The organism is Chromobacterium violaceum ATCC 12472, from assembly GCF_000007705.1.
GTDB classification, from domain to species: Bacteria; Pseudomonadota; Gammaproteobacteria; order Burkholderiales; family Chromobacteriaceae; genus Chromobacterium; species Chromobacterium violaceum.
In genome coordinates this window covers 1,927,052-1,983,360 of sequence record NC_005085.1, presented here as the reverse complement: position 1 = coordinate 1,983,360, position 56,309 = coordinate 1,927,052, and the positions used below count along the sequence as shown (strand labels likewise).

Below are 56,309 nucleotides of genomic sequence, written 5' to 3'. Positions count from 1 at the left end.
CCGTCGCAGATCATGCCGGCCAGGTCGCCGATCATGCTGGAGATCGCCATGCTGACCGCCGGGTAGCCGCCGTTCAGCAGTTGGGCCATGCCGGCCGCCGCGCCCATCGACGCGGTGGTCACCGCGCACAGCGCCGACAGCTTGGGCAAGCGGGTATGGATGTAAACCGCGATCAGGTGGGACAGCGCCAGCGCGCGGATCAGGGTTTCCCGGTCCGCCTTGACGTGCTCGGCCACCGCCACCACCGGCATGGTCGCGGCGATGCCCTGGTTGCCGGAGCCGGAATTGCTCATCGCCGGCAGCGTGGCGCCGCCCATCCGCGCGTCGGACGCGGCGGTGGTGCGGGTGAGGATGTTGGACAGCAAGCCCTCGGACAGCAGGCCGGCCTCGATCTGCCGCTGCAGCGTGGCGCCGATGTGCAGGCCGTACTTGCCGCTCATGCCCTCGTCGGCCAGCGCGCTGTTCAGCACCGCCGCGTCATGGATGAAGGCGATGCTGTCCAGCGGCGCGCGCATCGCGAAATCGTAGACGTCGCGCGCGGTGGCGTCGCCCAAGTCGTAAGTTTCCACCGGTTTGGCGTCGGCGGCCTCGCGCTTCAGCTTCACCTCGCCGTTGAGCTCGATCTTGATCACATTGGTGTGGGCGTCGGCGATGGCGACGCGCGCGCACTCGTCGCCGTGCCAGACGCAGGCCTCGGCGTACAGGATGTTGGGCACCGCGGCCACGCCCAGCTTCACCTTGCCATCGGCCAGCATCTGCTTGCCCGCGGCCACCTGCTCGACCGTCAGGTTTTTCAGCACTTCCAGCTTGGCGTCCGGGTCGCCGCCCAGCGCGCCGACCGCTGCCGCGATGGGCAAGCCGACGGTGCCGGTGCCCGGCACGGTCACGCCCATGCCGTTCTTCATCAGGTTGGCCGACACCCAGGCGTCGATGCGCTCCGGCGCCTTGCCCAGTTCGCGCGCCGCCAGCGCGGCGGCCAGCGCCAGCGAAATCGGCTCGGTACATCCCAAGGCCGGCACCACTTCCTGTTTCAGGGCCTTGACGAACTCCGGCCACAACCTAACTTCACGTTCAGACATGCTCACTCCGCCGACACAGAACAAATTGATATAAGCAAATAACTTTACATTTACTTTACCATCAACTCACCGCCTTGTGCGCCTAAAAAACAGGCGATATGCGCACAGTCAAGACACTAGCCGTCAGAACTGTCGCAGCGGACGCAAAACCAGGCCGAGCAGCAGCGCCGCCGCCGCGAACCCCGCGCCGCCATGGAACGTCGCCGCCGCGCCCCACTCCTGCCACAGCGCGCCGGCCACCACGCTCGCCAACAGCGTCGCCAAGCCGCAAATCAAGTTGAACAGTCCGAATGCCGATCCCGCCAGGCCCGCCGGCGCAGTCTGCGCCACCAGCGCCGACAGCAGTCCCTGGCTGCAGCCCAGATGCAGGCCCCACAACAGCGCGCCGGCCAGCAGCATCGCCGGACCGGTTCCGGCTGCCAGCGCCAGATCGGCGGCGATCAACAGCAACAAGGACAACTGCAGCAAGCGCGCGCGGCTGACATGGTCGGACAGCCAGCCCAGCGGGTAGGCGCTGAGCGCGTAGCTGGCCGACATCGCCACCATCGTCAATGGCGCCCAGGCCAGCGGCAGCCCCAGCTGCGCGCCGCGCAGCACCAGAAAGGCCTCGCTGAAGCGCGCCAGCGTGAACACCGCGCCCAGCCCGGCCACGCCCCAGAAGCTTGTTGAAAATTGGGCAAAAACCCTAGGGCTGAACAAGGGCGCTCGCTCCCTTTTCTCCCCATGTCCGGCCGGCTCCCGCACCCACAGCCAGATGGCGGCCACCGCCAATAGCGCAGGCGGCAACGACCACCACAGCGCGCTGCGGATGTCGTCGCGGTAAAGAAACATCAGCCCAATGGCCAGCAGCGGGCCCAGCACCGCGCCGACGGTGTCCATGCTCTGGCGCAGGCCGAAAGCCGCGCCGCGGATGGCCGGCGGCGTGATGTCGGCGATCAGCGCGTCGCGCGGCGCGCCGCGCACGCCCTTGCCCACACGGTCGACGAACCGCGCGAGCAGCACGGTGGAGGCGGAATGCGCGAGGGGAAACAGGGGCTTGGAAGCGGCGGCCAAGCCATAGCCGAACAGCAGCAGCGGCTTGCGCCTGCCCAGCCAGTCGCTGATCGCGCCGGAAAATACCTTGCAGATCAGCGCGGTGGCCTCGGCCACGCCTTCGATCAGGCCGATGGCCAGCATCGGCACCCCCAGCGTGCCGGCCAGAAACAGCGGCAGCAGGCTATGCGCCAGCTCGGACGAGACGTCCATCAGCAGGCTGACAAGGCCCAAAACCCAGACCCCGCGCGGCATCGCGGCGCGGGCAGAGACGGAAAACGGAGTGGAGGACGGCGGCACGAAGGCTCCCAGCGGCATGTCCGCCGCCGGGAGCTTCAAGCACATTTAGCGCAGCTGACGACAAAACACCTGAGCCAGGCGCGCCGACGCAGGCAGCACAAGCCGTACGGCAAGGAGGCGCAACACAGGACTCGGAGTTTTGCCAGCGACGCTCAGCGCCTGATCAACCCGGAGGCGATCGGTTTGGCCAATAACTGGCGGTACAGCGACTCCAGCGCCGCCGTCAGGGCCCCTCCCTTGCGGGACCACAGCGGCGACAGGCTAGCGTACCAGAAGACGGATACCAGCAAGGCGCCCAGCATGTCCAGCGGGAAATGCACGCCGAGAAACACCCGGGACCAGGCGACGGCCGCGCCGGCAATCGCCAGCAGCCAGCCCCAGCCTCGCGCCGGACTGAAGCACCAGCACAAAGCCATCATGGCGAAGATGGTGCCGTGATTGCTGGGAAAGGACGGCGTGGCGTCGTGCAGCAGGAAGGTGTGGCCCAGCGGCACAGCGAAGGGACGCGGATGCGGCCAGGCCAGGCCGATCAACCCGTTGCCCATCAAGGCGACGGCGGTCAGCGCCACCGATTTCAAAATGGTGTCGCGCAGGGCCGGACGGCCCCACAGCCACAGCGCGGCCAGCCACAGCGGCAACAGCCGCATGATGTCCTGGGCGATGAAAACGGCCAGCTTGATGGTAAACGGAGAGGTTTCCGGCGTGGCGTTGATCAGCAGGAACAACGATTGATTCAGGATTTCGACTTGAGACATCGGCTAGCAGTGAAACGCGGCCGCACGGGCGCGAAGACCAGTAATAAAAACGACATATTAGGGCGAATGGCGGCGGTTTGGTTCCCTCGGCCTTAAAAATACCAACGACATTCCCATTCATCCGCGCCGGCGGCACTGCCGTCTACACCAAAGAACAGTACGCGCCGTAGCGGCGGCCCGTCCATGCTTCCATCGTTGTCGGCGCCAACACGGCGCGCCTTTTCCGAGGGAGAATCCGGCATGAGCGTTTCGCATCGCAAGTCACTGCAGCAGATGACGCAGGACACCCATTCTCCGGCGCCATGGCGGCCGGAAGACGCGGATCGCGCGGCAAGGCTCCCTCTCCTGCTGCAACAGGCGCTGCGGCGCGAGCACAGCCTGATCCCGCCGCTTCTCGCCGCATGGCTGTCGCTGAAACCCGCCGCCAATCGTGCGCTGGCCGGCCTGCTCCAGGAGGCGATCGCGTCGCAGCTGCGGCGCATGGCGCTGGCCGCCAATCTGCAGATCGCCATCGGCGGGCGACCGCGCGCGGCACTGCCAGGCTTCGTGCCAGCCTATCCCGCAACGCCGCCGCTGATGCCGCCGCATTCGCCCCCGATGGGGATAGAACGGTTCAGCCCCCGCCTGCTGCGCGACACGCTGCTGCCCCAGATCGCCCTCGGGTCAGCCGGCGACGCCGGAATCGCCGGCTTCTATCTCGCCATGCGCCGCGAGTTCGAACCGCTCGATCGGCAGCGCGGTTTCGACACTGCAAGGCGACAGCTGCTGGAACACGTTCCCGGCGCGCCGTTGCCAGTCATCCGCGACACGGACAGCGCCCTGGCCGCGCTTGACGAATTGGCTTCCCACGACACGCCGCTGCGCAATGGATTGGCGGCCTTCGCCGCATCCGACTCGCCAACCGGCTTCGCGCCGGATGGCGTATGGGCGATGCCCGCCAATGCCCGCATCGACGACCACGCCCCCGGCAGTCCCGAACGCTCGCTGCTGGAACGCTACGCGGCATGCTATGCCGACTTTCTGCGCGGCCTGGACGCCGCCTTCGGCGGGAGCCCTGTGGCCATGGCCCAAGCGATGGATCTGATCTTCGACCTCAAACTGCTGGCCGCGGGCCTGATGAATCCGGCCGTCAGCGTCGCGCCGGACGGGCATGCGCCTTGCCCGCCGCTTGGGCTCTGCTTTAGCCGCCAGACGGCGGCAACGGCTTGATTCTCCCGGCGCGATCCCGGAATGCAAAAAGCCCATGCGCGAACGCATGGGCTTTTTTTGAATTCCTGGCTCCCCGAGCAGGGCTCGAACCTGCGACCTGCGGATTAACAGTCCGTCGCTCTACCGACTGAGCTATCAGGGAACATCAGAGAAAGCGATATTAACCTAGACAAGGATGCCTGTCAATACCTGAAACCGGCGGAGAGGGGTCGCCCCTCCCCGCGCGGCTTCACGCTCAACCGTTGCGGGTCTCCACCTGCACCAGTTGGGCCGGCTCCACGGCCGCCGCCTCGGCGACGACGACGTCGCGGCGGCGCGGGCCTTGCGGCAGCTCCGGCTCGGACGCGGCCGCGGCCTGCTCGGTCGCCGGCTTGGTCGCCACCATGACCAGGCCGCCCAGATCCAGCGGCTTGGCTTCCACCGCCGCCGGCTTGGACTCGGCTTGGACAACAACCGGCTCGGCAAGCTGCTCATCGGCAACCGGAGCATCCACCGCGGCAGGCGCCTCCGCAACCGGAGCGGCTTCGACAACGGCTTGGGCGGCCAGCGTTTCGACCACGGGCTCGGCGACAACCGCCGGCTCGGCGGCAACCGGCGCCTGCTCTGCCTCGACGACCACGGCCGGCGCAACCACTACGGCCTCGGGTTGCGGTTCGACCACCGCCACGACAACCGGAGCTTCCGGTTCGACGGCGACGGCTTCAGCCACAACTTCGGTCCGTACCGGCTCTACCGCCGGCGCTACCGGTTTGGCTTCGGCTTCCAGCAGGGCTTCCGCTTGCGGTTTGGCCTCGACGGCAGCCTCCACCGCTACCGCGGCCACGGCTACAGCCACAGCAGCGCCCGCCGCTTCTGCCACCGGGACTTCGGCCGGGGACTCGGAAACGCCTTCAACGGCGCCGTCCTGCTGCGCTTTCGAGGTATCGCGCTGACGGTCGCGGCGGCTGCGGCGGCGGCGGCGCTCGCCGCGCTCCTGCTCGGCCTGCTCGCCTTCGGCATCCAGACGCAGCTCTTCGTGCAGCGGCTTCTCGACGGCCTCGGCCGGAGCGGCTGCCGGCGCTTGGCGGCGACGCGGCTCCTGCTGCGGCTTGTCCTGCTTTTCGGCCTTCTCGCTCACGCGCTCCTCGCGCGGCGCCTGTTCGCGGACTTCCTTGGGCTCGCGCGGCTCGCGGCCTTCGCGCTCGCGGCGACGGCTGCCGCGCTCGCGCGGCTGCTCGTTGCGCTCTTCGCGGTCGCGGCTCGGCGCCTCCTTGCGTTCGGGACGGTCAGCGCGCTCGGCGCGTTCCGCATCCTTGCGCTCGTCCGGACGACGGGACTTGCCTTCGTCCTGCTGGCCGTTGCGGCGCTGCTCGTGCTCGCGGCGCGCCTGGCCGCCGGTGCGGCGCTCATGCGGACGCTGGCGGTTGCCGCGCTGCTCGTTGCCGCGCGAGGAAGACTGGACCGGCTTCTTCTTGGCATCCTGGACCGGCGCCTTTTCAGGCTCGGCGAACAGGCCCTTGAACCAGGCGGCGATGCCTGCGAACAGGCCGCCCTGCTCGACCGGTTTGGCCGCGGCGCTGACGCTGGCGCTGGGCGCCGGCTGCTGCGGAGTGATGCCCTTGACCGCGGCTTCCTGGCGCTCCACCTTCGGCTTTTCCTGGCCAAAATTGGTGATCACGTCCTCTTCCTGCACCTCGACGCGGGTATAGCTCGGCGCCTCGCCCAGCTCGGCCACGTCGTCGTGGCGCACGCGCACGATCTTGTAATGCGGGGTTTCCAGATGGATGTTGGGGATCAGCACCACATCCACGTCCAGACGCTCCTCGATCGAATGGATCTCGGCGCGCTTCTCGTTCAGCAGGAAGGTGGCCACGTCGACCGGCACCTGCGCGTGCACCGCGCCGGTGTTTTCCTTCATCGCCTCTTCCTGGATGATGCGCAGGATGTGCAGCGCCGACGATTCGGTGCCGCGGATGAAGCCGATGCCGTGGCAGCGCGGACATGGCTCGTGGCTGGTTTCGCCCAGAGACGGCTGCAGACGCTGGCGGGACAACTCCAACAGGCCGAAACGGGACAGCTTGCCCATCTGCACGCGGGCGCGGTCATGCTTCAGAACGTCGCGCAGGCGATTTTCCACGTCGCGCTGGTTCTTCGGGTTTTCCATGTCGATGAAGTCGATCACCACCAGGCCGCCCAGGTCGCGCAGGCGCAGCTGGCGGGCGATTTCTTCCGCCGCTTCCAGGTTGGTCTTGACCGCGGTTTCCTCGATGTCGGCGCCCTTGGTGGCGCGGGCCGAGTTCACGTCGATGGACACCAGCGCTTCGGTGTGGTCGATCACGATGGCGCCGCCGGACGGCAGCTGCACGCTGCGCGAGAAGGCGGTTTCGATCTGGTGCTCGATCTGGAAGCGGGAGAACAGCGGCACATGGTCCTTGTACAGCTTCACACGCGACAGCATGTTCGGCATCACATGGCTCATGAACTGGCGGGCCTGGTCGTGGATTTCCTCGGTGTCGATCAGCACCTCGCCGATGTCCGGGTGGAAATAGTCGCGGATCGCGCGGATCACCAGGCTGCCTTCCTGCAGGATCAGGAACGGCGCGGACTGGGCGCCGGCGGCGCCTTCGATGGCGCGCCACAGCTGCATCAGGTAACCGAGGTCCCACTGCAGCTCTTCCAGATTGCGGCCGATGCCGGCAGTGCGGGCGATCAGGCTCATGCCGTGCGGCACTTCCAGCTGCGACAGCAGATCCTTCAGCTCCTGGCGCTCCTCGCCCTCGATGCGGCGAGACACGCCGCCGCCGCGCGGGTTGTTCGGCATCAGCACCAGATAACGGCCGGCCAGGCTGATGTAAGTGGTCAGCGCCGCGCCCTTGTTGCCGCGCTCGTCCTTCTCCACCTGCACCACCACCTCCATGCCTTCGCGCAGCACGTCCTGAATGCGCGGACGGCCGCCGTCATAGCCCTGGAAATAGGAGCGGGATACTTCCTTGAACGGCAGGAAGCCGTGGCGCTCGGTGCCGTAATCGACGAAGCAGGCTTCCAGCGAAGGCTCGATCCGGGTGATCACACCCTTGTAGATATTGCCCTTGCGCTGTTCCTTGCCTACGGTCTCGATATCGAGATCGACGAGCTTCTGCCCGTCGACAATCGCGACGCGCAGCTCTTCGGCCTGCGTCGCGTTGAACAACATACGTTTCATTTACATTCCTTGCGCAGCACTCACGCAAGGATGCAGCCAGTATTTGACGGCCCAGTGACTATAAATGGGCGCTTTCCGAAAGAAGTGTCGAGGTAAAGATCGAGAAAAACAGGTTTGCTATGAAAGCCGACTTCCTGATTGGGTCACATGCAGCCCCGCGATTCTGTGCGCAACCGGCGCATCGGCGTCGCCGCCGATCCCGCCTGCCTGGCGGGACAAACATTGCAGAACGGCTGGCATGCCGGGTCAAACTTCGCTGCAAAATCTCCCGACTGGCTTGGCATCGAGAGATGGAATACTCGTGAGTGCGTTATGCGTATAAATGCATTACCATCGCTACTTTTCGGTGAGCGAGTTAACCTTGGCTGCGGCTGTGAAAACGGCATCAGGTCAGGAGTTGGCCCCTGCCGGCCATTTCGGATTTCCGCAGCAGCATCACGCGAAACAGGCCGTGACCTTGGCTTTCCGACCGCTGCCCGCTTCGGGTGCCGCGCACCGCGGACAGCGCCATAAGTATAAGCAATATGACAGACATTCGCAAAGATTCCGTAACCTTCCTTGAAGTGGACGCAGAAGATGCCGGCCAACGGCTGGACAACTACCTGCAACGCCTGCTGAAGGGAGTGCCCAAGAGCCACATCTACCGCATCCTGCGCTCCGGCGAGGTGCGGGTGAACAAGGGCCGCGTCGACGCCAGCTACCGCGTGGCCGCCGGCGACATGCTGCGCATCCCGCCCATCCGCGTCGCCGAACGCGCGGAAAAGACCGTTCCCGCGGCCACCTTCCCGGTGGTCTACGAAGACGACGCCTTGCTGGTGATCGACAAGCCGGCCGGCGTGGCGGTGCACGGCGGCAGCGGCGTATCTTTCGGCGTGATCGAGCAGCTGCGCCGCGCCCATCCGGAATGGCGCTATCTGGAGCTGGTCCACCGGCTGGACCGCGAGACCTCCGGCCTGTTGATGCTGGCCAAGAAGCGCTCGGCGCTGACCCGCCTGCACGACATGATGCGCGACAACGTGCCGGACAAGCGATACCTGGCGCTGGCCACCGGCCACTGGCCGGAAAACGTCAAGCAGGTGAAACTGCCGTTGTACAAATTCCACACGCCGGACGGCGAGCGGCGCGTGAAAATCGCCGAAGGCGACGACGGCCAATACGCGCACACCAACTTCTCCATCCAGCAGCGCTACACTGAATTTACGCTGGTGGAAGCGCATCTGCGCACCGGCCGCACCCACCAGATCCGGGTGCACATGCAAGCCAACGGTTGCGCGATCGCCGGCGACGAAAAATACGGCGATTTCGCTTACAACAAGGAACTGGCGCGGCGCGGACTGAAGCGCATGTTCCTGCACGCGAAAAGCCTGACCCTGCCGCATCCGCTGACCGGCGCCACGCTGAAACTGGAGGCGCCGCTGCCGCCGGAGCTGCAGAAATTCCTGAAAAGCCTGGAGCCGCGCTGATGCGTGAATATGATCTGGTAGTGTTCGACTGGGACGGCACGCTGATGGACTCCACCGCCCATATCGTGAACGCCATCCAGCAAGCCTGCCGCGATCTGGCCCTGCCGGTGCCTGGCCGCGAGGCCGCCAGCCACGTGATCGGACTCAGGCTGGCCGAGGCGATGCAACAGTTCTGCCCGCCGGACCAGGCGACGCGGCTGCCGGACCTGGTAGACGCCTTTCGCCGCCGCTACCAGGCCGATCTCGACCGCGTCACGCTGTTCGACGCCGCCCGCGACACGCTGGAGGCGATACGCGACGCCGGCGCCTTCGTCGCCATCGCCACCGGCAGCAGCCGCGCCGGCCTGGACCGCGCATTGGCCGCGGCCGGCATAGGCGAGCTGTTCGACGCCACCCGCACCGTGGACGAATGCCACTCCAAGCCGCACCCGGACATGCTGTTGCAGCTGACCGCTTATTTCGGCGTCGAATGCCGCCGCGCGGTGATGGTGGGAGACACCAGCCACGACCTGCTGATGGCGCTGAATGCGGGCAGCCACGGCGTCGGCATCAGTCACGGCGCCCACGGCAGCGAGGAGCTGACGCGCTGCCAGCCCCGCGCCATCGTCCACTCGCTGCCCGAGCTGTCGTCATGGCTGCTCCCCAGGCTCTGCTGATCTGCGGCTCCGCCGAACTGGAAGACGGCGGCCTCGGCCGCCGCTTCGAGATCGAGCAAACCGATGGCGGCCGCCTGCCCGCCTTCGTCATCCGCTACCGCGGGCAAGCCTACGGCTATCTGAACCGCTGCTGCCACATCCCGGTGGAGCTGGACCTGCAGGATGGCAACCTGTTCGACCTGTCCGGCCACTACCTGATCTGCGGCATGCACGGCGCGCGCTACCGGCCGGACACCGGCTATTGCACCTGGGGCCCCTGCCGCGGGCAATCGCTGGCCGCGCTCGATGTGTTCGAGGAAAACGGCCAAGTCTGGCTGAATGTCATGCCCGCCTGAATTTTGCTAGACTCACGGGATTATCCTGGAGCAGGCCCGAAAAATGAGCGACACCCAAAACTGGGAACGACAACTGCTGGAAAAGCTCGCCTCCGCCTCCCTGGTGGAACAGCGCCGCAGCCGGCAATGGAAAATCTTCTTCCGGCTGGCCTGGCTGCTGGTCATAGGCTTGATCGCCGCCAGCGTCTTCATGCGCGGCGAGGAAAAAAGCGGCGCCAGCCTGACCGGCGGCGGCCATACCGCGGTGATCGAGCTGGACGGCGCCATCAGCAGCGAAAACGAAACCGGCAAGAAAATGATCTCGGCGCTGGACCACGCCTTCCGCGACAAGGGCACCAAGGGCGTGATCATCGACGCCAACAGCCCCGGCGGCAGCCCGGTGCTGTCCGGCATGGTCTACGATGAAATCCGGCGCCTGAAGAAGCTGCATGCCGACATTCCCGTCTACGTGGTGGTCAGCGAAGTCTGCGCGTCCGGCTGCTATTACATCGCCGCCGCCGCCGACAAGATTTTCGTCGACAAGGCCAGCATCGTCGGCTCCATCGGCGTGCTGTCGGACGGTTTCGGCTTCACCGGCGCGATGGAAAAACTGGGCATAGACCGCCGCTTGAAGACCGCCGGCGAGAACAAGGCGATGGGCGACCCGTTCTCCCCGCCCAATCCCAAACACGACGCCATCCGCCAGCAATTGCTGGACGACATCCACCATCAGTTCATCCAGGCGGTGGAGACCGGCCGCGGCCAGCGGCTGAAGAAGGACGCCCAGACATTCAGCGGCATGGTCTGGCTGGGCGAAAAAGCGATTCCGCTGGGACTGGCCGACGGCTACGGCACCGTCGCCTCGGTGGCCCGCGACGTGGTCAAGGCCCAGAAGACCGTGGACTTCACCCAGCAGGACGACTTCTCCAGCCGAGTGGCTCGCCGCATCGGCGTGGAGTTCGCCGGCGGCGTGAAGTCGCTGTTCGACGCCAAACTGTTCTGACACGCGGAGGCGGACATGGCATCGCGACGCAGGAAGCAGGAAGAAGAGCACGAGAACCACGAGCGCTGGCTGGTTTCCTACGCCGACTTCATCACGCTGCTGTTCGCCTTCTTCGTGGTGATGTACGCGATCTCGTCGCTGAACGAGGGCAAGTACCGGGTGATGTCTTCCGCCATCATGGACGCCTTCCGCAGCGGCACGACGATCACGGTGCAGACCACGCCGCCCACCGGCGGCGCCAACACCATGATAGAAATTCCGCAGACCAAGCCGATCGCCAAGTCCACCGCCCGCAACCGCAAAGCCGAGGAAGCGGCCAAGCTGGGCCAGCTGACGCAGAACCTGGCCAAGGCGCTGAGCCCGCTGGTGCAGAGCGGCGAAGTCACCATCACCCAAAGCAACCAGGGCATCCATATCGACATCCGCGACAGCGCGCTGTTCGCCGTCGGACAGGCCGTCCCCAACCAGCAGTCGATGCCGCTGATGTCCAATATGGCCAAACTGCTGGCCGGCGTCGACAACGCGATCAAGGTGGAAGGCTTCACCGACGACGCGCCGATCCGCACGCCGGTGTTCCCATCCAACTGGGAGCTGTCCGCCGCCCGCGCCGGCGGCGTGGTGCGCCTGTTCCAGGAAAGCGGCGTCGATCCCCAGCGCCTGGTCGCCGTCGGCCACGGCGCCAACCAGCCGGTGGCAGACAACGCCACCGCGGACGGCCGCGCGCGCAATCGCCGCGTCACCATTTCCGTCCAGGCGAATACCTTCGAGGAACCTGCCGCCGAAAACGCCGCCCCTGCCGCCAAGGCGCCAGGCAACCATACCCCCACCCCAACCGAGGTAAGACCATGAGCACTCCCCTCTCCCACGCCACGCTGGAACAGCTGTTCCTGAACGCCCGCACCCACAGCCACTGGCAACCGCGTCCGGTGAGCGACGAGCTGCTGCACCAGCTGCACGAGCTGCTGAAACAGGCGCCCACCAGCGCCAACTGCTCGCCGGCCCGCTTCGTGTTCGTCAAGAGCGAAGCGGCCAAGGCCAAGCTGAAACCCTGCCTGGCCGCCGGCAACGTCGACAAGACCATGGCCGCGCCGGTCTGCGTGATCGTCGCCCATGACACGCGCTTCTACGAGCATCTGCCCCAGCTGTTCCCGCACGCGGACGCCAAGAGCTGGTTCGAGGGCAACCAGCCGCTGATCGATACCACCGCCTTCCGCAACGGCACGCTGCAAGGCGCCTACCTGATCCTGGCCGCGCGCTCGCTGGGCCTGGATTGCGGCCCGATGTCCGGCTTCGACAACGCCGCCGTGGACGCCGCCTTCTTCCCGGACGGGCGCGTCAAGTCCAACTTCCTGATCAACCTGGGCTACGGCGAAGCCGACAAGCTGTTCCCGCGCTCGCCCCGCTTCGGCTTCGACGAGGCCTGCCAGATCCTGTAAACAGACGATTGCCGCTGGCCTGATCCCAATGCCCGGTTATAATGCCGGGCATTTGTCTGCCCGGAGAATGCCATGCTGTACCCGCTGCTGCGCCCGCTGCTGTTCAAGTTCGACGCGGAAACCGCCCACGAGCACACGCTGAAGATGCTCGACCGCGCGCATCGGCTGCATCTGACGCCGCTGGCCGCCTCTCCCGCCGCGCGCCAGCCGGTCCAGGCGATGGGCCTGACTTTCCCGAACCCGGTGGGACTGGCCGCCGGCCTGGACAAGAACGGCGCCCACATCGACGCGCTGGCCGCGCTGGGCTTCGGCTTCATCGAAATCGGCACCGTCACCCCCCGCCCTCAGGACGGTAATCCCAAGCCGCGGCTGTTCCGCCTGCCTGAGCACGAAGCCATCATCAACCGGATGGGTTTCAACAACCATGGCGTGGCCGCGCTGCTGGACAACGTCCGCCGCAGCAAATTCAAGGGCGTGCTGGGCATCAACATCGGCAAGAACGCGATCACGCCGATAGAAAACGCGGTGGACGACTACCTGGCCTGCCTGGATCAGGTCTACGCCGCCGCCAGCTACGTCACCGTCAACATCTCCTCGCCCAACACCAAGAACCTGCGCCAACTGCAGCAAGGCGACGAATTGGGCCGGCTGCTGGCCGCGCTGAAACAGCGCCAGCTGGCGCTGGCCGATCAGCACGGCCGCTACGTGCCGCTGGCGGTGAAGATCGCGCCGGACCTGGACGACGAGCAGATCGCGGAAATCGCCCGCCTGCTGACCGGCAACGGCATAGACGGCGTCATCGCCACCAACACCACGCTGTCGCGCCGCGAAGTGGCCGGCCATCCGCTGGAAAGCGAGGCGGGCGGCTTGTCCGGCGCGCCGGTCCGCGCCCGATCCACAGAAGTCATACGCAAACTGCACAAGGAACTTGGCGGCGCCATGCCTATCATAGGTGTTGGCGGCATCCTTTCCGGCAATGACGCCGTGGAAAAACTGGATGCCGGCGCCAGCCTGGTGCAGCTGTACAGCGGCCTGATCTATCGCGGCCCTGAACTGGTCGGCGAATGCGCCCGGGCGACGGCGCAATATCTACAAGCTCGCAACTAAAGTTAAGAATGGAGCAGGAAAAATGATTTCTTCCCTCAACCGCATCACCCTGATCAGCCTTCTGAGCGTCGGCGTGCTCGCCGGCTGCTCGACGTCCGACTCCGCAGCTGTCTACTCCAAGGGTCAGATGCGTCAGGCGCAGACCGTGCAGCTCGGCACCGTGCTGTCGGTGCAGAACGTGAAAATGGAAGGCCAGAACAATGAGCTGCTGACCCTCGGCGGCGCCGCGCTGGGCGGCCTGGCCGGCAGCAACATCGGCGGCGGCAAGGGCCAGATCGCCGGCGGCATCGTCGGTGCGCTGGCCGGCGGCTTCGGCACCCAGGCCGCGCAACGCGCGATGACCAAGAACGCGCTGGAAATCACCGTCAAGCTGGATACCGGCCGCACCATTTCCATCGTCCAGGAAGCCGACATCCCCTTCGTCGTCAACCAGCGCGTCAAAGTGCTGAGCGGCGGCGGCAACGACCGCGTCGTGCCATACTAACCTTTCTCCCCGAACGCGACGTTTCATCGCAGAGCCGATGTTGGCGTATCATATGGCATGATCTGCCGCGATACGCCAACCCGGTTCGCGAAAGCGCCACCGCCAACGGGAGAAATTCTTGTCCATCAGCCTGCTCTCTGTCGCCAACGACAGTTTCTGCCTGCGATTGCAGCGCGCCGCCCGCCTATGGCGCCAAGTCGCCGATGAAGAGCTGAAGAAGTACGGCCTGTCCGAAGCTACCACGACGCCGCTATGGCTGATTGGCCGGCTGGGAGAAGGACTGCGCCAGCGCGCGCTCGCCGAACATCTCGGCATCGAGGGCCAGTCTCTCGTCAGGCTGATCGACCATTTGGAAAGTTCCGGGCTGGTCGTGCGCCGCGACGACCCAACCGACCGCCGCGCCAAAGTGCTGATGCTGACCGAGGCAGGCAAGACAATGGCGGCGCAAGTCGATCAAGTCGTGCGCGACATCCGCGAACGGCTGCTGCAGGATGTCAGCGCCGAGGCGCTGCACATCACGGATCTGACGCTGGACGCCATCTCCCGGGCCGCCGACAGGATCAGGGAATGAAAAATCCCGCGGCGCGCGCGGGATGCCCACTCGATGGCCCATCAAGCGGCGCTTAGTCGCACAGCAGGCCCAGCACGCTGCTGAACGGGCTATCCTGTTCCGGCAGACCGTCTATCGCGCGCAATATGGCCTGAGCCCGGCCCGCCAGCGCGGTCTGTCCGCTGCGTGAAACGCATTTCACGAACTTGGCTTGGATTTCGTCCCGGCTCATCGGATTCCGCGGATTGCCCTTCGGATAGTCGATCTGGCCCTGCAACACAGAGCCGTCGCGCAGCCGGATCTCCACCTTGATCAGGCCGTGGGTGCCCAACTCAGGAATCTCACACTCAGCAGCAGTTTCCGGATGGACCAGACGGCTGATCGCGATCACGTCCGGGCGCCGTATCGCCTCCTCGGTGAAATCGTCGATGAACACGTCTCCGGTCGCCAACGCCACCGCGACATTGTAGGCGATGCTGAAGCGCGCATCGACTATGGTCTGCGGCTCGCGTTTTTGTTCCACCGGCGCGCTGACCAGATCGTATATCTGCCGGTTGGTCCGGATCGAGATGGTTTCGATCTCTTCGGCCCGATAGGGACGGCCGCCGGTCAATGCCAGCGTCACAGCGGCTGCCGAGGTATTGGGCCGGCAGGTCGGATAAGGCTTGAACGCCACGCCGCCCTCGCCGGCGAAGCGCTCTCCCAGCCCGCCCGAGACCCTGGACAGATCGGAGCCCGGCTCGAACGAGGAATAATAGCCCCAGCGCCCGGTGAGGAAATTCACCGTGCCGCCGAAACCCGCCTTGGCCAGCAGCACCGCCTTGACGGCATTGGAAGCGACCAGCCCCTGCTGATAGGACACCGTAGGCGCGCCGTCTATCATGCACTGCGCCTCTCCAAGCGCCGAGGTATAGGCGATGCCCATCGCATGACGCAACTGTTCCTCGCTGAGCCGATGCAACCGGCCCGCAGCCGCGGTAGCGGCGATCACCTTGCTCAAGTCATAGCGGCCGCTTTGCAGCAGCGTCTCCCGGCGCGCCTCCGCCAAGCGCACCGACAGGTCTTGGCCAATGGCGAAGGCGGTGATGAATTCCCGGCCGCTGACACCCGGGGTCTGTTCGGCGATGGCCAGCAATGCCGGAAACAGCGCGACGCTGGGATGCGTGCCAAGCGGATCCGCCACATCGTCGAAATCCAGAACGCGCGATGCCGCGCCATTGAGCAGCGCCGCCATCGGCGCAGGCAACCGCGCCCGTCGCCCCAGCACGGTAGCCTGGGGCGCGCCGCCCCAGCTCTCGACCACCCCGGCGAGGATGGCGACGTCCGGATCCTCCGCGCCCGCTATCGTCACCCCCAGGATGTCGGTGATGGCCTGCAAGGCGATCTCTACCGCGCCTGGCGTCAATTGTTCAAACTGGATCGTCGCCGCGTAACGGGCAATGCTTGCTTCAAGACTCAAGATCGTTTCTCCTCAAGCGTAATGATTCGGCCCCGCGGGACCGCCTACTCGAACACCATCAGCCGCTGTCCGGCGAGAACCGGATCCCGCGGCGCCACCGCCACTTCGCCCACCACGCCATCCCTCGGGGCGGTCAGCGTCATCACCATTTTCATCGCTTCTATCCGCCCCACCGGCTGGCCTGCCGTCACGGCCTGGCCCGGCGCCACCAGCAGCTCGGTGACCGTCGCCGGCATCGGCGCGACCAACACGCCCTCCTCCGACGATGCTCGCCCGGAGCGGCGCGAGGAAAAACGCGACGATGACGGATCGGCCAAGCGGACTTCGCTGTAGAACCCGTCCGCCAGTACGCAGACGGCGCCGGAAGGCCCAGCCATCACCGAGCACTCGACCAGCATCCCGTCCAGCCGGCATTGCAGACGGCTGGCCTTGCCCTGCCGGAACGAGTCCGCGTCGAAATACAATAGTTCGCCGTCAACCGGCGGCAGCCCTTCCGCGCTCAACCGGTAACCCGCCTCGCCATCGCCGCGCAGTTCGATCCCGCCGCTCCAGCCTGCGGGCAGAGCGGCGTGCAACCGCAACGCCACGCCGCCCTCTCTGTCCACTCTATCGTTCATCCACTCCCCTCCTAGCCTCGCGCGCCGGCCGCCAGCAGCGGATCGTTGCGCAGTTTCCAGCCCGACACCGCGGCCGAGCCCTCCGGCCTGCGCCCGGCCACGCCAGCCAGCGCCGTCGCCAGCGCCGCGGCAAACACCGCCCTTCGGTCGACGGCATGCAGTCGCTCCGGCGGCAGCTCGAAATCCTCCAGCAACGACAAGTCGTAGCTGCCGTCGCGGAACTGCGGCTGCTCCAGCAACCAGTGATGGAACGGGACATTGGTCGGAAAGCCGAACAGGCGGAACTCTCCCAGCGCATGCGAGGCGCGCGCCAGCGCGCGTTCACGGCTGGACTGATGGACGATGAGCTTGGCGCACAAGCTGTCGAATCGCGGCGACTGCGCGACGCCGCTGGCCACGCCCGAATCCAGCCGCACGCCCTCGCCCTCCGGCACGGCATAGCTGGCGACCCGTCCGGCAGCCGGAAAGAACTGATTGCGCGGGTCTTCGGCGCAGAGCCTGAATTCGACCGCATGGCCGCGGAATTCGATGTCATCCTGGCGCAGCGACAAACGTCCGCCGCCGGCGACATGAATCATCTGCTCGACCAGATCGATCCCGGTGATCGCCTCCGTCACCGGATGCTCCACCTGGATGCGCGCGTTCATTTCGATGAAGTAGAAACGCCCGTCGCCGGCAACCAGGAATTCGACGGTGCCGGCGCTGTCGTAGCCCAGCTGCCGCGCGATCGCCAGCGCCGCCAGCCGCAATTCGTTCCTCAGCGCCGCGTCCAGTCCCGGCACCGGCGCTTCCTCCACCAGTTTTTGCCGCCGACGCTGGACGCTGCAGCCGCGGTCGCCCAGATGCAGCACATTGCCGTGCTTGTCGCCCAGCACCTGCACCTCGATATGGCGGATGGCGGTGCCGAGGAACCGCTCGAGATAGACATCGCCGCAGCCGAATGCGGAAAGCGCCTCACTCCTCACTTCATCGAGCGCGCCGGCGAAGGCCTCCGGCGCCTCCACCACCCGTATGCCGCGGCCGCCGCCTCCCATCACCGCCTTGATCAGCACCGGAAAGCCGATTTCCCGCGCCAGATCCAGCGATTGCTCCAGCCCGTCCCCAGGATGGCCGCCGGGGATCACCGGCACGCCGGCCAGGCAGGCGGCCTCGCGGGCGCGCAGCTTGTCGCCGGACTGCCGGATGGCCTCCGGCCTGGGACCGACGAAGATGAAACCGGCCTCGGCGCAAGCCGCGGCGAATTCGGCGTTTTCCGCCAGAGGGCCATAGCCCGGCGCGATCGCGTCCACCCGCGCCAAGCGGGCGACTTGCAGCACTTCAGCCATCGCGCTGCCGGCGCTGGCCGCCTCGATGGGAAAGCGCTGATCGGCGGCCAGAACGTAGGGGTGGCCGTCATCCTCCGCCGGATAAGCCGCCACGGTTTCCACACCCATCAAGCGGCAAGTGCGGATGAAGCGCAGCGCGATCTCGCCGCGGCAACAGAGCAGCAGCCGCCGTATCATGCCTTGCGCTCCGCATTGTCGCCGTGCAGCCCGCGCCCCAGCACGGTGTGCGCATGCGTGAACTCGCCCGCCGTCACGGCGCCCGCCACCGAGACTTCGCCGGCCAGCGCGACGGCGGCGATGATCTCGGCCAGCTTGATCACGTCGTCCTCGCAGCCCAGCATCCGCAGGCATTCCTGCTGCCCCGGCAGCTTGACTCCGCCGCCGACCGTGCCCAGCAACAAATTGGGCAGCGTCACAGAGGCGAGCAGATCGCCGTTGCTCTGCGGCTCGAACATGGTGCTGGCGTTCTTGAACGACACCGTGACGAAAGCCGGGTCCTGGCCGCAGGCGATGAACATGGCCGTCAGCGCATTGGCGATATGGATATTGGGCGCCGTGGCGCCGCGCTGAGCCAGCAGGATATTGCAGGCTCCGAGGAAGCGCCGCATCCTGTGCGCCGTGGTGCGCAGCCGCTGTTGCAGCAACTGGGCCGGGATTCTGACGCTGGCCGACACGTACCGTCCCTTGGCCTGGTCCGGCACAAAGCGCTTGTCCCCTCCCAAAGTGTTGAAATAGTCGATGGCCAAGCCGCCGCTGTGGGCGAGGATATAGCGACAAGCCGCTTCATTGGCCTTGGTCGCCATATTCAGCCCCATCGCCTGGTCTGTGGAGTAGGTGAAGGCGAGGCCGACCAAGTCGCCATGGAACAGCGGGCTGACTTCCAGCAGCCTGGCGAATCGGCTGGTGGCGTTGGCTGCGGCGACGATCTGCGGCAGGTGTTCTCGCAACCAGCCGTCGAACCGGCCGGCCTCGGCCGCGTCCCGCAGCACCACGGCGGAGATCTTGGTCAGCGCGTCGCCCAGCACGCGGTACGGCTGCCCGGTCTCGCCCGGCAGGACATTGCCCGGGCTCAGCACATGGCAACCTCCGCTTTCGGTGATGATGCTCATGCCGCGCGAGAAGGACGCCACCAGCGCGCCCTCCGTCGTCGCCATCGGCACGACGAACTCCCCCTGCGCCCGGCTGCCGTGAATGGCGAGCGGCCCGGCCAGGCCGACCGGCACGCCGACGGTGCCGACATAGTTCTCGCAAGTGCCCAGCACCGAGCCCGGCTCGTAGGGCCGTCCCTGCAAATACGGAAAATGCTGCCCGGTGAACGTCTCCAGCCAGCCGTGGCGTTGCGCGATGATTGCCTGGCTGTAATCGTCTTCCTTGGAACGGGGAATCTTCATGAGATACAGACCTTTCTAAAGCGGGATGTTGGAATGGCGGCGGGCCGGGGTGCCGCCCACCTTGTCCGCCAGCAGCTGCAGATGGGACAGCACGGCGTTGCGCACTTCAGCGGCAGCCAGCAAGCCATCCACATAACCTTTCTTGGCGGAATACGACGCATTGGCATGCGCTGCGCGGTAGTCGTCCAGCAGCTTCTCCCTCAATGACGCAGGATCCGCCGCGGCGGCCAGCTCTCTGCGGAAAATGATGTCGACCGCCCCTTGCGGCCCCATCACGGCGATTTCCGCCTGCTCCAATGCGAAGGTGAAGTCGGTCGCGGACCAATTGGCCAGCGTCGGATAAGCGCCGCCGTAAGCCTTGCGCAGCACGATGGCCAGCTTGGGCACGCTGGCCTCGCAATAGGCGTGCAGCAGCTTGGCCCCGGCGCCGATGATGCCGCGCGTCTCCTGTTCGCGGCCGGGCAAGTAGCCGGGCACGTCCAGCAGCGTCAACAGCGGGATATCGAAGCTGTCGCACAAGCGCACGAAGCGAGCGCCCTTCAGCGAGGAGTCGACATCGAGACAACCTGCGCGCTGCAACGGCTGGCTGGCCAGCACGCCAACAGTGCGCCCGCCGAAGCGGGCGAAGCCGGTCACCAGGTTTGGGGCGTACTGGGCCTGGATTTCGAGGAATTCGTTGTTGTCGGCGATTTCGGCGACGACATCCAGCACATCGTAGGGTTCGTTCTGATGGGCTGGAATCAGCCGCTCCAGGCGCGGGGTGCGCCTGGGACCGGTATCCCCGCGATCGACGCGCGGCGTCGGACTGGCGTTGTTCTGCGGCAGGTAACCGAGCAGCTCCCGCACCAGCGCCACCGCCTGCTCGCGTCCATCACAATTGAAATGAGCCAAGCCAGTGACTTCGGCATGCAGCTGCGCGCCGCCGATCTCCTCCTTGGTGACGCTTTCGCCCGTCGCCGAACGGATCACCGACGGCCCGGTCAGGAACATCGTCGACTCCGCGCCCGCCATGACGATGAAGTCGGTCAAGGCCGGCGCATAGGCCGCGCCCCCGGCGCAGTCGCCCAGGATCACCGAGATCTGCGGCACCACGCCGGAAGCCTTGACCGTCTTGTGGAACACCTCGCTGAATTGCGCGCCGGCGTCGACTCCTTCGTGTATCCGAATCCCGGAGGAATCGTTGAGGCCTATCACCGGCAGGCCAAGCTGCAGCGCCATGTCCAGCAACTTGCCTATCCGCACCGCATGCACCCGGCTGGAACTGCCGCCGAGAAAATCGCGGTCATGGGCGTAAACCAGCACAGGCCGGCCGTCGATCCGGCCATGCCCGGTCACCAGGCCATCGCCGGGTACCTTGCGGCCGGCGGTGCCGAAGTGCTGGCAATCATGCTCGCTCAGCGCGTCCAGCTGGTAAAAACTGCCGCTATCGACCAGCCACTCTATGGCCTGCCATACCGCGGAATCACGCCGCGGCGTGCCCGTGGCGGAAAAAGAGGCCTGAACCGTCGTCATCGTCGCTTGCCTTCTCTGTTGTCAATCATCGTTCAACTCCATGGCCGGAACACGGCAACCGCCGGCGTTATCTGGCCACGATCGGGATATGCCGTCGCTGCGCCTGCTCCGGCAGGGGCTGTCCGGTCGACGGTTCGGAGAAGGCCAGCAGCAATTCGGCCTTCCTTTTGCCCATCGCCGGAATGGCGGCCAGCTTGACGTGGCCGTAACCGCGCACTGACTCCGGCAACCTGGCCAACTTCACCGCGATGGCCAGCTTGCCGCGCTCAAGGCCGGCGCAGAGGGTGTCCAGCAAGGACTCGTAGTCGGCCAGCAACTGCCGTTCCGCCCGGCGGTCTTCCTGGCCGGCGAAAGGATCGAACATCGAGCCCCTCAGGAAACGCAACCGGGCCAGACCACGCATCAACGGCAGGATCCAGCGGCCGACAGCCACCTTGCGCGGCTGTCGGCGCCAGAAGTTGAATACGTCCGGCGCCAGATGGAAGCGCAAGCCATCAAGGCTGCCGTGCTCCTCGGCCAAACGCTGCAGAAACCCCCTGTCGCTCAGTTGCCGCGCGACCTCGTACTCGTCCTTGCAAGCCATCAGCTTGTAAAGATTGCGCGCGACGGCGATCCGCAGCGCCTCCGCCTGGACGGCGTCTTCGCCCTGCCAGTCGCGGGTGGCCTGCTCCACCTTGCCCAGCCGCCGCAGATAGCGGGCCGCGTACTCCGGATTCTGGTATTCGGCCAGAAGGCGCATGCGGCTCAACTTCAGCCGCTCATAATCGTCGAACTCATCCTGCGTCCGCTCGCCGCCATCCAGCCGCCGCAGCGCGTCCGGATCGCCGGCGGCCAGGCGGCCGCAATCGAAGGCCGCCAGATTGTCGTCGCCGCTGCCTCCCTGCAGCCGTATCGCCTGCCGTACGGCATCCAGCCGCAGCGGCACCAGGCCGGCCTGCCAGGCGAAGCCCAGCAACAAGACATTGGCTTGCAGCGGAGTGGCGAAGCGCTCGGCCAACGCCTTCGCATCCAGCGCCAGCGCCTGCGCGCCGCTGCGCTTCTCCAACAGAGACAGCATTCCGTCGCTGTCGACCTGCAGCGTCGGATCGCGCAGCATCAGGCCAACCTGGGTCTCATGCAGGTTGGCGGCGATGCGCGTCCTCCCGGCGCGGATGCACTCCAGCGCCTCGCGCTCCGTGGCCACCACCAAATCGGCGGCGATCAGGGCATCGGCGCCGCCCCGGTCTATGCGGTTCTGATGTAACTGCGCGCGGTCGCTCGCCAGCCGGATGTGGCTCAGCACCGAACCGCCCTTCTGCGCGAAACCGGTGAAATCGAGCACCGATACCGCGGCCTGCTGCAAATGCGCGGCGGTCGCCACGATGGACGACACCGTCACTACGCCGGTACCGCCAATGCCGGTCAGCAGTATTTCGTACGGCGCCGTGCCCAGCGCCGCGCCGGGTTCGGGCAAGCGCGCCACCGCCTGTCCGACGGCTCTTTGCAGCTCGGCATCCGACCGCTTGACGCGAGGCCGCCCCCGCAGCGTCACGAAGCTGGGGCAAAAGCCCTTCAGGCACGACATATCGGTATTGCAGGAATGCTGGTCTATGCGCCGCTTGACGCCATGATCCGTCTTCAGCGGCACAACCGACAGGCAGTTGGAGGCTTTCTGGCAATCGCCGCACCCCTCGCAGACCTGTTCGTTGATCACCACGCTGCGGTTCAGCGCCGGCGCCTGCTTGCGCTTGCGGCGCCGCCTGGCCTCGGTCGCGCAGACTTGGTCGTAGATCAACAGCGAAACTCCGTTAAGCTCCCTCAGCTCACGCTGCACCTCGTCCATGCGGTCGCGATGATAGACGCGGGTGTCGCCAGGCAAGGCATTGTCGCCGACATATCGTCCGGGATCGTCGGCCACCACCACCACCCTGGCCACCCGCTCCGCCAGCGCCAGCCTGACGATTTGCGGCACTGTCAGCTTGCCGTCGATGGGCTGCCCCCCGGTCATCGCCACCGCATCGTTGTAAAGCAGCTTGTAAGTGATGTTGCTGCCGGCTGCCACCGCCTGGCGGATCGCCAGATGCCCGGAGTGGAAGAAAGTGCCATCCCCCATGTTCTGGAAGATGTGGCCGGTGTCGACGAAGCCTTCGGCGCCGAGCCAGTCCACGCCCTCCCCCCCCATCTGCACGCTGCCGCTGGTATGGCGTTCCGGAATCCGGGCTGCCATCGCATGGCAGCCTATCCCTAGTTGCGCCCGGCTGCCCTCGGGCACCAATGTCGACAGATTGTGCGGGCAGCCGGAACAAAAATAAGGCGTCCGCTTCAACAAGCCGGCGGGATGATCCAAGACCGGCTGTTGCCAGCAGGCCGGCAGGCCGGCGCTGACGCCCAGCGCCTGCAAGCGCGCCAGCAGCAACGGCGCCAAGCGGGACGGGCGCAGCTCTTCCGCCACCGGCAACAAGGGCCGGCCCTCTTCATCCTCCTTGCCGATGACTACCGGCCGCCGCGCCTCCGGCACGTTGTACAGATGCTGCTTCAGCAGCGCCTCCGCTACAGCAGCCTTCTCCTCGACCACCAGTACCGCTTCCGCCGTCTCCGCCAGCTCCGCAAGCAACGGAGACAATGGCCACACCAGCCCGACCTGCAATAAAGCGATGCCGGCCGACTCCAGCTCGGCCTCGCCCGCGCCCAGCTGGCGCAAGGCCTCCATCACGTCGCCGTGCGCCTTGCCGACTGCAGCGATCAGCAAGCGCGGCGCAGCCTGGCCGAAGGTAAGCTTGTCCAACGGATTGGCTCGGGCGAAGGCGGAAAAGGCTTCCAGCTTGAACGCCATCCGCTGCTCCATCTGCGGCCCCGGCAAATCGGGCCAGCGCCAGTGCAAGCCGTCGTTGCCCGGATCTACCGGCGGCAGCGAGAAAGAGCGGCGTTCGACCGAGCGGCAGGAGACCGAGCTTTCCACTGTTTCGCTGATGGCCTTGAATCCGATCCACAAGCCGGAATGCCGCGACGCCGCCCAGCCCCACAAACCGTATGCTTCGTAATCGGCGACCGAGGCCGGATGGATGACCGGCATGCCCCAGGCGATCAAAGTCTGATCCGACTGATGGGACATCGATGACGACACGCAGCCGTGGTCGTCGCCGACGATGACCAGCACGCCTCCCATCTCGGATGAGCCATAGGCATTGCCGTGATGCAACGCGTCGCCGGCGCGATCCACTCCCGGCCCCTTGCCATACCAGAGGCCAAACACGCCATCCACCTTGCGGTCGGCATCGCTGCCCACCCGTTGCGTGCCGAGCACGGCGGTTGCGGCCAGCTCTTCATTGATCGCCGGCAGAAAGCGGATGCCCGCCTGCTCGAGAACCCTCTTCGCCTTCCACATCTCCATGTCCACCGCGCCTAAGGGCGAACCCCGGTAGCCGCTGGCGAAACCCGCGGTATTCAGGCCCGCCTCGCGATCCGCCGCGGCCTGAGCCAGCATCATCCGCACGATGGCTTGCGTTCCCGACAACATGATGCGGCCGCCCGGGCGGGAAATTCCGATTTCATAGCGGTCTGCACCGCTAAAACCATTGTCAATTTCCATGAAGCATCTCCATCTTTTATGGTTGCTCGCTAGTCGGATCGCTGCGCCAACCGCCTGGCGGTTTCGATCGCATCGGCGATTGCCGCCCTGTCGTTGACCCGGCTGGCCAGCAATACCAGCAACTGCGCATCGACCAGCCTGGCCTGCTCGTCCGGCAAGTCCTGCCCGGCCTCCAGCAGCATGGAAAACAGCTCGTCGGGAGACGGCTGCATAGGGGCTTGCACATTGCTGGACATCAGGCGCGCCTTTCGAAAGTGGAGGAAACGGAGTGGCCCAAAGCCAGCCGCAGAGCCGCGGCCAGCTCGACCGGGTCAAGCAGGTCGGCGGCATAGCAGATATGCTGGTCGGGGCGGATCAGATAAACGCGGCGTTGCGCCGCTCGGTAACGCTCATGGGCCAGCCCGGCGTCATCGACAACATGAATGCGGCCATCGCCGCCTTCGCTTCCCGAACGGCCCACCGTCAACAGCGCCGCGCCGTGCAGGCGGCAGAAATGCCACGCGGCATCCACGTCGGACTCGCCATCGACGAAATACAGCAAAGTGAAGCGGTTGCCGATGCGCTCCAGCAGCCAGGCGGGTTGGCCCGCCAGCGACACCGGCGCGTCCAGAGCGGCATCGCCCGGCCCCGGTCCTTCCCGATGTCCGGCAGGCTGCAGCAAGCTGCAACCCGCCAGCGACGCCGGCCGCGACAACCGTCCGGAATTGACCATGGGGCGGATGGCCTCCTGCTCGGCGGACAACAGCAGCACAGCCTCCTTGAGCAGCCTGGCGCGCTCCGAACGCGGCGTAATGAAGTCAGCGCTGCGGCTGGAGTTGAGAATATTCTCGTCAGCCGCCAGACCACGCTCCTCGCCGTAACTGTCCAGCAAAGCCGGCCCCGCCCGTCCTGTAATGATTTCAGCCAGCTTCCAACCCAAGTTGTCAGCGTCCTGAATGCCGCCATTTCCGCCGCGGCCGCCGAAAGGGCTAACCTCATGCGCGCTGTCTCCGGCGAACACCACCGGTCCATGCACGAAGCGAGCCAGCCGGCGGCAACGGAAGGTATAGACGCTGACCCATTCAAGTTCGAAATCGATATCGTCGCCGAACATCCTGCGCAGCCTGGCCGCCACGCGCTCCGGCTCGCGCTCCAGCACTGGGTCTGCATCCGGCCCCAGCTGGAAATCGACGCGCCAGACATCATCAGGCTGTTTGTGGATCAGGACTGACTGCCCCTCATGGAAGGATGGCGAGAACCAAAAGCGGCGCTCCGCAGGCAAAGCGGCAGGCATGCGCACATCGGCGATCAGGAAGCGGTCATTGAACGTCCGTCCCTCGAAAGGCAGCTGTAGCGCCTGGCGCACAAAGGATCGGACACCATCGCACGCCACCAGCCAGTCGCAATGGATCTGATAGCCGCCCTGGTCGGTTGCGATATCGACAATGGCGCGGCGCGGCTCGCGCTGAACGCCTGCAACGCGATGCCCCCAGCGGAATTCGACCAAGCCCGATGCCAGGCAGGCATCGATCAACCACTCCTCCAGATAGTACTGCTGAAGATTGATGAAGGCCGGGTACTGGTGCCCCGGCTCAGGCAGATAATTGAACTCGAACAACTGCCGGTCTCCGTGCAACACCTTGCCCAGATGCCAACTGACGCCTTTTTCCAACAGTTGCTCGCCCAAACCCAGCCGTCCCAGTATTTCCAGACTGCGCTTGGCAAAAACAATCGCACGCGATCCATCAGAAACCTTGTCATCCTGATCGACCACCAGCGTGCGCACCCCCCGCCTAGCCAGATCCAGAGCCAGCACCAGCCCCACCAACCCCGCACCAGCGATGACAATTCCCCTTTCAATCAATGAATTGCCATCAAATCTAGTGCGTTCAAAAGTACGACGTTTCACCACCATGACCTGCTCCCGCGGAAAAGTGACAAAGCCATTCACCGCGGCGGAATTTACATTAGTAATAAATATCCATCAAGCATAATTATTCATTATGGTATATTCTATTCAGCAAAATAGCGCAGATGGAAAAATTTAACTAGAACATCATAGAAATATTTTTTCTTATTTTTCAAAAAGATAAAACAAATTGCACCTGATCCATGAAAATCATCCAGCCCTGAGCGGGCATGTCAATTGAATAGGCAAATCATGGCCAAATCTTCAATAATCAAATACTATTTCTATAGTTATTACTCGCATGCGATCATATTTGAAGGTCATAAAGACCGGGCTGAAAACACCCTTTGGCATGACCGCCTCACCCCATCCGGCACGCTCCACTCGGTGGCCAACGGAGGGGATGGCGCATGAACCTGTCGCGACGCGCGTTTCTGGAACATAGCCTGCTGTATGCAGCGCTGGCCCCCTTCGCTTCGCAAGCGGCCCAGGCCGAAGGAATGAAGCCTCGAGCCTTCTCCAACACGCAAGGATCCAACATGAAGCTGTCCCGCAACGAATACGACTACCGTCCGCCGCGCCTGCAAGACCTGCAGACAGCAAGCGACCCTCTGATCGTCTTGTGCACCCTGCTCGCCCGGGCCGACAACTCGCCGCTCAGCGAGCGACGGCGCGACCCCGGCTTTCTGATCGACCGCGACGGCCAATCCATCCAGGATCCGGCTGGCCACGATCAACGCCCCGCTTTCGATAGCCCGGTCAACGTATCGTTTGAAAAATGGGGTGAGTATTGGCGAAAAGTGCATGGCCCGCGCTTCCTGTATGCTCAAAAACCGCAGGATGGCGGCATCCAGCGCATGGTGCGCTACGATCAGGTGCACCGCCTCGCTTTCGGCCCGAGCAAGGGCAGCCCGCTGCCGTACCTCCCGCCCGTCGACAATGACGGCGAGCTGTTCCATACGGTGGTAGACCACGTGCCGGCATACCGTCGCCCAGACTGGGACGGCATCGCCTACCTGGGATTCAAAAGCACCGACGACATGGGCGCCGTCTTCTCCCAACCCAGCCTCGCCGCCACCATCATCCCGGAAGACAAGGCCATCTTCCGCGAATTGGCCCCGGTTTTGTCCCGCCAGCACATCATCATTCCCAGCGCGACTCAGCGAGACCCCATCCTGCTGGTCAAAACCCACCAGCGCCGCGCCGGCTTGAGCCGTCAGGAATTCCAGCATCAATGGCTGGCCGAGCACGCCGACCTGGTTCGCACCACACCCGCCACCGCGCGTTATGTCCGCCGCTACGTCCAGTTGCACGCGATCGGCCCGGAACAGGAAGGCCAACCGTTCTGGCACCCCGCCAGCAGCAAGATAGACGGCGTGACCTTGATGGCTTTTTCCAGCCTGAACGATCTGGAGGACTTCATGTTGAGCGAAGACTATCAGGCCATTGAACGCGACGAACAGCGCTTCGCCGATGCGGAACGCTCGGACTTCTGGACCGCGATGGGGATCAATGTAGTGAACCGCATCCAACAGGAAGTCGCCACCCCGCGCTAAGCCAGATGTCCCGCCATCGGCGGACAACCGACTGCGATGCGCCCGAGCCGGCAGGCCGGGCGCATCCCGCCCTTCACGCACCAGGCAATCACGAGAACAAAATGAGCAAGGCACTCCCCTTCAGGCTGATATTGGTCATGGCCATCGCCTGCGGCTTTTCCATCGCCAACATCTATTACAACCAGCCCCTGCTGGGCCTGCTGCAGCGCGAGTGGGGCGCATCCCCGCTGATCGGCCTGATACCCGCCATGACGCAGCTGGGGTTCGCCTTCGGCCTGATCCTGCTGGTTCCGCTCGGCGATGCCATGGACCGCAAGCGGCTGATTCTGGCGCAGACGCTGGCGCTGATCGCCTCCCTCGCCTGCATGGCCGCCAGCCCGACGCCGCCGTTGCTGTTGCTGGCCTCGGTCCTGGTCGGCGCCACCGCCACCATCGCTCAGCAAATCATTCCGTTCGCCGCGGAGCTTGCCGGACCGGAACAGCGCGGCAAGGTGGTCGGCCATGTGATGAGCGGCCTGCTAAGCGGCATTCTGCTGGCGCGCACGCTGAGCGGCTTCGCCGGCGCCTATCTGGGCTGGCGGGCGATGTTCATGGTGGGCGCGGCGCTGGCGATCGCCATGGGCTTGATGCTGCTGGCCTTTCTGCCGAGCAGCAAACCGACGGCGCAGCACGGCTATCCGGCACTGCTCGCCTCCCTGTTCAAGCTGGCTCGAGAGGAAAGGGAACTGCGCTACGCCATCCTGACCCAGGGCATGCTATTCGCCGCGTTCAGCGCCTTTTGGAGCACCTTGGTCTTGCTGCTGCAACAACCGGAGTTCCATATGGGCAGCCGCGAGGCGGGCCTGTTTGGCATCATCGGCTTGGTCGGCGTCCTGCTTGCGCCACAGGCTGGCAAGCTTGCAGACGCGCGCGGACCTCACGGCATCGTCAAGCTGGGGATCGCGCTGGTTGTCGCGTCGTTTCTGGTCTTCGGCGTGGCGCCGAACCTGATGGGACTGGTCGTCGGCGTGATTCTTCTGGACGCGGGCGTGCAAGTCGCCATGGTCTCGCACCAGACCATCATTTTCGCGCTGAACCCCGCGGCCCGCAGCCGCATCAACACCGTCTACATGACCGGATTATTTGTGGCGGGCGCGCTGGGTTCGGCCATAGGGGGATTCTGCTGGCAAATGCTGAATTGGAACGGCGTAGCCGCCGCGGGATTCGCGCTAGGCGTGCTCTCGACGTTTTTCCATCTGGGAATGGGCAGCCCGCAGCCTAGCCGTCAAACCGGCGGCCAAGGAGGCATCTAGCCTTCCGGCATCGTCTGCCAGCGGCCGCCATGCAGCATCTGCAGCGGCCGATAACCGGACTTGTACGCCATCTTGCGGCAGTCTGCTATCCAGTAGCCCAGATAGACGTAGCTCAGCCCCAGCATGCGTGCCTGCTCCACCTGCCACAGCACGTTGTAGACGCCCAGGCTGGACTGGCTGTCTTCCGGATCGTAAAAGGTGTAAACCGCCGACAAGCCATCCACCAGCCTATCCACCAGGCTGACCATCTTCAGCTCGCCATCCAGCCTGAATTCCGCCAGATGGCTGTCCACGCCGCTCTTCAGGATGAACTCGGAATACTGCTGCGCGTCGTCGTCCGACATGCCGCCGCCGGCATGGCGGGTCTGCTGATACCAGCGGTACAGCGCGTAATGTTCCGCGTCGAATGCGAGCGGCAGCCAGCGCGCGCTCATCCCGGCGCCTCGCCGCCACACTTTCCGCTGGGTACGGTTGGGCCGGAACTGGTCGACGGGCAGCCTGACCGGGATGCAGGCCTGGCATGAGTCGCAATAGGGCCGGTAGGTGTAGAGGCCGCTGCGGCGAAAACCCAGCCTGACCAGCTGGCTGTAGACGCCGCCGTCTATCGCCTCGGCCGGGATCGCGACTTGGGAGCGCGCCTGCCGCCCGGACAGATAGCTGCACGGGTACGGCGCCGTGGCGTAGAAATGGATGGCCGCGACCTGGCCGGCTTCACGATGACTCATGGCGGTAATGGTAATCCCACATCCGATCCGGCTGGGGATGCCGGACATTCTCTTTCAGAGTAGCAAGAAAAACATCGCGCGATATCAGCCTCGCGCCGAGGCTGGCCAGATGCTCGGTATGCATCTGGCAGTCTATCATCGTCACGCCCTGCGCCTGCAGATGCCGGACCATGTGGACGAAGGCGAGCTTGGAGGCGTCCCTTCTGCGGGAAAACATCGACTCGCCGTAGAACATGCGGCCGATGGACACGCCGTACAGCCCTCCGGCCAGCTCGCCATCGATCCAGGTTTCGAAACTGTGCGCGTAGCCGATCTGGTGCAGCCGGCAATAGGCGGCCACCATCTCGGGCACGATCCAGGTGCCGTCCTGCCCGGCCCTGGGCTCGGCGCAAGCGCGCATCACTTCTGGGAAGGCGCTGTCGACGCGGATTTCATAATCGAGATTGCGCAACGTCTTGGCCAGCGAGCGGCTGACCTTGAGCTCGTCGGGAAACATCACCATGCGCGGCGCGGGGGACCACCACAGTATCGGCTCGCCGTCGGAAAACCAGGGGAAGATGCCTTCCGAGTAAGCGGTGAGAATGCGGCGGGACGACAGATCGCCGCCGGCGGCCAGCAGGCCGTTGGGATGACTCAGGGCCTGCGACACCGGCGGGAAGACAGGCTCGGGACCGAGCCAGGGAATCATCCGCGGCGGCCGCTCTTGCCCAGGCAATCCGGGCACTCGCCGTACATGTACAGCGCGTGTTCGACGATGCGAAAGCCGTGCTGTTCGGCGATGCGGTCCTGCAGCGCCTCGATTTCCGGATCGAAGAACTCCACCACCTTGCCGCAGCTGACGCAGACCATGTGATCATGGTGGCCGCCCTGGTTCAGCTCGTACACCGCCTTGCCGGTCTCGAAATGGTGGCGCACCAGGATGCCGGCCTGTTCGAACTGGGTCAGCACGCGGTAAATGGTGGCGAGCCCGATGTCGATGTTTTCCGCCAGAAGCTTGCGGTAAACGTCTTCGGCGGACATATGGCCGGCGTCGCCCTGCTCGAACAGGTCGAGGATTTTCAGACGCGGTCCGGTGGCTTTGAGGCCGATATCTTTGAGGTGACTGGCTTTGCTCATCGTGATATAAAGTGTCTCGGTTTTCGAATCATGATAAAGCCTTTTGACGGCTTTGCCTAATTACAGCCTCATAAACGTTTGAGTCAATCGGAGTACCATGCGCGCCCTGATTTTCGCCGCCGTCATCGCAGTCGCCGGCTGCAGCTCGATGAACCCGCTCGACTGGAGCCACCGCGTGGAAGTCCAGCAAGGCAATTACGTGACCCAGGACGCCGTCGCCAAGCTCAAGCCCGGCATGACCCGCGCCCAGGTCCGCTTCCTGCTCGGCACCCCGCTGCTGACCGACCCCTTCCATGCCGACCGCTGGGACTACAAGTATAGCGACGCCAAAGGCGGCAAGGTGGATCCATCCACCGACAAGCTGCTGACCATCCACTTCAAGGGCGACGCGCTGGACCGCGTCGAAGGCAATGCCCAACCGGCGCCGCCCGCCAAGCAGCTGGACGCTTCCGCCCCCGCCCAGGAGGCGAAAAAGCCATGAGCCAGAACATCGTGATCGTCGGCGCGTCCGGCCGCATGGGCCGCGTGCTGATCGAAGCGGTGCTGGACGCTCCCGGCGCCCGGCTGCACGCGGCGATAGACCGCGCGGATTCGGGCTTCGTCGGCCAGGATGCCGGCCTGTTCTGCGGCCGCAGCAGCGGCGTCTTCATCAGCTCGGACTTCATCGCCGCGCTGGACGGCGCCGACGTGGTGATCGACTTCACCCGCCCCGAAGGCACGCTGGAGCACATGCTGGCCTGCGTAGAGCGCGGCGTGCGCATGGTGATCGGCACCACCGGCTTCGATGACGAAGGCAAAGCCGCCATCCGCGCCGCGGCCGGCAAGATCGGCATCGTGTTCGCGTCCAACTTCAGCGTGGGCGTCAACCTCACCTTCAAGCTGCTGGACATGGCCGCCCGCGTGCTGAACGAAGGCTACGACGTCGAAATCATCGAGGCGCACCACCGCTTCAAAGTGGACGCGCCGTCCGGCACCGCGCTGCGCATGGGCGAAGTGATCGCCGACGCGCTGGGCCGCGATCTGAAGCAATGCGCGGTCTATGGCCGCGAAGGCGTGACCGGCGAGCGCGACCCGCAGGCGATAGGCTTCGCGACCGTGCGCGGCGGCGACGTGGTCGGCGACCACACCGCGCTGTTCGCCGCGCTGGGCGAGCGCGTGGAGATCAGCCACAAGGCTTCCAGCCGCGCCACGTTCGCCAACGGCGCGGTGCGCGCCGCGCGCTGGCTGTCCGACAAGCGAAACGGCCTGTTCGACATGCAGGACGTGCTGGGCCTGCGCTGACGCCCGCGGAGGGGCGCCCGCCCCTCCCTTTCCATCCCATGCGCGTTCGCTCCCTCATCCTCGTCCTGCTTCCGCTGCTGGGCCTCACCGCCCTCGCCTCCCTGCTCCATCACAGCCAGCTGCAAGCCCTCAGCCTGCTGAAGCTGGATCCGCAACCGCCGCTGGAATGGCAGCTGCTGCTGGAGTTGCGCCTGCCGCGACTGTTCGCCGCCGCCTCCGCCGGCGCGCTGCTCGCCAGCGCCGGCTGCGCGGTGCAGGCGCGCTTCCGCAACCCGCTGGCCGAGCCGGGCCTGATCGGCATCAACAGCGGCGCGGCGCTGGCCGCGGCGCTGGCGCTGAGCCTGGGCGCCGGCCTTTATGGCGTGGCGGCGGCCGGCTTCGCCGGCGGCCTGGGCGCGCTGCTGCTGGTGAGAGTGCTGGGAAGCGACCACGACGGCAACCGGCTGATATTGAGCGGACTGGCGGTCAGCACCCTGCTCGGCAGCCTGTTGACCCTGCTGATCACCATGCTGCCCGACGGATCGCTGCGCGTAGTCACCTTCTGGCTGATGGGCAGCTTCGCCGGCGCAGAATGGCCGCAGGCGCTGACGCTGACCGTGGCCGCGCCGCTGATCTGGCTGGCGCTCTTCGGCCACTGGCGCTTCCTGAACGCCTTGCAGCTGGGCGAGAGTGCCGCCTTCCACCTGGGCTTTTCCGTGCGCGGCCAGGAATGGCGCATCGTATTGCTGGCGGCGCTGGCCGCCGGCTTGGTGGTGTCCGGGTGCGGCATGATAGGTTTCGTCGGACTGATGGCCCCGCACCTGGCGCGCCAGCTGGTCGGCAGCGACTCGCGCCGCCTGCTCGCCGCTTCTCCGCTGCTGGGGGCCTGGCTGACCGTCAGTTCAGACTGGCTGGCCCGCGGGCTGTTGGCGCCGGCGGAATTGCCGGTCGGCGTGATCACCAGCCTGCTGGGCGCGCCCTTCTTCCTGTGGCTGCTGCGCCGCCAGGAGGCCCGACATGCTTGAAGCCCGCGGCCTGTCGCTGCGCAAAGGCGGCCGAGCCCTGCTGACCGATGCCGGCCTGTCCCTGAAGCCCGGCGAATTGCTGACCGTGCTGGGGCCGAACGGCGCGGGGAAAAGCACCCTGCTCAAGCTATTGTCGGGGCTGTGGAAGCCGGATGCCGGCGAAATCCTGATCGCCGGCAGCCCTACGGCGCGGATGCGCAGCGCCGAACTCGCCGGCTGGCGGGCCGTGGTTGAACAGCATCCGGTGACGCCGTCGGGCTGGCGCGGCGCGGAACTGGTCGCCGCAGGCAGTTACCTGTATCCATCCGCAGACAGGCCGCGCGTCTGCGCGGCCGTGAACGAAGCCTTGCGCCTATGCGATGCGGCCGGACTCGCCGACCGGCACCTGGCCGACCTGTCCGGCGGCGAGCGGCAGCGCCTGCAACTGGCGCGCGCGCTGTGCCAGCTGCTGCTGTCGCCGCGCCCCGAACGTTATCTGCTGCTGGACGAGCCCACCGCGGCGCAGGACTTCGCGATGGCCGACGCGCTGATGACCCGGGTCCGGACACTGGCCCATGAGTTGGGCATCGGCGCGCTGGCCGTGGTGCACGACCTCAACCTGGCCCTGCGCCACGCCGACCGGGTGCTGCTGCTGAACGACGGCCGCGTCGCCGGCTGCGGCGACAATGCCGCGATGATGGAGCGCGAGCGGCTGGAGGCCATTTACGGCGTGCGGCTGGCGGAGCTGACGCACCCCGAACAACCATGGCGCGCCTTCATTCCCATGCCAGGCCAAGCGACCGGCAAGCCCTGACCTGTATTGCATTAGCCGGGCAAACCTGCGATCCTGACCTTCTCGCATCCGCGAACGGAAGAGAGAAGACATGCCGCTGCTAGCCGCTCTGCAATCGCTTCCCAACCAGTTCTGTGGCGAAGGCATCAACCACGAGGACCAGACCTTCACCGGCTGCCTGCATTGGCAAGCCCTGCCCGGCCAGCGCGCGCTGCTGCTGCACTACACGGCCAACGGCACCGATGGCGAAATCCTGCATCGAGAGACCACCCTGCTCGGTTACTTGCCCGACGGCACGCTCTGCCTGTGGCCGGTGATGGACGAGTTGCCCTACGTGCTGCCCCATCCGGCGATACGCCAAGCGGAAGGCGGGCATGGCGTGCTGGAGGTGGTGTTCTCCAGCGGCCCCCGCAGCCTGAGCGAGCATTTCCGCCAGGAGATCACCATCCGCATCGAAGCCAGCGGCCAGCTGCTGTATGCCCACGCCTGGGGCGAGCCTGGCGGCAGCTTCGAGGACCGTTCGCACTGCCGGCTGTCGCCGGTGGCCGGCACCGCCTGACCCCGAACGGCTCAAGCCCCCGCGCAAATGAAAACGGACGGCGCTTCCGCGCCGCCCGCCTCTCGCGCCCTGGCTGGCTCAGGCCGTCGCCGTCTCCCGCACCGCCTGCACCTCGTACACCTGCTTGACCTCGCCGTTGCTGTCCACGCTCTCCAGCCTGACGTCGAAACCCCACAGCCGGCACACATGCTTCAGCACTTCCTGGGCACTCTGCTCCTCCAGCGGCCGGCGGTTATGCATGGTATGGCGCAGTGTCAGGCTGCGGTCGCCGCGCATATTGACCGACCAGACCTGGATGTTGGGCTCCCGCGACCCCAGATTGTATTGCTCCGCCAGCTTGCCGCGGATGTCGCGGTAGCCTTCTTCGTCGTGGATGCTGGAGATTTCCAGCTTGTCATCGCGATCGTCGTCGCGAATCGAGAAGAAGCGGAAATCGCGGATCAGCTTGGGCGACAGATATTGCGAGATGAAGCTCTCGTCCTTGAAGTTGCGCATCGCGAACTCCAGCGACTCCCGCCAGTTGCTGCCGGCCAAGTCGGGGAACCAGGCCCTGTCCTCGTCGGTCGGCTCCTCGCAGATCCGCTTGATGTCCTGATACATCGCGAAGCCCAGCGCGTAGGGGTTGATTCCGCTGTACCAGCGGGCGGTGACCGGCGGCTGCGTCACCACATTGGTATGGCTCTGCAGGAATTCCAGCATGTAGCCATCGGTGATCAGGCCCTTGTCGTACAGCCGATTCATGATGGTGTAGTGCCAGAATGTCGCCCAGCCCTCGTTCATCACCTGGGTTTGCCGCTGCGGGTAGAAATACTGCGCCACCTTCCGGACGATGCGCACCACCTCGCGTTGCCACGGCTCCAGCAAAGGCGCCGACTTCTCGATGAAGTACAGGATGTTCTCCTGCGGCTCGGCCGGGAAACGCGGCGGCAGCTTGTCGCCGCCGTCCTTGTCGCGCTTGGGTATCGTGCGCCACAGATCGTTCACCTGCATCTGCAGATAGTGTTCGCGCTCTTCCTGGCGCGCCTGCTCCTTGGCCAGCGACAGCTTCTGCGGCCGCTTGTAGCGGTCCACGCCGTAATTCATCAAGGCGTGGCAGGAATCCAGCAGCTCCTCCACCTCATCGATGCCGTAGCGCTCCTCGCACTTCATGATGTAGCTCTTGGCGAACACCAGATAGTCGATGATGGCCGAGGCGTCGGTCCAGGAGCGGAACAGGTAGTTGCCCTTGAAGAAGCTGTTGTGGCCATAGGCGGCATGGGCGATCACCAGCGCCTGCATCATCATCGAGTTCTCTTCCATCAGATAGGCGATGCAGGGATTGGAATTGATCACGATCTCATAGGCCAGCCCCATCTGGCCGCGCTTGTAGCTCTTCTCGGTGGAGACGAAATGCTTGCCGTAGCTCCAGTGATGGTAATTGACCGGCATGCCCACCGAGGCGTAGGCGTCCATCATCTGCTCGGCGGTGATGATCTCCAGCTGGTTGGGATACACGTCCAGCTTGAATTCGTCCACCGCGATCTCGCGGATCGCGCGGTCGTATTCGCCCACCAGATCGAACGTCCATTCCGACCCCGTGGAAATCGGCGTCGAGCCTTCCCCCTTGCGCGTCCGTTTCATGCCGACACCCTCCCGTTCGCCGGCTGGCGCTTGAACAGTTCGCGGAACACCGGGTAAATGTCGGATGCGGAACGAATCTTCTGCATCGCGAACTGCGGACACTGAGCCTTGACCTTCAGGTACTCGTACCACAGGTTCTGCGGCTCGCCCTCGGTGATCTCGATATAAGCGAAATACTGGCAGTACGGCAGCAGGTTTTCCTCCAGGATGCGGCCGCAGTTGGCCGAATCGCTGTCCCAGTTGTCGCCGTCAGACGCCTGGGCGGCATAGATGTTCCACTCGCTGCTGGCGTAGCGCTTGCGGATGACGTCGCTCATCAGGTTCAACGCCGACGACACCACGGTGCCGCCGCTCTCGCGGGAGTGGAAGAAATCCTGCTCGTTGACCTCCACCGCGCTGGTATGGTGGCGGATGAACACGACTTCGATCTTCTCGTAATTGCGCTGCAGAAACATGTACAGCAGAATGAAGAAGCGCTTGGCCATGTCCTTCTTCTGCTCGTCCATCGAGCCGGACACGTCCATGATGCAGAACATCACCGCCTGGCTGGTCGGTTTAGGCTGCTTGACGCGGTTGTTGTAGCGCAGGTCGAACGGGTCTATCCACGGGATGCTGGCCAGCCGCTCCTTCATCTGGTGGATGCGCTGCCGCCGGTCCCGCACTTCCAGCGCGTTGTCGTCGTCGGACTCGATCAGCGTATCGAGCTCCTCCTCAGCCTCGTCTATGCTGCTGAGCGTCGGCGCGGCCATCGCCACGCGGCGCGCCAGCGCGCCGCGTGGCGAGCGGACGATGTTGATGTTGGTCGGCGTGCCGTCGTTGGTATAGCCGGCGCGCACCGTCTTCATCTCCTCGATGCCCATCAGCTGGGTCTTGACCAGGTTGGGCAGGGCCAGGTCGTCGAAGAATACGTTCATGAATTCCTCGCGCGACAGCTGGAACACGAAATCATCCTCGCCCTCGCCGTCCTGGCTGGCCTTGCTGCCGCCGCCGCCCGCGCCGCCCTGGGGCCGGGGAATACGGTCGCCCTTGACGAACTCCTCGTTGCCGGGATGGACGTTCTCCCACACCCCGCCTTTGCCATGATGGAACGAAGGCTCGGAGATGTCCTTCACCGGGATGGAAACCTTTTCCCCGCTTTCGATATCGGTGATGCTCCGCCCCTTGATCGCCTTGGAGACGGCTTCTTTGATTTGCGCCTTGAAACGGCGAAGAAAGCGCTCGCGATTGACCGCCGACTTGTTCTTGCCGTTGAGGCGTCTGTCTATGATGTGGGACATAGCCACCTCTCTGGCGCGCTGCGAGGGGCCGCCGGCTCCGTCTCCGGAGCCGATGGCCGATCGCCGCGCGCGGTTGTGTCTCCTTGTCGCCGCCCCATCTGGGGTCGGCGCCTCCTGCCGGCCTGGCTCGGGGAGCCAAGCCGGCGCGGGCGGCTTATGAGGACTTGCGCACGCGCAGATACCATTCGCACAGCAGCCGCACCTGCTTGGCGGTGTAACCCTTTTCCACCATGCGGTTGACGAAGTCTTCGTGCTTCTTGGCATCCTCGGCGCTGGCCTTGGCATTGAAGGAGATCACCGGCAGCAGCTCCTCGGTATTGGAGAACATCTTCTTCTCGATCACCGTGCGCAGCTTCTCGTAACTGGTCCAGGTCGGATTCTTGCCGCCGTTGTTGGCGCGGGCCCGCAACACGAAGTTGACGATCTCGTTGCGGAAATCCTTGGGATTGGAGATTCCCGCCGGCTTCTCGATCTTTTCCAGTTCCGCATTCAGCGACGTGCGGTCGAATATTTCGCCGGTATCTTGGTCGCGATATTCCTGATCCTGAATCCAGTAATCGGCGAAAGTCACATAACGGTCGAAAATGTTCTGGCCATATTCGGAATAACTTTCCAGATAGGCGGTCTGGATTTCCTTGCCGATGAATTCAACGTATTTCGGCGCCAGATATTCCTTCAGGAAAGTCAGGTATTTCTGTTCCGTTTCGGCTGGAAACTGTTCGCGCTCGACCTGCTGCTCGATCACGTACAGCAAATGCACCGGGTTGGCGGCCACTTCGCTGTGGTCGAAGTTGAACACCTTGGACAGGATCTTGTAGGCGAAACGGGTGGACAAGCCCGACATGCCTTCGTCCACGCCGGCGTAGTCGCGGTATTCCTGCAGCGACTTGGCCTTGGGATCGGTGTCTTTCAGGTTCTCGCCGTCATACACCTGCATCTTGCTGTACAGGCTGGAGTTTTCCGGTTCCTTCAGCCGCGACAGCACCGCGAACTGGGCCATCATCTTCAGCGTGCCCGGCGCGCACGGCGCCTTGCCCAGCGAGGAGTTGCGGATCAGCTTGTCGTAGATCTTGATTTCCTCGGCCACGCGCAGGCAGTAAGGCACCTTGACGATGTAGATCCGGTCGAGGAAGGCCTCGTTGTTCTTGTTGTTGCGGAACTGCTTCCACTCGCTCTCGTTGGAGTGCGCGAGGATGATGCCTTCGAAGGGTATCGCGCCGAAGCCTTCAGTGCCCTTGAAGTTGCCTTCCTGGGTGGCCGTCAGCAAGGGGTGCAGCACCTTGATCGGCGCCTTGAACATTTCGACGAACTCGAGCAAGCCCTGGTTCGCCAGGCACAGGCCGCCGGAATAGCTGTAGGCGTCCGGATCGTCCTGCGCGTACTTTTCCAGCTTGCGGATGTCCACCTTGCCCACCAGCGAGCTGATGTCCTGGTTGTTCTCGTCGCCCGGCTCGGTCTTGGCCACGGCCACCTGGCGCAGCACCGACGGATAGCGCTTGACCACGCGGAACTGGCCGATGTCGCCGTTGAACTCGTGCAGGCGCTTGACCGCCCACGGGCTGGGGATGCCTTTCAGGTAACGGCGCGGAATGCCGTATTGCTCTTCGAGGATGGGGCCGTCTTCATCGTAATTGAACAGGGACAGCGGCGACTCGTTGACCGGGCTGCCCTTCAGGCAATAGAAGGGCACCAGCTCCATCAGTTCCTTCAGTTTCTCGGCGATCGACGACTTGCCGCCGCCGACCGGTCCCAGCAGATAGAGGATCTGCTTCTTCTCCTCCAGGCCCTGGGCCGCGTGGCGGAAATAGGCGACTACCTGCTCGATCACCTCTTCGGTGCCGTAGAAATCGCGGAACGCCGGGTAAACCTTGATGACTTTGTTGGAGAAAATGCGGGACAGCCGCGAATCGTGACGGGTATCGACCAGTTCCGGCTCGCCGATGGCGGTCAGCATGCGCTCCGCCGCCGTGGCGTAGGCGCCCGGATCTTTCTTGCACAGCTCCAGGTACTCCTGGATCGTGTACTCCTCCTCGCGGGTCTTGTCGTATCGCACTGCGTAGTGACTGAAGATATCCGGGTGCATGACTCTCTCCTGGCTGGTAGCAGGGGCTTGGCATGCTGCGACTCGCAATCTGCCTTTCCCCTTGCTGAATTAGAGTACTGACGGTGTCTCCGGTTCTGTTTTGGGTATAGCATAGCAGCGCCAATCAACCGGATAAAAGCCGGTCCGAACCGGGTCAGGCAGCGCCGAGAACATTGTGCGAGGGAAGCTATTGAATCAATGGATTTTTTTAAATTCTGATTTTTGTAACAATTGATGAAGCTTAGTAAATTCTTGTAATACCTACAGAAATTAATGCGAAAAAACCGTTGAATATTGTCCGCTCAGGTTTTCCGCACCAGAATTCGAACACCTATTTCATATATCAGTCCGCGCTGCACCTCATTGCAGCGCTTGACCTCCACCTCGGCCTCGAAAGGCTTGCCCGAGGCTGCGCCGACGCCGGGCACCAGCACGATCACATTGAGCTTTTCCCCATACTGCGGCACGAAGGCAGAACGCAGGGCCATGCCGTCCACCGACAGGTCCACGCACTCGCCGTAAAACGTTTGCCCGCTCAGCAGCGACTTGATGCGGGCCTTGCACCCCATGCTGACCCGGCGGCCGCGCCGCCGGTCGTAATACGCGTCAAATCTCGACACCTCGCATCCTCCCGCCCAGGTAGGCCGCCAGCCAGTGCAGGCCGACGATGGACTTGCTGTCGCAAATCTCGCCGGTCAGCGCCATGTTCATCGCGGCATCCAGGGGCAGGGTCAGCACCTCCAGGAATTCGCCCGCGTCCAGTTGCCTTTCGCTAAGCATAAGATCTTGCGCGAGGTAATAGCTGATTTTTTCGTTGGAATAGCCGATGCAAGGATGGGCGGTGCCCAGATAAGTCCAGCGCCCGGCCCGATAGCCGGTCTCCTCCAGCAGCTCGCGCCTGGCTGTCAGCTCCGGAGCCTCGTCCGGATCGATCTTGCCGGCCGGAATCTCGATGAACTCGCGGCCGGCCGGATAGCGGTATTGCCGCTCCAGCACCAGCTCGCCTTCCGGCGTCAGCGCCAATACCGCCACCGCGCCGGGATGAAGGATGTATTCGCGCGCGGATTCGTTTCCGTCCGGCAGGGCCACCCTGTCCTTGCGCACCTTGATGAAACCGCCCTGATAGACCAGCTCCGACGACAACTGCTTCTCAACGAGATCCACACTTCACCTTTCTATCGTTCCACGCGCTGACGACCGCCCAGCGCCACAGCACCCGGGTGGCCAGATAGCCGGCCGCGCCCAAGGTCAGCCCCAGCGCCGGCATGCCCACCAGCAGCGGCCAGCCAAGATCGATCAGCCAGCTCAAAGTCTGCCTCATCCAGGCAGCCGGTCCCAAGACGAACAGGCCGGGAGGAGCCGTCATTGTAGCCGCCGCATCCGAACCCAGTAACCACCTGCCGTAGCAATAGGCCAGATAGTACAGCGGCAATACGGTGAGCGGATTGCTGTACAGCGACACCACCATCGCCGCCGGAAGATTGACCCGCAGCAGCAGCGCCAGCGCCAGCGCGGTCGCCTTCTGGGTGAAACCCGGCATCACGCCGGAATACAAGCCCACCGCCACGCCCATCGCCACCTTGCGGCGATTGAACGACCAATAGGCGGGTCGGTCCAGGTACGGCGCCAGCAAGCGCATGCCAGGCCGCGCGAACCAATTGTGCCTGGCCGCGGAAAAGCGGCGCATTTTGCGTTTGAGCCAGGTCATTTCATTTCATGCCGTCGCGTTGCCGTTAAACCACACTCGGGTGGATACGCAAACGCGATTTAGTTGTCAAAAGCTCGGGAATAATTTAAACAAACGTTTGAACGAATATCATGGCCCGATCAGGACCCATCATAACAACGTATCGCCCTGGCACGCACCAGGCCGCGCCCAACCAACTGGAGAAACCGAATGCCTGCTTACAAAGCCCCGCTGCGCGATTTTGACTTCGTTCTCAACGAGCTGATCAAGGTACAGGACATCATCCCCACGTTGCCGGGATATGAAGAAGCCACTCAGGACATCTTCAGCGCCTATCTGGAGCAGGCGGCCCAATTCTGCGAATCCGAGCTCGCCCCGCTCAACCGCCAGGGCGACGAGGAAGGCTGTCACTACGATAGCGCCACCAAGTCCGTCACCACGCCGGCCGGATTCAAGGAAGCCTACAAGCAGTATTGCGAGCTGGGCTTCCCCGCGCTGGACTGCGACCCGGCTTATGGCGGCCAGGGCCTGCCCAAGAGCCTGGGCTTCCCCATCATGGAAATGCAGTGCTCGGCCAACGTGGCGTGGTCGATGTATCCCGGCTTGTCCCACGGCGCCTATTCCGCCATCCACGCCCACGGCACCGACGAGCAGAAAGCGGCCTACCTGCCCAAACTGGTGGACGGCAGCTGGACCGGCACCATGTGCCTGACCGAACCGCACTGCGGCACCGACCTGGGCCTGCTCAAATCCAAGGCGGAACCGCAGGAAGACGGCAGCTACCGCATCAGCGGCACCAAGATCTTCATCTCCGCCGGCGAGCATGATCTGTCGGAAAACATCATCCACCTGGTGCTGGCCCGCCTGCCGGACGCGCCCAAGGACGTGAAGGGCATCTCGCTGTTCATCGTGCCCAAGTACCTGGCCGACGGCAGCCGCAACGCCGTCGCCTGCGGCAGCCTGGAACACAAGATGGGCATCAAGGCCAACGCCACCGCGGTGATCAATCTGGACGGCGCCAAGGGCTGGCTGATCGGCGAAGCCAACAAGGGCCTGTCCTGCATGTTCACCATGATGAACGCCGCCCGACTGGGCTGCGGCATGCAGGGCCTCGGCCTGGGCGAGGCTTCGTTCCAGGGCGCGCTCGCCTACGCCCGCGAGCGGCTGCAAATGCGCGCGCTGAACGGCGCCAAGTGCCCGGACAAGGCGGCCGATCCCATCATCGTCCATCCCGACGTACGCCGCATGCTGCTGACGCAGAAAGCCTACACCGAAGCCGGCCGCGCGCTGGCCGCCCTGCTGGCGCTGCAGCTGGACATCGAGGACAAGCACCCGGACGCCGCCGTCCGCGCCGACGCCGCCGACCTGGTGGCGCTGCTGACCCCGGTGGCCAAGGCCTTCATGACCGACAACGGCTTCGTCGCCGCCAACCATGGCGTGCAGGTGTTCGGCGGCCATGGCTACATCCGCGAATGGGGCATGGAACAGCTGGTGCGCGACGCCCGCATCTCGCAGATCTACGAAGGCACCAACGGCATCCAGGCCATCGACCTGCTGGGCCGCAAGGTGCTGCTGGACCAAGGCGCCAAACTGCGCAAGTTCACCAAGCTGATCCACACGTTCTGCCAGCGGCACGAAGGCCATCCGCAGCTGGGCGAGTTCGTCACCCCGCTGGCCAAGCTGATGAAGGAAGTGGGCGAACTGACCATGGGCGTGGGCATGGCCAGCCTGCAAGACAAGGACGAGGCCGGCGCGGCCGCCGCCGACTACCTGCGCCTGATCGGCCACCTGACCTACGCCTGGCTGTGGGCGCGCATGGCCGAGGTGTCCTTCGCCAAGCTCGGCCAGGGAGACGACGCGTTCTACCACGCCAAGATCGCCACCGCCCGCTTCTATTACGCCAAGCTGCTGCCGGAAGCGGAAGCGCTGAAAGCCGGCATCAAGGCCGGCGCCAAGCCCCTGATGGCGCTGGACGAAGCGCACTTCGCCTTCTAAGCCGCGCCATCCTCCACTCGCAGGCCGCGCCCAGGCGCGGCCTGTGTCATTTTGATCAGCAAAATCACTTACTTGCCTGCGGCCGCCCCAAGTTTTCGGCCAAGCTGCCGATAAGGGGGCATACTGAAGTCGTTCCCTCAACTCAACGCGCGTGCGCCTGCAGAATAACGACGCGGCGACAGGAGTCCGTGATGTCGATATCCTCTCTGAACAACAACCAGCCCGGGCAGGCCGGCAGCGCGCGCGCCACCCAGAGCGCCGCCTACAGCCCCCAGAACGCCCGCAATCAGCTGAACTCGGTGCTGGTGCAATCGCTGGACGTGTCCATCAGCAGCGGCAAGCAATCGCAAACGCTGCTGTTCCACGCGTCGATCACCAACATCACCCAGATCCTCAACGCCGATTTCTCCAACCAGAACGGCTCGCAGCAGGATCAGGGCAGCGCATCGCTGCAGATCAGCAGCACCCAGCTGAGCATCTCCATCCAGCAGGACGGCCAAGCCGACGACAACTCGCCGGAAGCCACGTCCAAGCGCATCCTGGACGGCGCCACCGGCATGTTCGCGCTGTACCAGCAGCAACACCCGGAGCTCAGCGCCGACGATCAGGCGAAAAACTTCGTCAACCTGATCCGCCAGGGATTCGAGCAGGGCTACGGCGAAGCCACCGACATCCTGAAGAGCCTCAAGGTGTTCAACGGCGACGTGCAGAGCGGCGTGGAAAAGACCAAGGATCTGGTGGAAAAAGGCCTGGACGCCTTCCTGCAAAACATGCTGTCCGCCGGCGCGAAGGCCTCCCCGTCCGCCGCCGTATCGGGAAACAGCCAGGCCAGCGCTAGCTGAACCCGGGGGAGGCGGCGATGGTGATGGACGACGATATCACCGTGCAACCGATACGCGGCGTGCAGCCGCGTCCGGCCGGCAGCCATGAGCCGTTCGCCGTCCCCTCCCGCGCCGGCCAGCATGGCAAACGCCCGGATGGAGAGGACAGCGCAGACATCAGCCTCAGCCAGGGCGCGCAGGCCGCGGCGCTGTTGTTCAGCGCCGCCATGGATCAGATTTCCCGCCTGGCTGAGCTGGACATCGAACCAGTGCGTCTGCCCGAAAGTGAGCTGACCGGCGACAGCCACAGCCAGCACCTGTTGCTGGGCATGGAGATCCTGATGGAGTTGTACCGCCAGCAGCATCCCGACTGGACCGCCCCGGCCATCCGGCAGGCGTTCGCGCCGCTGGCGCGCGCCGGGCTGGAGCGCGGCTACCAGGAAGCCTGCCAGGTGCTGCGCCAGCTCAATGTCTACACGCCCGCCGTCGCCGGCCAGCTGCAAGGCCTGCTCCTGCTGACCCAGCGGCTGTTCGAGGAGCGGCTGCAGATCGCCTGACCGTCCCGCCCGCTTTCCCGCAAGCCGGGAATGCAACGGGCCGCGGCGCGCGTCATCCCGAGACCCGCCCCGCCAGCCGGCTAAGAGCGGCTAACACCCCCCCTGATGCGGCGCTGCGCCGACTTGTCGTACTCAAGTACTGCCTGCGTCGGCGCGCCTTGCCTCAGCCGTGAAACTGATTTTTGCTGCCGCTTTAAGGCCTGCGCTGGTCGCGAAACAGCTTCCAGGCCAGCTCCGCCGACTCCGCATCGGCGCTCTGATGGCCCAACAAGTGCACGTAGAGCGGACCGACCCGGTGGGCAATGCTGGGCTCGACATGGCCGCCGCCGCTGATGGTCAACAGCAACACCCGCCGGGCGGCCCCGCCCTCCCCCCATTGCGTCAGCGTGGCTCGGGTGGGATCGTCGGCATTCGAATGAGGCAGCTGCGCGCTGGAATGCGGGATATCGGGCAACTGGTCCAGCCTGCGCCAGAACGACGCGCTGTCCGCCACCGCGATCACCTCGCCCCGCCCCTTGCCGCCGAACAGGCTGACCGGACCGCCCGCATAAGGCACCACCGGATCGGCGGTGCCGGCGACGATCAGCGCGGACAAAGGATGGCTAGGCGCGGCGCAGCCGCTACGGCGGGCCATCGACGCGCCGACGGTGGCGAAAGCCGCCAGACTGCCGCCCAGTTCACTGGCCAAGCGAAACGCCATCATGCCGCCGTTGGACATGCCCATTGCGTAGACGCGGGCCGGATCCGCGTCGCGTTCGGCCACCTCGCGCCGGATGATGGCGGCGATCAGGCCGACGTCGTCGGTCTGCGGACTGCTGGCGGCATCAAGCCGGCAATCGTGCCAACCCGCTTTGCCGTCGCCGCCGCGCGCGCCGTCGGGCGCGACCAGCAGCACGCCTTCGCGGTCGGCTATCTCCATCCATTGCGACAGCGGCGCCGCGCCGCTTCCCAGCCCGAGCAACTGGCGGGCGGAACCGCCATGCCCATGCAACAGGATCACCAACGGCCGCTTGCCCGCCGGCAGGGGCTGGGGCGTCACCCTCAGGTAGCCGCGCAGGCCTTCGGGCCGTCGCAACTGCGCCGACGCCACATCCGCGGCCTGCGCGGCGGCGGCCCACAGCACGGCCGCGCAAGCACAACCCATCTTCCAGTCCATCCGCCCTCCCGCGCCGCTTTGACAGCCTGCTCCAGATCCTTGCGCCGCGCTGCCAGCCACCGCAGCCGGCCGCTGAGACAGGCCCCAGCTTCGGCGTGGCCCCATCATTCGTTCTATCATCCGACCCGGCGACAGGCTAGGCGCATCCAACGACGGCGCGCCCCGCCCGGCCAACAAAAAAGCGGACCGAAGTCCGCTTTTCCATGATCCGAGCCGCCGCCTCAGTTGGCGCCGCAGCAGGCCTTGTACTTTTTGCCGCTGCCGCACGGGCACGCATCGTTGCGGCCCACCTTGTCGCCTTCGCGGCGGACGGTGGTCGGAGCCAGCTCCTTGGCGCGCCAGTAACCGAACACCGCGGCCAGCGCGTCGCTCAGCTCTTCCTTGTAGCCGTCCACTTCCTCGTCGGAGAAGGTCAGCAGGTCCTCGCCGCCTTCCTCGTCCTCGAAGGCGCCGCCCAGCACCAGCATCGGCATCATCAGGGTTTCGAAGCCTTCGTCCTCTTCCGCCACTTCGAACCAGTCGGTATCGACCAGGTCCAGCGCGTACAGATAGGCGTTCGCCCAGGGCCAGTAGTCAGGCTCGCCCTCTTCCTCGCTGTCCTCTTCCGCGTACAGGATCAGGTCCAGCTCATCGCCCGCCGCCAGCGCGGCGCGGGTGGAGTCGAACAGTTTCTGGAGCAGGGTCTTGAGCTCGGCTTCATCGGCCTGGTTTTCGAAGGCCGGCGCGTCGCCCAGCACCTCCGGCAGCCAGAAATCGGCGTCAACCGCGTCCGGACCGCTGACCAGGGCGGCGAAGAAGCCCTGCACCTCGTCCGGGCGCATGGTGCTGCCGCTGGCCGACAGCGGGGTCAGCAGGGTTTCGAGACGGGTCAGGTCTGCATCGTTGAATACGGTTGCGGTCATGATGTGATTCCTCAAGGGTGTATCTGGTCTGGCGGCATTGTAAGCCAAAAGCGCGGCGGCGGCCTCGCATTTTGACTGTCGGACTTGTCCGCGATCAGGCGGTTCGCGCGTCGTCCAGGCCCAGCTTCTCCACCATCGTCCGCCGCATCAGATACTTCTGTATCTTGCCGGTGACGGTCATCGGAAAGCTGTCGACGAACTCGATGTACCGCGGAATCTTGTAGTGGGCGATCTGCCCCTGGCAAAAAGAACGGATATCCTCCTCCGTCGCGCATTCGCCGTCGCGCAGCCGGATCCAGGCGCACAGCTCCTCGCCATAACGCGCGTCCGGCACGCCTATCACCTGCACATCCTGAATCTTGGGATGGCGGTACAGAAACTCCTCAATCTCGCGCGGGTACACGTTCTCGCCGCCGCGTATCACCATGTCCTTGACCCGGCCGACGATGTTGACCGAGCCATCCTCCCGCATCGACGCCAGATCGCCGGTATGCATCCAGCCTTCGGCGTCGATGGCGGCGCGCGTCATCGCCTCATCCTCCCAATATCCCAGCATCACCGAATAGCCGCGCACGCACAGCTCGCCGCTCTGGCCCCGCGGCACCACGCCTCCTTCGGCATCGACGATCTTGAGCTCCACATGAGGATGCGCGGAGCCCACGGTGGAAACCCTCTGCTCCAGCGGGGTATCGGTCGCGCTCTGCAGGCTGACCGGACTGGTTTCGGTCATGCCGTAGCAGATGGTCACCTCGGCCATGTGCATCCTGTCTATCACCCTCCGCATCACCTCCACCGGGCACGGGCTGCCGGCCATGATGCCGGTGCGCAGACTGGACAGATCGAATTCGGCGAAACGCGGATGGTCGAGCATGGCGATGAACATCGTCGGCACGCCATGCAGCGCGGTGCAGCGCTCCTCCTGCACCGTCTCCAGCACGGAAAGCGGGTCGAAGCCCTCTCCCGGGAACACCATGGCCGCGCCGCGGCACAGACAGCACAAGGTGCCCATCACCATGCCGAAACAGTGGTACAGCGGCACCGGAATGCACAGCCTGTCGTCCGCCTCCAGCCGCATCGCCGCGCCGACGAACCAGGCGTTGTTGAGGATGTTGCGGTGGGACAGCGTCGCGCCCTTGGGGTGGCCGGTGGTGCCGGAGGTGAACTGGATATTGGCCGCCTCGTCCGCCCGCAGCGCCGCGCCCAACGCCTGCAAGGCCGCCAGCTCGTCCGCGGACGGCTCCGCCAGCAGTTCGGAGAATGCCAGCATGCCGGGCAGGCGTTGCTGACCGATGCGCAGCACCCAGCGCAATGCCGGCAAGCGCACCGACTGCAGCTCGCCCGGCCGGCAGTCATCCAGCTCCGGCGCCAGATCGCGGATCATTGCCACGTAATCGCTGCTCTTGAAGCTGGGAGACAACACCAGCGCCCGGCACCCCACCTTGTTCAGCGCGTACTCCAGCTCGGCGCGGCGGTAGCCGGGATTGATGTTGACCAACACCAAGCCCGCTTTGGCCGCCGCGAACTGCATCAGCACCCATTCGGCGCGGTTCTGCGACCAGATGCCCACCCGGTCGCCGGCATGCAAGCCCAGCCTCAGCAAGCCGCAAGCCACGCGATCCACCAGGTCGCGCAGCTCCCTGTAACTCCATGAAATGTCCTGATGGCGGACCCGCAGCGCCAGGCGGCCGCCATGCCGTTCGCAAGCCGCGTCGAAAAAGCTGCCTATCGTACGCTCCAGCAACGGCTGATCGCAGGCGCCCTGCGCATAACTGGCGTTCGGCATCGGAATTCCCCTCATATCGCGAAAGAACAGATTGACGATTACGTAAACGTAAATCAAGCTTTCAGCAAGCTTCGTGGAAAAAACGCTACAATCGCGCCTGAAGGAAATTGTATGAGCCAAGCCGAACTATTCACCATCTCCGATCTCGCGCGCGAATTCGACGTCACCCTGCGCACCATACGCTTCTACGAAGAACAAGGCCTGATCGAACCTCAGCGCGACGGCCGCCAACGCCTGTTCACCCGCCGCGACCGCGGCAGGCTGAAGCTGATCTTGCGCGGCAAGCGCATCGGCCTGTCGCTGGCCGAGATCCGCGAAATCATAGACATGTACCAGCTGGCCCGAGACGAGGCCAGCCAGTCGCAGAAGCTGTTGGACCTGCTGCTGGCGCGGCGCCGCCAGCTGGAAGCGCAGCGGCGCGACATCGACGCGGTGCTGGATGAGATCGCTACGCTGGAAAATCATTGCCGCGACGTGATTGATAGCCAAAGCTCCGTCGCCTGATCCGCAACAATATTGCAATGGCATTTTCCATTCCGCACAATGGTCCTCTCTATGGAGGTCATTGCCATGCCCAGCCCCTACACGACCGCATTTTCCCTGCAACACCTAAGCGACGAACGCGTCGAGGATTTCTGGCGCGTCACTGACAGCGTGGCCAGAGAGCGGCGCTACCTGGCTTTTCTGGAAATTCCGCAGGCGGCCTCGGCTGAATACGCGCGCAGCCAGCTTGCCTGCCAAGCGCCGCACCTGTTGCTGCTGGATGGCAAACAGGTCGTCGGCTGGTGCGATGTCACGCCTCATCGTCTTCCCATTTATCAGCATGGCGGGACATTGGGCATGGGCTTGCTTCCCCGCTACCGCGGCATGGGCCTGGGCGGATGGCTGATGGAAAGCACCGTGCGGTTAGCCGAGCAACGCGGCTTCCGCCGCCTGGAGCTGACCGTTCACGCGGACAATCTCAACGCAATCAAACTATACCAACGGCAAGGATTTCTGCTGGAGGGCCGCAAGCGGGAAGCCGTCTGCATCGATGGCCGCCGCATAGATGTCTTGATGATGGCGCGGCTAAGCCCGCATGAGCCACGCTAAGCGCAAACTCCCTTACTTTGGCGCGGCATTCATCATGCCCCACTGCACCGCCAGCACGCTGGCCAACACCACCGCCATGCCCAGCAGCGATTGCGCGGACAACGCCTGCCCCAGCAACGCCCAACCCAGGATCACCGCGGTCAGCGGGCTGAGCAGGCCCAGCGACGACACCGCCACCGGCGACAGCCGCGCGATGCCGCGGAACCACAACAGGTAGGCCAGCAGCGCGCCGAACAGCGCCAGGTAGGCATAGCCTGCCACCTGCGTCCAGCCCAGGCTGGGCAGCGGCGGATCGATGGCCATCGCCAGCGGCAGCAGCATCAGGCCGCCCAGCGCCAGTTGCCAGCCAGTCAACGCGGTCACCGGCGCCGACAATCGCCAGCGCCGCGTCAGATAAGTGCCGCAAGCCATCGATACCGCGCCGCCGAAAGCCGCCAGCATGCCCAGGCCGTCCCAGCTCGAACCCGGCGACAGCAGCAGCGCCGCCATACCGGCCACGCCGGACAGGCTGGCCCACAAGGCCATCGCCGCCGGACGCCTGCTGTCCAGCCGCCAGGCCAGCGCCATCACCAGCAAGGGCTGACAGGCCCCCACCACGGCGGCCAGGCCGCCCGGCAAACGGTAGGCGGCGACGAACAGCAAGGCCTGGAACGCGCCGATGTTGAGCGCTGACAGGATCAACAGCCTGCCCCATTCCGATGCGCGCGGCCGCCACCCGCCCATCCACACCAGCAGCAGGCCCGCCGGCAGCACCCGCAGCAAGGCAGCGGTGAACGGACGGTCCGGCGGCAGCAATTGGGTGGTGACGATATAGGTGGAGCCCCAGATCACCGGGGTGAGCGCGGTGAGCAGCACATCCCGCCAGTGTCCGGCTTCGGTTTTCGCAGACATGGGCAATCCTCTCTTCGGGGTTTATAATCCCGATCACAGTTAACTTGAATTCAAGATAACATTTATCTCGAATTCAAGGCAAATAAATCTTGAATTCAAGACAAGGAGACGGCATGAGCGATGCCAGAGGCGGCGACGCGGTGGACCGCATACTCGAACAGTGGGCGCGCGAGCGGCCGGACCTGGATGTCAGTCCGATGGGGGTGATAGGCCGGCTCAGCCGCTGCGCCGCGCTGTTGTCGCAACGGCTGGACGAGGTGTTCGCCGAATACGGACTCAGCGGCTGGGAGTTCGACGTGCTGGCCACACTGCGCCGCGCCGGCGCGCCCTACCAGCTGGCGCCGACAGAATTGTTCTCGTCGCTGATGGTCACTTCGGGCACCATGACCCACAGGCTTAAAGTTTTGGAAGGCAAGGGCTGGATCGTGCGCGAAGCCAGCAGCCAGGACGCCCGCAGCACGCTGGTGAGATTGAGCGGGGAAGGTTTCGCCTTGGTGGAGCGCGCGCTGGAAGGCCATGTCGTCAACGAGCACGCGATATTGTCCGCGCTGCCGGCGCGCAGCGTAGACGCGCTGGAAAAACGGCTGGCCGAACTGCTGGCGGCGTTGGAGGCACCGCGCGGCTGATCCGGTTTATTTCAGATAATGGAATAATCCATTGTCCTTGACGGCGATTCAGCTTTTAACCGCCATCAGGCAAAGTCGTGGCCGTGTTCCGCTTCCGCCACAAGGAGAAAAGCATGTCCCCCGCCGACATCAAACTGTACGATTTCGCCCTGTCCGGCCACAGCCACCGCGCCCGGCTGATGCTGTCGCTGCTGGACCTGGAGTACGAAGCCGTTCCGGTCAATCTGCGCGAAGGCGAGCATAAACAGCCGGCCTTCCTCAAGCTGAACCGTTTCGGCCAGATTCCGGTGCTGGTCGATGGCGACGAGGTCATCGCCGACTCCAACGCCATCCTGGTCTACCTGGCGCGCCGCTACGGCCACGGCGACTGGCTGCCGTCCGATCCCGTCCGCGAAGCCCGCGTCCAGCGCTGGCTGTCCGCCGCCGCCGGCCCGCTGGCCTTCGGCGCCGCCCAGGCGCGGCTGCACAAATGGCGCGGCGTGCCGCTGGACTACGAACTGGCCGCCAGCCGAGCCAGGGCGCTTCTCCAGGTGATGGACGAGGAGTTGGCCGAACGCCCCTTCCTGGCCGGCGACGCCGCCACCATCGCCGACGTCGCGCTCTACACCTACACCGCGCACGCGCCGGAAGGCGACATTCCGTTGGCGCCGTATCCGCATGTCCGCGCCTGGCTGGCCCGCGTCGAGGCGCTGCCCGGCTTCGTGGCGATGCCGCCCGCCAACGCTTAAATGACAGGAACCGCGAATGTCCGACTCCCCTCCCATCCCCTGGCACTCCGGCGAACGGGAAATGCAACGCCGCGCCGGCAGCCTGGAGCACATGGCGGCGACAGGCCCACGCGTGGTGCGCGACCACATGCCGGAACAGCATCGCGACTTCTTCCGCCAACTGCCCTTCATGGTGATGGCGGCGGTGGACGAGGCCGGCAGGCCGTGGGCGGGAATCGTCGAGGGGCGCCCCGGCTTCGTCGACTCGCCCGATCCCCGCAGCCTGCGCATCGCCGCGCAGCCCAGTCCCGCCGACCCGCTGCGCGACTGCCTGCGTCCCGGCGCGGCGGTGGGCCTGCTCGGCATCGAGCTGCATACCCGCCGCCGCAACCGGATGAACGGCGAACTGACGGCGATGGACGACGGCGGCTTCGCCGTCGCCGTCGGCCAATCGTTCGGCAACTGCCCCAAGTACATCCAGCTGCGCGAGTTCGAATTCTCCCGCGAGCCGGGTCCGCGCATCCTGGGTTCGGTCGAGTGGATGGACGAGCTTGACGACGACGCGCGCGCCGCCATCGCCGCCGCCGACACCTTCTTCGTCGCCAGCGCCGTTCAAGACAGCCATGGCCGCTGGCAGGCCGACGCCTCGCACCGCGGCGGCAAGCCCGGCTTCGTCAAGATGGATGGCGACACGCTGACCATCCCCGACTTCGCCGGCAACGGCTATTTCAACACCCTGGGCAATCTGCTGCTGCAGCCGCGCGCCGGCCTGCTGTTCGTCGATTTCGCCAGCGGCGACACGCTGCAGCTGGCCGGCCGCGCCGAGGTGCCGGACACCGAGACCCCGCCGCCGTTCGCCGGCGCTGAGCGCTGGTGGACCTTTCGCGTCGAGCGCGTGGTCCGCCGCCGCAACGCCTTGGCCCTGCGCTGGACGCTGCGCGAATACTCGCCGTTCGCGCTCGCCACCGGCGCCTGGCCGCACGCCGCGCCGGAGCGGCAATGGCTGCCGCTGCGGGTGGTCCATGCCGAGGACGAGAGCGACGCCGTCCGCTCCATTTATCTTGAGCCGGCCGACGGCTCGGCCCCGCCGCCCTTCCTGCCCGGCCAGCACCTGAGCCTGAAAGTCGCGGGCGTGGACGGCGTGCGGATGCGCAACTACACGCTGTCGCAAACCGGCGGCTACCGCATCAGCGTCAAGCGCCAGGGCAAGGCGTCCGCCCGGCTGCACCAGCTGGCGCCGGGCGACATCGTCGAGGCGCTGCCGCCGCGCGGCGACTTCACGCTGGCGCGCGCCGACCGCCCGATCGCGCTGCTGGCCGGCGGCATCGGCATCACCCCGCTGCTGGCGATGCTGCACCAGCTGACGGCGCGTCCCGCCGCCATGCCGCCCACGCTGCTGGCCTACGCCACCCGCACCATCGCCGAGCGCGCGTTCGACGCCGAGCTGGAAGCGCTGCAGGCCAAGGCCGCCGGCCGGCTGCGCATCGTCAAGGCGGCGAGCCAGCCGGAAACCGGACGCCGCCTCGGCGTCGACTACCAGCATGCCGGCCATGTCGATATCGACCTGCTGCGCCGCAATGGCCTGAGCCTGGATGGGGACTTTTATCTGTGCGGCCCGGCCGGCTTCATGCAAGCGCTGTACGAACAGTTGATCGCCGCGGGCGTGGACGATAAGCGCATCCACGCCGAAGCCTTCGGCCCGGCCGGTATCCAACGGATCGGCCAGGTCGCGGGCAAGCGGCCGCCGCCGGCCGACCATGCCGTGCCGGTGCGTTTCTCGGCATCGTCAATCGACGCCGAATGGCGGCCGGGCCAGAGCCTGCTGGAGCTGGCCGAGTCCTGCGGCCTGAACCCCGACTTCAGCTGCCGCGGCGGCGCTTGCGGCAGTTGCCGCGCCGCCTTGCTGTCCGGCGAGGCGACCTATCTGCAGCCGCCGGAATACGCCGCCCGATCCGGGGAGATTCTGCTGTGCTGCGCCTACCCGGCCGAAGGCTCGGGCAAGCTGGAAATCAACCTGTAAGCCGCGGGTCGGCGCGCAGCCGCTCGGCCAGAAAATCGATGAAGCGGCGCATCCGCGTCGAGCCGTGGCGGCTTTCCGCGTGGACGATGTGGATGGGCAAGGGCTCGCTCTCGTAAGGGACGAGCACGCGCTTGAGCTTGCCGGCCGCCAGCGCTTCCGCCACCTGGTAGGACATCACCCGGGTAACGCCGAAGCCGCCGCAAGCGGCGTCTATCGCGACGTCGTTGCTGCTGACCGCCAGCCGCGGCCTGACGCGGAGGCGATGGCCGCCCCCTGGGCCGAACTTCCACTCCAGCGTCGACGACGCGGCGGTGGAGGCGATCACCGCGTGCCCGCCCAGCGCCTCCGGCGTCTCCGGCTCGCCATGGCGCGCCAGGTAATCCGGCGACGCGCACGTCACTCGCCTCACCTCTCCCACCTTGATCGCCCGCAGCGACGAATCGGGCAGATGGCCGATGCGCACCGCCGCGTCCAGCCCTTCCTCCATCAAATTCACCACGCGGTCCTGCAGCAGCGCCTCCACCTCCACCTGCGGGTATTGCCGCAGGAAATCCAGCGCCGCCGGCATCACGTACAGCCGGCCGAACAACATGGGCGCGGTCAGCCGGATCAGCCCGCGCGGCTCGGCGTTGATGCCGGCCGCCGTCTCCTCCGCCTCCTCCACCGCGGCCAGGATGCGGCGCGCGTCGTCCAGGTAGCGCGCGCCGGCCTCGGTCACCCTGACGTAACGGGTCGTCCGGTTAAGCAGGCGCACGCCCAGGTTTTCCTCCAGCGCCGCCACCGCGCGCGTCACCGCCGGCGGCGACAGCTTGAGCCTGCGCGCCGCCCCGGCGAAACCCTCTTCCTCCGCCACGGCGACGAAAACGCTCATCCAATGGAAACGATCCACTCGCTATTCCTCAAAACGGAACAATCAATTAAATAAAACAGATATTCTTCCACAATCAAGAATTTGGCAAAGTGCGCTCCATGGCGGAAACGTTCCGCCCCCACTCCAGGAGACTTGCCATGAACCGCATCGCCATCCCCGCCGCGGAAGCCATCCCCGCCGCCAGCCAGCCGCTGCTGGCCGCCGTGCAGCAACAACTGGGCATGGTGCCGAATCTGATGAAACTGCTGGCCCATAGCCCGGCCGCGCTGGAAGGCTATCTGGCGCTGAACGGCGCGCTGGGCAAGGGCAAGCTGAGCGCCGGGCTGCGTGAACGCATTGCGTTGGCGGTGGCCGAGTTCAACGGTTGCGACTACTGCCTGTCCGCCCACAGCTACCTGGCCAAGCACGTGGCCAAGCTTGGCGATGATGAAATCGCCGCCGCCCGCGATTTCGCCAGCGCCGACGCCCGCCAGGCCGCCGCGCTGCGCTTCGCGCGGCAAGTGGCGGAGCAGCGCGGCCGCGTGGAAGACGCGGAGCTGGCCGCGCTGCGCGGCGCCGGCTTCGACGAGGCGGAAACGCTGGAAATCGTGCTGACGGCGGCGTTGAACATCCTCACCAACTACGTCAATAACGCCGCCGCCACCGCAGTGGACTTTCCGCTGGTCCAGACCCGCGCGTAAGCCCGCCGTCGCCGGGGGCCGGCAGCCCCCGGCCCTTCCATGCCCATGGTCTTTTATTGCCCGCCAGGCTGCTCCATCCGTCCTCATGCCTTAAAATACTGGCAACCATTCCGTTTTCACCGATTTCCCGGCCGCCGCCGCGGCTCAATTCCCGATGATAGAAAACAACCCGAATATGTTGCTGCTGGCGGTGTTCGAGCGCGCCGCGCTGATGCTGATGGCGCTGTTCTTTCTGACCCGCGTCCGTCCGTTCCAGGATTTGCTGCGCCAGCAGAAGCACAGCCCGGCGGAGCTGGCCGGCGTCTCGCTGCTGTTCTGCCTGTTCGCCGTGTTCAGCACCTATACCGGCATTCCGGTGGACGGCTCGCTGGTCAATGTCCGCACCATCGCCATCCTGGCCGGCGGCATATTGTTCGGCCCCTGGGTGGGCATTCCGGCCGGCGTCGTCTCCGGCCTGCACCGCTACCTGATCGACATCCACGGCTACACCTCGCTGGCCTGCCTGATCTCCAGCATCTGCGCCGGCTTGCTCGCCACCGCCATCCACTACCGCGCCGGCCGCCAGCGCTTGTGGCTGTACGGCATCGCCGCCGGCGTCGCCTGCGAGAGCCTGACCATGGCGCTGATCCTGTGGTTCACCCAGCCGGCGGTCGGCCAGGCCATCGTCGGCCACATCGCCTATCCGATGATCACCGGCACGGTCTGCATCGGCCTCATCATCAAGCTGGTGCAGGATCTGGACGACGAGAAGGAACTGTTGGCGGCCCGCCAGGCCAAGCTGGCGCTGACCATCGCCAACCGCACCCTGCCCTATTTCCAGAACGTGGACCGCGACGCGCTGGTGGAAGTGTGCACCGTGATCCGCAACCACATCGGCGCCGACGCGGTGGCCATCACCGATACCCGC

At 65.3% G+C, this 56,309-nt stretch carries 53 protein-coding genes and 1 tRNA gene (2 of these 54 running past the window's edge); 27 read left to right on the top strand and 27 right to left on the bottom strand.

Annotated elements, in window-relative coordinates; translation table 11 throughout:
• From CV_RS08940 to CV_RS08930, 3 genes are all read right to left on the bottom strand, one after another.
• On the bottom strand, window positions 1-1,079 hold the 5' portion of the coding sequence (locus CV_RS08940; RefSeq protein WP_011135376.1) for a serine dehydratase subunit alpha family protein. Its footprint begins 214 nt before the window's first position; only the first 1,079 of its 1,293 coding nucleotides appear in the window; it begins with the start codon at window positions 1,077-1,079; the stop codon falls past the left edge of the window.
• 123 nt (window positions 1,080-1,202) lie between these two features.
• Entirely contained in the window at window positions 1,203-2,456 is a 1,254-nt protein-coding gene (locus tag CV_RS08935; RefSeq protein WP_227590077.1) for an MFS transporter, read from the bottom strand.
• Window positions 2,457-2,563: 107 nt separating this feature from the next.
• Window positions 2,564-3,166, bottom strand: coding sequence for an undecaprenyl-diphosphatase (locus CV_RS08930; RefSeq protein ID WP_011135374.1), 603 nt, complete (start codon window positions 3,164-3,166; stop codon window positions 2,564-2,566).
• 240 nt (window positions 3,167-3,406) lie between these two features.
• Between CV_RS08930 and CV_RS08925 the strand changes: the two genes are divergently transcribed.
• The gene (locus tag CV_RS08925; RefSeq protein WP_011135373.1) at window positions 3,407-4,375 is read left to right on the top strand and encodes a ferritin-like domain-containing protein; all 969 of its coding nucleotides are present in this window, start codon (window positions 3,407-3,409) and stop codon (window positions 4,373-4,375) included.
• A gap of 66 nt (window positions 4,376-4,441) precedes the next feature.
• Here the strand turns inward: CV_RS08925 and CV_RS08920 are convergent.
• Window positions 4,442-4,517 (bottom strand) — tRNA-Asn (locus tag CV_RS08920).
• 93 nt (window positions 4,518-4,610) lie between these two features.
• Window positions 4,611-7,556, bottom strand: coding sequence for an Rne/Rng family ribonuclease (locus CV_RS08915; protein WP_011135372.1), 2,946 nt, complete (start codon window positions 7,554-7,556; stop codon window positions 4,611-4,613).
• Window positions 7,557-8,080: 524 nt separating this feature from the next.
• On the opposite strand from CV_RS08915, the gene CV_RS08910 reads away from it, so the two are divergent.
• The 9 genes from CV_RS08910 to CV_RS08870 all read left to right on the top strand — a co-directional run bounded on the left by CV_RS08910 (window position 8,081) and on the right by CV_RS08870 (window position 14,590).
• The gene (locus tag CV_RS08910) at window positions 8,081-9,019 is read left to right on the top strand and encodes an RluA family pseudouridine synthase (RefSeq protein WP_011135370.1); all 939 of its coding nucleotides are present in this window, start codon (window positions 8,081-8,083) and stop codon (window positions 9,017-9,019) included.
• The gene (locus tag CV_RS08905) at window positions 9,019-9,675 is read left to right on the top strand and encodes an HAD-IA family hydrolase (RefSeq protein WP_011135369.1); all 657 of its coding nucleotides are present in this window, start codon (window positions 9,019-9,021) and stop codon (window positions 9,673-9,675) included. Before CV_RS08910 ends, CV_RS08905 begins: the two co-directional genes overlap by 1 nt.
• A complete protein-coding gene (locus CV_RS08900) occupies window positions 9,651-10,010 on the top strand; it encodes a Rieske (2Fe-2S) protein (protein WP_043595898.1) in 360 nt (119 codons plus the stop codon). Before CV_RS08905 ends, CV_RS08900 begins: the two co-directional genes overlap by 25 nt.
• Before the next feature lie 43 nt (window positions 10,011-10,053).
• Complete coding sequence (locus CV_RS08895) at window positions 10,054-10,992, top strand: S49 family peptidase (protein WP_011135367.1); 939 nt, start codon at window positions 10,054-10,056, stop codon at window positions 10,990-10,992.
• 15 nt (window positions 10,993-11,007) lie between these two features.
• On the top strand, window positions 11,008-11,841 hold the full coding sequence (motD, locus tag CV_RS08890; RefSeq protein WP_011135366.1) for a flagellar motor protein MotD: 834 nt from the start codon (window positions 11,008-11,010) through the stop codon (window positions 11,839-11,841).
• Window positions 11,838-12,428 carry a malonic semialdehyde reductase gene (locus tag CV_RS08885; RefSeq protein ID WP_011135365.1) on the top strand — a complete coding sequence of 197 codons (591 nt, stop codon included), beginning with the start codon at window positions 11,838-11,840 and terminating at the stop codon, window positions 12,426-12,428. The genes motD and CV_RS08885 overlap by 4 nt, the downstream gene beginning before the upstream one ends.
• Window positions 12,429-12,500: 72 nt before the next feature.
• Window positions 12,501-13,535, top strand: coding sequence for a quinone-dependent dihydroorotate dehydrogenase (locus CV_RS08880; protein WP_011135364.1), 1,035 nt, complete (start codon window positions 12,501-12,503; stop codon window positions 13,533-13,535).
• A gap of 22 nt (window positions 13,536-13,557) precedes the next feature.
• Window positions 13,558-14,019, top strand: coding sequence for a glycine zipper 2TM domain-containing protein (locus CV_RS08875; RefSeq protein WP_011135363.1), 462 nt, complete (start codon window positions 13,558-13,560; stop codon window positions 14,017-14,019).
• Window positions 14,020-14,137: 118 nt separating this feature from the next.
• Window positions 14,138-14,590: a MarR family winged helix-turn-helix transcriptional regulator gene (locus CV_RS08870; RefSeq protein ID WP_011135362.1), complete on the top strand. Its 453-nt coding sequence runs from the start codon at window positions 14,138-14,140 to the stop codon at window positions 14,588-14,590.
• A 52-nt stretch (window positions 14,591-14,642) separates the two neighbouring features.
• On the opposite strand, the gene CV_RS08865 is transcribed toward CV_RS08870, so the two are convergent.
• The 8 genes from CV_RS08865 to CV_RS08830 all read right to left on the bottom strand — a co-directional run bounded on the left by CV_RS08865 (window position 14,643) and on the right by CV_RS08830 (window position 26,335).
• Window positions 14,643-16,028 (bottom strand): MmgE/PrpD family protein, encoded by a 1,386-nt coding sequence (locus CV_RS08865; RefSeq protein WP_043595895.1) that lies wholly within the window; start codon window positions 16,026-16,028, stop codon window positions 14,643-14,645.
• Window positions 16,029-16,072: 44 nt separating this feature from the next.
• A complete protein-coding gene (locus tag CV_RS08860) occupies window positions 16,073-16,645 on the bottom strand; it encodes an acetyl-CoA carboxylase biotin carboxyl carrier protein subunit (protein ID WP_011135360.1) in 573 nt (190 codons plus the stop codon).
• A gap of 11 nt (window positions 16,646-16,656) precedes the next feature.
• Complete coding sequence (locus CV_RS08855; RefSeq protein ID WP_011135359.1) at window positions 16,657-18,147, bottom strand: acetyl-CoA carboxylase biotin carboxylase subunit; 1,491 nt, start codon at window positions 18,145-18,147, stop codon at window positions 16,657-16,659.
• A complete protein-coding gene (locus CV_RS08850) occupies window positions 18,144-19,361 on the bottom strand; it encodes a hydroxymethylglutaryl-CoA reductase (RefSeq protein ID WP_043595893.1) in 1,218 nt (405 codons plus the stop codon). Before CV_RS08850 ends, CV_RS08855 begins: the two co-directional genes overlap by 4 nt.
• 15 nt (window positions 19,362-19,376) lie before the next feature.
• Window positions 19,377-20,873 (bottom strand): acyl-CoA carboxylase subunit beta, encoded by a 1,497-nt coding sequence (locus CV_RS08845; RefSeq protein ID WP_011135357.1) that lies wholly within the window; start codon window positions 20,871-20,873, stop codon window positions 19,377-19,379.
• 67 nt (window positions 20,874-20,940) lie between these two features.
• Window positions 20,941-24,441: an indolepyruvate ferredoxin oxidoreductase family protein gene (locus CV_RS08840; RefSeq protein ID WP_011135356.1), complete on the bottom strand. Its 3,501-nt coding sequence runs from the start codon at window positions 24,439-24,441 to the stop codon at window positions 20,941-20,943.
• 29 nt (window positions 24,442-24,470) lie between these two features.
• Window positions 24,471-24,677 (bottom strand): DUF2783 domain-containing protein, encoded by a 207-nt coding sequence (locus tag CV_RS08835; RefSeq protein ID WP_080508961.1) that lies wholly within the window; start codon window positions 24,675-24,677, stop codon window positions 24,471-24,473.
• On the bottom strand, window positions 24,677-26,335 hold the full coding sequence (locus CV_RS08830; RefSeq protein WP_147296189.1) for an FAD-dependent monooxygenase: 1,659 nt from the start codon (window positions 26,333-26,335) through the stop codon (window positions 24,677-24,679). The genes CV_RS08835 and CV_RS08830 overlap by 1 nt, the downstream gene beginning before the upstream one ends.
• Before the next feature lie 404 nt (window positions 26,336-26,739).
• Between CV_RS08830 and CV_RS08825 the strand changes: the two genes are divergently transcribed.
• Window positions 26,740-27,885: an EthD domain-containing protein gene (locus CV_RS08825; protein ID WP_011135353.1), complete on the top strand. Its 1,146-nt coding sequence runs from the start codon at window positions 26,740-26,742 to the stop codon at window positions 27,883-27,885.
• 101 nt (window positions 27,886-27,986) lie between these two features.
• Window positions 27,987-29,177, top strand: coding sequence for an MFS transporter (locus tag CV_RS08820; RefSeq protein WP_043595888.1), 1,191 nt, complete (start codon window positions 27,987-27,989; stop codon window positions 29,175-29,177).
• Here the strand turns inward: CV_RS08820 and CV_RS08815 are convergent.
• The 3 genes from CV_RS08815 to fur are packed head-to-tail and all read right to left on the bottom strand — an operon-like array spanning window position 29,174 to window position 31,018.
• Window positions 29,174-29,902, bottom strand: coding sequence for an arginyltransferase (locus CV_RS08815; RefSeq protein ID WP_011135351.1), 729 nt, complete (start codon window positions 29,900-29,902; stop codon window positions 29,174-29,176). The two genes, CV_RS08820 and CV_RS08815, sit on opposite strands and share 4 nt — an antisense overlap.
• Window positions 29,889-30,590 (bottom strand): leucyl/phenylalanyl-tRNA--protein transferase, encoded by a 702-nt coding sequence (gene aat / locus CV_RS08810; protein WP_011135350.1) that lies wholly within the window; start codon window positions 30,588-30,590, stop codon window positions 29,889-29,891. The genes CV_RS08815 and aat overlap by 14 nt, the downstream gene beginning before the upstream one ends.
• Entirely contained in the window at window positions 30,587-31,018 is a 432-nt protein-coding gene (gene fur / locus CV_RS08805) for a ferric iron uptake transcriptional regulator (RefSeq protein ID WP_011135349.1), read from the bottom strand. Before fur ends, aat begins: the two co-directional genes overlap by 4 nt.
• A 97-nt stretch (window positions 31,019-31,115) precedes the next feature.
• On the opposite strand from fur, the gene CV_RS08800 reads away from it, so the two are divergent.
• From CV_RS08800 to CV_RS08780, 5 genes are all read left to right on the top strand, one after another.
• Window positions 31,116-31,499, top strand: a complete 384-nt coding sequence (locus tag CV_RS08800) for an outer membrane protein assembly factor BamE (RefSeq protein ID WP_011135348.1) — start codon at window positions 31,116-31,118, stop codon at window positions 31,497-31,499.
• Entirely contained in the window at window positions 31,496-32,299 is an 804-nt protein-coding gene (dapB, locus tag CV_RS08795) for a 4-hydroxy-tetrahydrodipicolinate reductase (protein ID WP_011135347.1), read from the top strand. Before CV_RS08800 ends, dapB begins: the two co-directional genes overlap by 4 nt.
• A 38-nt stretch (window positions 32,300-32,337) precedes the next feature.
• Window positions 32,338-33,303 (top strand): FecCD family ABC transporter permease, encoded by a 966-nt coding sequence (locus CV_RS08790; RefSeq protein WP_011135346.1) that lies wholly within the window; start codon window positions 32,338-32,340, stop codon window positions 33,301-33,303.
• Window positions 33,296-34,096: an ABC transporter ATP-binding protein gene (locus CV_RS08785; RefSeq protein WP_011135345.1), complete on the top strand. Its 801-nt coding sequence runs from the start codon at window positions 33,296-33,298 to the stop codon at window positions 34,094-34,096. Before CV_RS08790 ends, CV_RS08785 begins: the two co-directional genes overlap by 8 nt.
• A gap of 70 nt (window positions 34,097-34,166) precedes the next feature.
• Window positions 34,167-34,634, top strand: a complete 468-nt coding sequence (locus CV_RS08780; protein ID WP_011135344.1) for a hypothetical protein — start codon at window positions 34,167-34,169, stop codon at window positions 34,632-34,634.
• A 78-nt stretch (window positions 34,635-34,712) separates the two neighbouring features.
• Here the strand turns inward: CV_RS08780 and CV_RS08775 are convergent, their stop codons facing one another.
• The 6 genes from CV_RS08775 to CV_RS08750 all read right to left on the bottom strand — a co-directional run bounded on the left by CV_RS08775 (window position 34,713) and on the right by CV_RS08750 (window position 41,322).
• On the bottom strand, window positions 34,713-36,254 hold the full coding sequence (locus CV_RS08775) for a SpoVR family protein (RefSeq protein WP_011135343.1): 1,542 nt from the start codon (window positions 36,252-36,254) through the stop codon (window positions 34,713-34,715).
• Complete coding sequence (locus CV_RS08770) at window positions 36,251-37,531, bottom strand: YeaH/YhbH family protein (RefSeq protein ID WP_011135342.1); 1,281 nt, start codon at window positions 37,529-37,531, stop codon at window positions 36,251-36,253. The genes CV_RS08775 and CV_RS08770 overlap by 4 nt, the downstream gene beginning before the upstream one ends.
• A gap of 154 nt (window positions 37,532-37,685) precedes the next feature.
• Window positions 37,686-39,614: a PrkA family serine protein kinase gene (locus CV_RS08765; protein WP_011135341.1), complete on the bottom strand. Its 1,929-nt coding sequence runs from the start codon at window positions 39,612-39,614 to the stop codon at window positions 37,686-37,688.
• A gap of 302 nt (window positions 39,615-39,916) precedes the next feature.
• Window positions 39,917-40,234, bottom strand: coding sequence for a PilZ domain-containing protein (locus CV_RS08760; protein ID WP_076226329.1), 318 nt, complete (start codon window positions 40,232-40,234; stop codon window positions 39,917-39,919).
• The gene (locus CV_RS08755) at window positions 40,221-40,778 is read right to left on the bottom strand and encodes an NUDIX domain-containing protein (protein ID WP_043595887.1); all 558 of its coding nucleotides are present in this window, start codon (window positions 40,776-40,778) and stop codon (window positions 40,221-40,223) included. The genes CV_RS08760 and CV_RS08755 overlap by 14 nt, the downstream gene beginning before the upstream one ends.
• The gene (locus CV_RS08750) at window positions 40,765-41,322 is read right to left on the bottom strand and encodes a DUF2062 domain-containing protein (RefSeq protein WP_011135338.1); all 558 of its coding nucleotides are present in this window, start codon (window positions 41,320-41,322) and stop codon (window positions 40,765-40,767) included. Before CV_RS08750 ends, CV_RS08755 begins: the two co-directional genes overlap by 14 nt.
• A 189-nt stretch (window positions 41,323-41,511) precedes the next feature.
• On the opposite strand from CV_RS08750, the gene CV_RS08745 reads away from it, so the two are divergent.
• From CV_RS08745 to CV_RS08735, 3 genes are all read left to right on the top strand, one after another.
• On the top strand, window positions 41,512-43,296 hold the full coding sequence (locus CV_RS08745) for an acyl-CoA dehydrogenase C-terminal domain-containing protein (RefSeq protein ID WP_011135337.1): 1,785 nt from the start codon (window positions 41,512-41,514) through the stop codon (window positions 43,294-43,296).
• A 191-nt stretch (window positions 43,297-43,487) separates the two neighbouring features.
• Window positions 43,488-44,138, top strand: a complete 651-nt coding sequence (locus CV_RS08740) for a DUF5610 domain-containing protein (RefSeq protein WP_011135336.1) — start codon at window positions 43,488-43,490, stop codon at window positions 44,136-44,138.
• 23 nt (window positions 44,139-44,161) lie between these two features.
• Window positions 44,162-44,674: a DUF5610 domain-containing protein gene (locus CV_RS08735; RefSeq protein WP_147296188.1), complete on the top strand. Its 513-nt coding sequence runs from the start codon at window positions 44,162-44,164 to the stop codon at window positions 44,672-44,674.
• A 193-nt stretch (window positions 44,675-44,867) separates the two neighbouring features.
• On the opposite strand, the gene CV_RS08730 is transcribed toward CV_RS08735, so the two are convergent.
• From CV_RS08730 to CV_RS08720, 3 genes are all read right to left on the bottom strand, one after another.
• Window positions 44,868-45,830: an alpha/beta hydrolase family esterase gene (locus tag CV_RS08730; RefSeq protein WP_158303308.1), complete on the bottom strand. Its 963-nt coding sequence runs from the start codon at window positions 45,828-45,830 to the stop codon at window positions 44,868-44,870.
• 221 nt (window positions 45,831-46,051) lie between these two features.
• Window positions 46,052-46,732 (bottom strand): YecA family protein, encoded by a 681-nt coding sequence (locus CV_RS08725; protein WP_043595884.1) that lies wholly within the window; start codon window positions 46,730-46,732, stop codon window positions 46,052-46,054.
• 94 nt (window positions 46,733-46,826) lie between these two features.
• Entirely contained in the window at window positions 46,827-48,515 is a 1,689-nt protein-coding gene (locus tag CV_RS08720; protein ID WP_011135332.1) for an AMP-binding protein, read from the bottom strand.
• Window positions 48,516-48,626: 111 nt separating this feature from the next.
• Here CV_RS08720 and CV_RS08715 point away from each other — a divergent pair, with 111 nt between their 5' ends.
• Both CV_RS08715 and CV_RS08710 read left to right on the top strand, forming a co-directional pair.
• Window positions 48,627-49,019, top strand: coding sequence for a MerR family transcriptional regulator (locus CV_RS08715; RefSeq protein ID WP_011135331.1), 393 nt, complete (start codon window positions 48,627-48,629; stop codon window positions 49,017-49,019).
• Window positions 49,020-49,085: 66 nt separating this feature from the next.
• Complete coding sequence (locus CV_RS08710; RefSeq protein ID WP_011135330.1) at window positions 49,086-49,607, top strand: GNAT family N-acetyltransferase; 522 nt, start codon at window positions 49,086-49,088, stop codon at window positions 49,605-49,607.
• Window positions 49,608-49,619: 12 nt separating this feature from the next.
• Here the strand turns inward: CV_RS08710 and CV_RS08705 are convergent, their stop codons facing one another.
• The gene (locus CV_RS08705) at window positions 49,620-50,498 is read right to left on the bottom strand and encodes an EamA family transporter (protein ID WP_011135329.1); all 879 of its coding nucleotides are present in this window, start codon (window positions 50,496-50,498) and stop codon (window positions 49,620-49,622) included.
• Between the two features lie 113 nt (window positions 50,499-50,611).
• Between CV_RS08705 and CV_RS08700 the strand changes: the two genes are divergently transcribed.
• The 3 genes from CV_RS08700 to CV_RS08690 all read left to right on the top strand — a co-directional run bounded on the left by CV_RS08700 (window position 50,612) and on the right by CV_RS08690 (window position 53,851).
• Entirely contained in the window at window positions 50,612-51,124 is a 513-nt protein-coding gene (locus CV_RS08700) for a MarR family winged helix-turn-helix transcriptional regulator (protein ID WP_011135328.1), read from the top strand.
• Between the two features lie 113 nt (window positions 51,125-51,237).
• The gene (locus CV_RS08695; protein WP_011135327.1) at window positions 51,238-51,852 is read left to right on the top strand and encodes a glutathione S-transferase family protein; all 615 of its coding nucleotides are present in this window, start codon (window positions 51,238-51,240) and stop codon (window positions 51,850-51,852) included.
• 16 nt (window positions 51,853-51,868) lie between these two features.
• A complete protein-coding gene (locus CV_RS08690) occupies window positions 51,869-53,851 on the top strand; it encodes a pyridoxamine 5'-phosphate oxidase family protein (RefSeq protein ID WP_011135326.1) in 1,983 nt (660 codons plus the stop codon).
• On the opposite strand, the gene CV_RS08685 is transcribed toward CV_RS08690, so the two are convergent.
• Entirely contained in the window at window positions 53,841-54,740 is a 900-nt protein-coding gene (locus tag CV_RS08685; protein ID WP_011135325.1) for a LysR family transcriptional regulator, read from the bottom strand. The genes CV_RS08690 and CV_RS08685 overlap by 11 nt on opposite strands.
• Window positions 54,741-54,859: 119 nt before the next feature.
• On the opposite strand from CV_RS08685, the gene CV_RS08680 reads away from it, so the two are divergent.
• Together CV_RS08680 and CV_RS08675 are read left to right on the top strand one after the other, a co-directional pair.
• A complete protein-coding gene (locus CV_RS08680; RefSeq protein WP_011135324.1) occupies window positions 54,860-55,402 on the top strand; it encodes a carboxymuconolactone decarboxylase family protein in 543 nt (180 codons plus the stop codon).
• A gap of 154 nt (window positions 55,403-55,556) precedes the next feature.
• Window positions 55,557-56,309 carry the 5' end (the start) of a sensor histidine kinase gene (locus CV_RS08675; RefSeq protein WP_011135323.1) on the top strand. It continues 918 nt past the right edge of the window, so only the first 753 of its 1,671 coding nucleotides appear in the window; it begins with the start codon at window positions 55,557-55,559; its stop codon lies off the right edge, out of view.

Excerpts from the sequence above, each read along its gene's own strand:
- CV_RS08935 (WP_227590077.1), bottom strand. The coding sequence starts at position 2,456 with ATGTGCTTGAAGCTCCCGGCGGCGGACATGCCGCTGGGAGCCTTCGTG.
- CV_RS08930 (WP_011135374.1), bottom strand. The coding sequence starts at position 3,166 with ATGTCTCAAGTCGAAATCCTGAATCAATCGTTGTTCCTGCTGATCAAC.
- CV_RS08925 (WP_011135373.1), top strand. The coding sequence starts at position 3,407 with ATGAGCGTTTCGCATCGCAAGTCACTGCAGCAGATGACGCAGGACACC.
- CV_RS08915 (WP_011135372.1), bottom strand. The coding sequence starts at position 7,556 with ATGAAACGTATGTTGTTCAACGCGACGCAGGCCGAAGAGCTGCGCGTC.
- CV_RS08910 (WP_011135370.1), top strand. The coding sequence starts at position 8,081 with ATGACAGACATTCGCAAAGATTCCGTAACCTTCCTTGAAGTGGACGCA.
- CV_RS08905 (WP_011135369.1), top strand. The coding sequence starts at position 9,019 with ATGCGTGAATATGATCTGGTAGTGTTCGACTGGGACGGCACGCTGATG.
- CV_RS08900 (WP_043595898.1), top strand. The coding sequence starts at position 9,651 with ATGGCTGCTCCCCAGGCTCTGCTGATCTGCGGCTCCGCCGAACTGGAA.
- CV_RS08895 (WP_011135367.1), top strand. The coding sequence starts at position 10,054 with ATGAGCGACACCCAAAACTGGGAACGACAACTGCTGGAAAAGCTCGCC.
- motD (WP_011135366.1), top strand. The coding sequence starts at position 11,008 with ATGGCATCGCGACGCAGGAAGCAGGAAGAAGAGCACGAGAACCACGAG.
- CV_RS08885 (WP_011135365.1), top strand. The coding sequence starts at position 11,838 with ATGAGCACTCCCCTCTCCCACGCCACGCTGGAACAGCTGTTCCTGAAC.
- CV_RS08880 (WP_011135364.1), top strand. The coding sequence starts at position 12,501 with ATGCTGTACCCGCTGCTGCGCCCGCTGCTGTTCAAGTTCGACGCGGAA.
- CV_RS08875 (WP_011135363.1), top strand. The coding sequence starts at position 13,558 with ATGATTTCTTCCCTCAACCGCATCACCCTGATCAGCCTTCTGAGCGTC.
- CV_RS08860 (WP_011135360.1), bottom strand. The coding sequence starts at position 16,645 with ATGAACGATAGAGTGGACAGAGAGGGCGGCGTGGCGTTGCGGTTGCAC.
- CV_RS08855 (WP_011135359.1), bottom strand. The coding sequence starts at position 18,147 with ATGATACGGCGGCTGCTGCTCTGTTGCCGCGGCGAGATCGCGCTGCGC.
- CV_RS08850 (WP_043595893.1), bottom strand. The coding sequence starts at position 19,361 with ATGAAGATTCCCCGTTCCAAGGAAGACGATTACAGCCAGGCAATCATC.
- CV_RS08845 (WP_011135357.1), bottom strand. The coding sequence starts at position 20,873 with ATGACGACGGTTCAGGCCTCTTTTTCCGCCACGGGCACGCCGCGGCGT.
- CV_RS08840 (WP_011135356.1), bottom strand. The coding sequence starts at position 24,441 with ATGGAAATTGACAATGGTTTTAGCGGTGCAGACCGCTATGAAATCGGA.
- CV_RS08835 (WP_080508961.1), bottom strand. The coding sequence starts at position 24,677 with ATGTCCAGCAATGTGCAAGCCCCTATGCAGCCGTCTCCCGACGAGCTG.
- CV_RS08830 (WP_147296189.1), bottom strand. The coding sequence starts at position 26,335 with ATGGTGGTGAAACGTCGTACTTTTGAACGCACTAGATTTGATGGCAAT.
- CV_RS08825 (WP_011135353.1), top strand. The coding sequence starts at position 26,740 with ATGAACCTGTCGCGACGCGCGTTTCTGGAACATAGCCTGCTGTATGCA.
- CV_RS08820 (WP_043595888.1), top strand. The coding sequence starts at position 27,987 with ATGAGCAAGGCACTCCCCTTCAGGCTGATATTGGTCATGGCCATCGCC.
- CV_RS08815 (WP_011135351.1), bottom strand. The coding sequence starts at position 29,902 with ATGAGTCATCGTGAAGCCGGCCAGGTCGCGGCCATCCATTTCTACGCC.
- aat (WP_011135350.1), bottom strand. The coding sequence starts at position 30,590 with ATGATTCCCTGGCTCGGTCCCGAGCCTGTCTTCCCGCCGGTGTCGCAG.
- fur (WP_011135349.1), bottom strand. The coding sequence starts at position 31,018 with ATGAGCAAAGCCAGTCACCTCAAAGATATCGGCCTCAAAGCCACCGGA.
- CV_RS08800 (WP_011135348.1), top strand. The coding sequence starts at position 31,116 with ATGCGCGCCCTGATTTTCGCCGCCGTCATCGCAGTCGCCGGCTGCAGC.
- dapB (WP_011135347.1), top strand. The coding sequence starts at position 31,496 with ATGAGCCAGAACATCGTGATCGTCGGCGCGTCCGGCCGCATGGGCCGC.
- CV_RS08790 (WP_011135346.1), top strand. The coding sequence starts at position 32,338 with ATGCGCGTTCGCTCCCTCATCCTCGTCCTGCTTCCGCTGCTGGGCCTC.
- CV_RS08785 (WP_011135345.1), top strand. The coding sequence starts at position 33,296 with ATGCTTGAAGCCCGCGGCCTGTCGCTGCGCAAAGGCGGCCGAGCCCTG.
- CV_RS08780 (WP_011135344.1), top strand. The coding sequence starts at position 34,167 with ATGCCGCTGCTAGCCGCTCTGCAATCGCTTCCCAACCAGTTCTGTGGC.
- CV_RS08775 (WP_011135343.1), bottom strand. The coding sequence starts at position 36,254 with ATGAAACGGACGCGCAAGGGGGAAGGCTCGACGCCGATTTCCACGGGG.
- CV_RS08770 (WP_011135342.1), bottom strand. The coding sequence starts at position 37,531 with ATGTCCCACATCATAGACAGACGCCTCAACGGCAAGAACAAGTCGGCG.
- CV_RS08765 (WP_011135341.1), bottom strand. The coding sequence starts at position 39,614 with ATGCACCCGGATATCTTCAGTCACTACGCAGTGCGATACGACAAGACC.
- CV_RS08750 (WP_011135338.1), bottom strand. The coding sequence starts at position 41,322 with ATGACCTGGCTCAAACGCAAAATGCGCCGCTTTTCCGCGGCCAGGCAC.
- CV_RS08745 (WP_011135337.1), top strand. The coding sequence starts at position 41,512 with ATGCCTGCTTACAAAGCCCCGCTGCGCGATTTTGACTTCGTTCTCAAC.
- CV_RS08740 (WP_011135336.1), top strand. The coding sequence starts at position 43,488 with ATGTCGATATCCTCTCTGAACAACAACCAGCCCGGGCAGGCCGGCAGC.
- CV_RS08735 (WP_147296188.1), top strand. The coding sequence starts at position 44,162 with ATGGACGACGATATCACCGTGCAACCGATACGCGGCGTGCAGCCGCGT.
- CV_RS08730 (WP_158303308.1), bottom strand. The coding sequence starts at position 45,830 with ATGGACTGGAAGATGGGTTGTGCTTGCGCGGCCGTGCTGTGGGCCGCC.
- CV_RS08725 (WP_043595884.1), bottom strand. The coding sequence starts at position 46,732 with ATGACCGCAACCGTATTCAACGATGCAGACCTGACCCGTCTCGAAACC.
- CV_RS08720 (WP_011135332.1), bottom strand. The coding sequence starts at position 48,515 with ATGCCGAACGCCAGTTATGCGCAGGGCGCCTGCGATCAGCCGTTGCTG.
- CV_RS08715 (WP_011135331.1), top strand. The coding sequence starts at position 48,627 with ATGAGCCAAGCCGAACTATTCACCATCTCCGATCTCGCGCGCGAATTC.
- CV_RS08710 (WP_011135330.1), top strand. The coding sequence starts at position 49,086 with ATGCCCAGCCCCTACACGACCGCATTTTCCCTGCAACACCTAAGCGAC.
- CV_RS08705 (WP_011135329.1), bottom strand. The coding sequence starts at position 50,498 with ATGTCTGCGAAAACCGAAGCCGGACACTGGCGGGATGTGCTGCTCACC.
- CV_RS08700 (WP_011135328.1), top strand. The coding sequence starts at position 50,612 with ATGAGCGATGCCAGAGGCGGCGACGCGGTGGACCGCATACTCGAACAG.
- CV_RS08695 (WP_011135327.1), top strand. The coding sequence starts at position 51,238 with ATGTCCCCCGCCGACATCAAACTGTACGATTTCGCCCTGTCCGGCCAC.
- CV_RS08690 (WP_011135326.1), top strand. The coding sequence starts at position 51,869 with ATGTCCGACTCCCCTCCCATCCCCTGGCACTCCGGCGAACGGGAAATG.
- CV_RS08680 (WP_011135324.1), top strand. The coding sequence starts at position 54,860 with ATGAACCGCATCGCCATCCCCGCCGCGGAAGCCATCCCCGCCGCCAGC.